At 52.8% G+C, this 57,671-nt stretch carries 48 protein-coding genes, 1 tRNA gene, 1 other RNA gene and 2 pseudogenes (2 of these 52 cut by a window edge); 35 read left to right on the plus strand and 17 right to left on the minus strand.

Features of this window, described 5'->3' with window-relative positions:
* Window positions 1-201, plus strand: partial view of a LysR family transcriptional regulator gene (locus IB214_RS03870; protein ID WP_117342633.1) — the end only. Its footprint begins 696 nt before the window's first position; only the last 201 of its 897 coding nucleotides appear in the window; its start codon lies beyond the left edge, outside the window; its stop codon occupies window positions 199-201.
* On the opposite strand, the gene IB214_RS03875 is transcribed toward IB214_RS03870, so the two are convergent.
* The 5 genes from IB214_RS03875 to argP form a co-directional block, all read right to left on the minus strand.
* A complete protein-coding gene (locus IB214_RS03875; protein WP_117342632.1) occupies window positions 198-1,664 on the minus strand; it encodes an acetyl-CoA hydrolase/transferase family protein in 1,467 nt (488 codons plus the stop codon). The two genes, IB214_RS03870 and IB214_RS03875, sit on opposite strands and share 4 nt — an antisense overlap.
* A 24-nt stretch (window positions 1,665-1,688) precedes the next feature.
* Window positions 1,689-2,474 carry a methylmalonyl-CoA decarboxylase gene (scpB, locus tag IB214_RS03880; protein WP_096755778.1) on the minus strand — a complete coding sequence of 262 codons (786 nt, stop codon included), beginning with the start codon at window positions 2,472-2,474 and terminating at the stop codon, window positions 1,689-1,691.
* Window positions 2,475-2,484: 10 nt separating this feature from the next.
* Window positions 2,485-3,480 carry a methylmalonyl Co-A mutase-associated GTPase MeaB gene (meaB, locus tag IB214_RS03885; protein WP_117342631.1) on the minus strand — a complete coding sequence of 332 codons (996 nt, stop codon included), beginning with the start codon at window positions 3,478-3,480 and terminating at the stop codon, window positions 2,485-2,487.
* Complete coding sequence (gene scpA / locus IB214_RS03890; RefSeq protein ID WP_096755780.1) at window positions 3,473-5,617, minus strand: methylmalonyl-CoA mutase; 2,145 nt, start codon at window positions 5,615-5,617, stop codon at window positions 3,473-3,475. Before scpA ends, meaB begins: the two co-directional genes overlap by 8 nt.
* A 232-nt stretch (window positions 5,618-5,849) precedes the next feature.
* Window positions 5,850-6,743, minus strand: coding sequence for a DNA-binding transcriptional regulator ArgP (argP, locus tag IB214_RS03895; RefSeq protein ID WP_003825477.1), 894 nt, complete (start codon window positions 6,741-6,743; stop codon window positions 5,850-5,852).
* A gap of 170 nt (window positions 6,744-6,913) precedes the next feature.
* Between argP and rpiA the strand changes: the two genes are divergently transcribed.
* Window positions 6,914-7,573 carry a ribose-5-phosphate isomerase RpiA gene (gene rpiA / locus IB214_RS03900; protein WP_168246943.1) on the plus strand — a complete coding sequence of 220 codons (660 nt, stop codon included), beginning with the start codon at window positions 6,914-6,916 and terminating at the stop codon, window positions 7,571-7,573.
* A gap of 273 nt (window positions 7,574-7,846) precedes the next feature.
* Window positions 7,847-9,079 (plus strand): phosphoglycerate dehydrogenase, encoded by a 1,233-nt coding sequence (gene serA / locus IB214_RS03905; protein WP_096755782.1) that lies wholly within the window; start codon window positions 7,847-7,849, stop codon window positions 9,077-9,079.
* A 96-nt stretch (window positions 9,080-9,175) separates the two neighbouring features.
* On the opposite strand, the gene IB214_RS03910 is transcribed toward serA, so the two are convergent.
* The 3 genes from IB214_RS03910 to zapA form a co-directional block, all read right to left on the minus strand.
* Window positions 9,176-9,772: a 5-formyltetrahydrofolate cyclo-ligase gene (locus IB214_RS03910; RefSeq protein WP_117342630.1), complete on the minus strand. Its 597-nt coding sequence runs from the start codon at window positions 9,770-9,772 to the stop codon at window positions 9,176-9,178.
* A 19-nt stretch (window positions 9,773-9,791) separates the two neighbouring features.
* A non-coding RNA gene (ssrS, locus tag IB214_RS03915) (6S RNA) lies at window positions 9,792-9,975 on the minus strand.
* Window positions 9,976-10,016: 41 nt separating this feature from the next.
* The gene (gene zapA, locus IB214_RS03920) at window positions 10,017-10,346 is read right to left on the minus strand and encodes a cell division protein ZapA (protein ID WP_096755784.1); all 330 of its coding nucleotides are present in this window, start codon (window positions 10,344-10,346) and stop codon (window positions 10,017-10,019) included.
* 166 nt (window positions 10,347-10,512) lie between these two features.
* Between zapA and IB214_RS03925 the strand changes: the two genes are divergently transcribed.
* The 8 genes from IB214_RS03925 to IB214_RS03960 all read left to right on the plus strand — a co-directional run bounded on the left by IB214_RS03925 (window position 10,513) and on the right by IB214_RS03960 (window position 20,717).
* Window positions 10,513-11,091, plus strand: coding sequence for a YecA family protein (locus IB214_RS03925; protein ID WP_135911444.1), 579 nt, complete (start codon window positions 10,513-10,515; stop codon window positions 11,089-11,091).
* 26 nt (window positions 11,092-11,117) lie between these two features.
* Entirely contained in the window at window positions 11,118-12,434 is a 1,317-nt protein-coding gene (gene pepP / locus IB214_RS03930) for a Xaa-Pro aminopeptidase (RefSeq protein ID WP_117342629.1), read from the plus strand.
* Complete coding sequence (gene ubiH, locus IB214_RS03935) at window positions 12,431-13,609, plus strand: 2-octaprenyl-6-methoxyphenyl hydroxylase (protein WP_115257535.1); 1,179 nt, start codon at window positions 12,431-12,433, stop codon at window positions 13,607-13,609. Before pepP ends, ubiH begins: the two co-directional genes overlap by 4 nt.
* 122 nt (window positions 13,610-13,731) lie before the next feature.
* Window positions 13,732-14,934: an FAD-dependent 2-octaprenylphenol hydroxylase gene (ubiI, locus tag IB214_RS03940; RefSeq protein ID WP_096755789.1), complete on the plus strand. Its 1,203-nt coding sequence runs from the start codon at window positions 13,732-13,734 to the stop codon at window positions 14,932-14,934.
* A gap of 451 nt (window positions 14,935-15,385) precedes the next feature.
* A complete protein-coding gene (gene gcvT / locus IB214_RS03945) occupies window positions 15,386-16,480 on the plus strand; it encodes a glycine cleavage system aminomethyltransferase GcvT (RefSeq protein WP_115257536.1) in 1,095 nt (364 codons plus the stop codon).
* 24 nt (window positions 16,481-16,504) lie between these two features.
* Window positions 16,505-16,894 (plus strand): glycine cleavage system protein GcvH, encoded by a 390-nt coding sequence (gene gcvH, locus IB214_RS03950; RefSeq protein WP_045447282.1) that lies wholly within the window; start codon window positions 16,505-16,507, stop codon window positions 16,892-16,894.
* Window positions 16,895-17,021: 127 nt separating this feature from the next.
* Entirely contained in the window at window positions 17,022-19,895 is a 2,874-nt protein-coding gene (gene gcvP / locus IB214_RS03955) for an aminomethyl-transferring glycine dehydrogenase (protein ID WP_117342628.1), read from the plus strand.
* Window positions 19,896-19,973: 78 nt separating this feature from the next.
* The gene (locus IB214_RS03960) at window positions 19,974-20,717 is read left to right on the plus strand and encodes an SDR family oxidoreductase (RefSeq protein WP_117342627.1); all 744 of its coding nucleotides are present in this window, start codon (window positions 19,974-19,976) and stop codon (window positions 20,715-20,717) included.
* Window positions 20,718-20,809: 92 nt separating this feature from the next.
* Here the strand turns inward: IB214_RS03960 and bglA are convergent, their stop codons facing one another.
* Together bglA and IB214_RS03970 are read right to left on the minus strand one after the other, a co-directional pair.
* Window positions 20,810-22,243 (minus strand): 6-phospho-beta-glucosidase BglA, encoded by a 1,434-nt coding sequence (gene bglA, locus IB214_RS03965; RefSeq protein WP_117342626.1) that lies wholly within the window; start codon window positions 22,241-22,243, stop codon window positions 20,810-20,812.
* Between the two features lie 120 nt (window positions 22,244-22,363).
* Window positions 22,364-23,092 carry a MurR/RpiR family transcriptional regulator gene (locus IB214_RS03970; protein ID WP_117342762.1) on the minus strand — a complete coding sequence of 243 codons (729 nt, stop codon included), beginning with the start codon at window positions 23,090-23,092 and terminating at the stop codon, window positions 22,364-22,366.
* Window positions 23,093-23,144: 52 nt separating this feature from the next.
* On the opposite strand from IB214_RS03970, the gene yqfB reads away from it, so the two are divergent.
* Window positions 23,145-23,456, plus strand: coding sequence for a N(4)-acetylcytidine aminohydrolase (yqfB, locus tag IB214_RS03975; RefSeq protein WP_096755795.1), 312 nt, complete (start codon window positions 23,145-23,147; stop codon window positions 23,454-23,456).
* Window positions 23,457-23,619: 163 nt separating this feature from the next.
* Entirely contained in the window at window positions 23,620-24,279 is a 660-nt protein-coding gene (locus tag IB214_RS03980; protein WP_117342625.1) for a hemolysin III family protein, read from the plus strand.
* A gap of 79 nt (window positions 24,280-24,358) precedes the next feature.
* Here the strand turns inward: IB214_RS03980 and ygfZ are convergent, their stop codons facing one another.
* Window positions 24,359-25,339 carry a tRNA-modifying protein YgfZ gene (gene ygfZ / locus IB214_RS03985; RefSeq protein ID WP_115257540.1) on the minus strand — a complete coding sequence of 327 codons (981 nt, stop codon included), beginning with the start codon at window positions 25,337-25,339 and terminating at the stop codon, window positions 24,359-24,361.
* A 256-nt stretch (window positions 25,340-25,595) separates the two neighbouring features.
* Between ygfZ and sdhE the strand changes: the two genes are divergently transcribed.
* A complete protein-coding gene (gene sdhE, locus IB214_RS03990; RefSeq protein WP_096755798.1) occupies window positions 25,596-25,862 on the plus strand; it encodes an FAD assembly factor SdhE in 267 nt (88 codons plus the stop codon).
* On the plus strand, window positions 25,843-26,250 hold the full coding sequence (locus tag IB214_RS03995) for a protein YgfX (RefSeq protein WP_117342624.1): 408 nt from the start codon (window positions 25,843-25,845) through the stop codon (window positions 26,248-26,250). Before sdhE ends, IB214_RS03995 begins: the two co-directional genes overlap by 20 nt.
* A 45-nt stretch (window positions 26,251-26,295) precedes the next feature.
* Here the strand turns inward: IB214_RS03995 and fldB are convergent, their stop codons facing one another.
* The gene (gene fldB / locus IB214_RS04000; protein WP_096755800.1) at window positions 26,296-26,817 is read right to left on the minus strand and encodes a flavodoxin FldB; all 522 of its coding nucleotides are present in this window, start codon (window positions 26,815-26,817) and stop codon (window positions 26,296-26,298) included.
* A gap of 112 nt (window positions 26,818-26,929) precedes the next feature.
* On the opposite strand from fldB, the gene xerD reads away from it, so the two are divergent.
* The 5 genes from xerD (at window position 26,930) to lysS (ending at window position 33,018) form a co-directional block, all read left to right on the plus strand.
* Window positions 26,930-27,826 (plus strand): site-specific tyrosine recombinase XerD, encoded by an 897-nt coding sequence (gene xerD, locus IB214_RS04005; protein WP_096755801.1) that lies wholly within the window; start codon window positions 26,930-26,932, stop codon window positions 27,824-27,826.
* 23 nt (window positions 27,827-27,849) lie between these two features.
* A complete protein-coding gene (gene dsbC, locus IB214_RS04010; RefSeq protein ID WP_096755802.1) occupies window positions 27,850-28,563 on the plus strand; it encodes a bifunctional protein-disulfide isomerase/oxidoreductase DsbC in 714 nt (237 codons plus the stop codon).
* A gap of 5 nt (window positions 28,564-28,568) precedes the next feature.
* Window positions 28,569-30,302 carry a single-stranded-DNA-specific exonuclease RecJ gene (recJ, locus tag IB214_RS04015; RefSeq protein ID WP_117342623.1) on the plus strand — a complete coding sequence of 578 codons (1,734 nt, stop codon included), beginning with the start codon at window positions 28,569-28,571 and terminating at the stop codon, window positions 30,300-30,302.
* Between the two features lie 90 nt (window positions 30,303-30,392).
* Window positions 30,393-31,491 (plus strand): peptide chain release factor 2 gene (gene prfB, locus IB214_RS04020; RefSeq protein WP_115257544.1). Its coding sequence is split into 2 segments (ribosomal slippage): window positions 30,393-30,467 and window positions 30,469-31,491, totalling 1,098 coding nucleotides; the frame shifts between segments, so codons are not numbered across the junction.
* Between the two features lie 9 nt (window positions 31,492-31,500).
* On the plus strand, window positions 31,501-33,018 hold the full coding sequence (lysS, locus tag IB214_RS04025; protein ID WP_096755805.1) for a lysine--tRNA ligase: 1,518 nt from the start codon (window positions 31,501-31,503) through the stop codon (window positions 33,016-33,018).
* Between the two features lie 93 nt (window positions 33,019-33,111).
* Here lysS and idi read toward each other — a convergent pair whose 3' ends face one another.
* Window positions 33,112-33,660, minus strand: coding sequence for an isopentenyl-diphosphate Delta-isomerase (gene idi / locus IB214_RS04030; protein ID WP_117342622.1), 549 nt, complete (start codon window positions 33,658-33,660; stop codon window positions 33,112-33,114).
* A gap of 160 nt (window positions 33,661-33,820) precedes the next feature.
* Between idi and actS the strand changes: the two genes are divergently transcribed.
* The 5 genes from actS (at window position 33,821) to IB214_RS04055 (ending at window position 37,456) form a co-directional block, all read left to right on the plus strand.
* Window positions 33,821-34,579 (plus strand): amidase activator ActS, encoded by a 759-nt coding sequence (actS, locus tag IB214_RS04035; protein WP_161959020.1) that lies wholly within the window; start codon window positions 33,821-33,823, stop codon window positions 34,577-34,579.
* Window positions 34,580-34,658: 79 nt separating this feature from the next.
* Window positions 34,659-34,732 (plus strand) — tRNA-Gly (locus tag IB214_RS04040).
* Window positions 34,733-35,262: 530 nt separating this feature from the next.
* Window positions 35,263-35,994, plus strand: a complete 732-nt coding sequence (locus tag IB214_RS04045) for an HNH endonuclease signature motif containing protein (RefSeq protein WP_117342620.1) — start codon at window positions 35,263-35,265, stop codon at window positions 35,992-35,994.
* Window positions 35,995-36,019: 25 nt separating this feature from the next.
* On the plus strand, window positions 36,020-36,229 hold the full coding sequence (locus tag IB214_RS04050; protein WP_223240291.1) for a hypothetical protein: 210 nt from the start codon (window positions 36,020-36,022) through the stop codon (window positions 36,227-36,229).
* Window positions 36,230-36,320: 91 nt separating this feature from the next.
* Window positions 36,321-37,456 (plus strand): IS3 family transposase gene (locus IB214_RS04055; protein WP_208642073.1). Its coding sequence is split into 2 segments (ribosomal slippage): window positions 36,321-36,567 and window positions 36,567-37,456, totalling 1,137 coding nucleotides; the frame shifts between segments, so codons are not numbered across the junction.
* A gap of 39 nt (window positions 37,457-37,495) precedes the next feature.
* On the opposite strand, the pseudogene IB214_RS04060 reads toward IB214_RS04055, so the two are convergent.
* Window positions 37,496-37,672 (minus strand): annotated as a pseudogene (locus IB214_RS04060) (DUF6538 domain-containing protein); the annotation flags it as partial.
* 250 nt (window positions 37,673-37,922) lie between these two features.
* Between IB214_RS04060 and IB214_RS04065 the strand changes: the two are divergent.
* Window positions 37,923-38,441: pseudogene (locus IB214_RS04065) on the plus strand (hypothetical protein); the annotation flags it as partial.
* 205 nt (window positions 38,442-38,646) lie between these two features.
* Here the strand turns inward: IB214_RS04065 and IB214_RS04070 are convergent.
* Together IB214_RS04070 and IB214_RS04075 are read right to left on the minus strand one after the other, a co-directional pair.
* Window positions 38,647-43,002 (minus strand): autotransporter outer membrane beta-barrel domain-containing protein, encoded by a 4,356-nt coding sequence (locus IB214_RS04070; protein WP_117343804.1) that lies wholly within the window; start codon window positions 43,000-43,002, stop codon window positions 38,647-38,649.
* Window positions 43,003-43,424: 422 nt separating this feature from the next.
* Entirely contained in the window at window positions 43,425-46,967 is a 3,543-nt protein-coding gene (locus IB214_RS04075) for an inverse autotransporter beta domain-containing protein (RefSeq protein WP_117343805.1), read from the minus strand.
* A gap of 793 nt (window positions 46,968-47,760) precedes the next feature.
* On the opposite strand from IB214_RS04075, the gene pgaA reads away from it, so the two are divergent.
* The 6 genes from pgaA (at window position 47,761) to IB214_RS04105 (ending at window position 54,702) form a co-directional block, all read left to right on the plus strand.
* Window positions 47,761-50,223, plus strand: a complete 2,463-nt coding sequence (pgaA, locus tag IB214_RS04080) for a poly-beta-1,6 N-acetyl-D-glucosamine export porin PgaA (RefSeq protein ID WP_117343806.1) — start codon at window positions 47,761-47,763, stop codon at window positions 50,221-50,223.
* Window positions 50,224-50,232: 9 nt separating this feature from the next.
* Window positions 50,233-52,254, plus strand: a complete 2,022-nt coding sequence (gene pgaB, locus IB214_RS04085; protein ID WP_117343807.1) for a poly-beta-1,6-N-acetyl-D-glucosamine N-deacetylase PgaB — start codon at window positions 50,233-50,235, stop codon at window positions 52,252-52,254.
* Window positions 52,251-53,585: a poly-beta-1,6-N-acetyl-D-glucosamine synthase gene (pgaC, locus tag IB214_RS04090; RefSeq protein WP_016246533.1), complete on the plus strand. Its 1,335-nt coding sequence runs from the start codon at window positions 52,251-52,253 to the stop codon at window positions 53,583-53,585. The genes pgaB and pgaC overlap by 4 nt, the downstream gene beginning before the upstream one ends.
* Window positions 53,582-54,082, plus strand: coding sequence for a poly-beta-1,6-N-acetyl-D-glucosamine biosynthesis protein PgaD (gene pgaD / locus IB214_RS04095; RefSeq protein WP_115257548.1), 501 nt, complete (start codon window positions 53,582-53,584; stop codon window positions 54,080-54,082). Before pgaC ends, pgaD begins: the two co-directional genes overlap by 4 nt.
* A gap of 105 nt (window positions 54,083-54,187) precedes the next feature.
* Window positions 54,188-54,418, plus strand: a complete 231-nt coding sequence (gene yjdI, locus IB214_RS04100; protein ID WP_115257549.1) for a 4Fe-4S mono-cluster protein YjdI — start codon at window positions 54,188-54,190, stop codon at window positions 54,416-54,418.
* A gap of 11 nt (window positions 54,419-54,429) precedes the next feature.
* On the plus strand, window positions 54,430-54,702 hold the full coding sequence (locus tag IB214_RS04105) for a GNAT family N-acetyltransferase (protein ID WP_096755814.1): 273 nt from the start codon (window positions 54,430-54,432) through the stop codon (window positions 54,700-54,702).
* Between the two features lie 45 nt (window positions 54,703-54,747).
* Here IB214_RS04105 and IB214_RS04110 read toward each other — a convergent pair whose 3' ends face one another.
* Complete coding sequence (locus IB214_RS04110; RefSeq protein ID WP_096755815.1) at window positions 54,748-55,677, minus strand: LysR substrate-binding domain-containing protein; 930 nt, start codon at window positions 55,675-55,677, stop codon at window positions 54,748-54,750.
* A 313-nt stretch (window positions 55,678-55,990) separates the two neighbouring features.
* Here IB214_RS04110 and IB214_RS04115 point away from each other — a divergent pair, with 313 nt between their 5' ends.
* The 3 genes in view from IB214_RS04115 to fdrA are tightly spaced (at most 15 nt apart) and all read left to right on the plus strand, a layout consistent with a single transcriptional unit that may run on beyond the window.
* Window positions 55,991-56,674 (plus strand): ankyrin repeat domain-containing protein, encoded by a 684-nt coding sequence (locus IB214_RS04115; protein ID WP_332068170.1) that lies wholly within the window; start codon window positions 55,991-55,993, stop codon window positions 56,672-56,674.
* Between the two features lie 15 nt (window positions 56,675-56,689).
* The gene (locus IB214_RS04120) at window positions 56,690-57,589 is read left to right on the plus strand and encodes a DUF2877 domain-containing protein (protein ID WP_117343808.1); all 900 of its coding nucleotides are present in this window, start codon (window positions 56,690-56,692) and stop codon (window positions 57,587-57,589) included.
* Window positions 57,567-57,671, plus strand: partial view of an acyl-CoA synthetase FdrA gene (gene fdrA, locus IB214_RS04125; RefSeq protein WP_117343809.1) — the beginning only. Its footprint extends 1,443 nt past the window's final position; the window shows 105 of its 1,548 coding nt (coding positions 1-105); the start codon lies at window positions 57,567-57,569; its stop codon lies off the right edge, out of view. The genes IB214_RS04120 and fdrA overlap by 23 nt, the downstream gene beginning before the upstream one ends.

Genomic DNA, 57,671 nt, shown 5'->3' on the forward strand with positions numbered 1-57,671 from the left:
AGTGCGGTGGAGCGCGGACATTTTCTGACGGTGATCCCCCATTTTGCCTGGCGGCTGGTGAATCCGGCAACGCTGAAATATTTTGATGCGCCCGGCAGCCCGATGTTCATGCAGGAATTTCTCTATTCGCTGAAAAATCATCGTTATACCGCCATGATGCTCCAGCATATTGCTGAAGATCGTGACGGTACGGCAGATTAACCCAGCATTGATCCTGTTTCGAGCAAGTTGCGGTGCAGATCAAATGCGTGGCTGAGATCGTGATGAATATGCCCGCCGGGTGCCTGTTCCAGATAGCGATGCAGGTAGTCGCGGTACAGCGGGTGCGCGCAGTTGTCGATGATGGTGTGCGCTCGTTGCAGCGGCGATAACCCACGCAGATCGGCAATCCCTTGTTCGGTAACGATCACTTTGACGCTGTGTTCGCTGTGATCGACGTGGCTGCACATCGGGACGATCGTCGAGATTTTCCCGTCTTTGGCAATCGACGGGGCCATAAAAATAGACAGATAGGCGTTGCGCTCAAAATCCCCGCTGCCGCCGATGCCGTTCATCAGGTTTACCCCTGCAACATGCGTGGAATTGGCATGGCCATAGATATCAAACTCCAGGCCGACATTCAGCGCAATCACCCCCAGCCGGCGGATGATCTCCGGGTTATTGGAGATCTCCTGCGGGCGCAGCACAATGCGGCTGGCGAAGAAATCCATATTGGCATAAATCTTCTGCAGTGAGGCGGCGGAAATCGTCAGGCTGGAGGCGCTGGCGCCAGTTATCTTGCCCGTTTCCAGCAGATTTACGACCGACTCCTGCAGTACCTCGGAGTACATCATAAAGGGGGGAATTTCCGGATTCTCGCCCAGTCGCGCCATCACCGCGTTATTAATATTGCCGACGCCGCTTTGCAAGGGAAGAAACTCAGGTGGAATACGTTTGTGCGCCATTTCCGCCAGCAGAAAGCTCACCACGTTATCGGCAATTTGCTGGCAGAGCGGATTGGTTTTATCCGACGCACTGCCGGCATCGGGCAGGTTCGTTTCCACCAGAGCGACGATTTTTTTCGGGTCTATCTGGACGCACTGGCTGCCGATGCGATCCATGGTATGAAAAATGGGGACGCTGTTACGACGCGGCGGCGCGCCTGGTATCACAATGTCGGCCAGTTCCGCTACGCGTGGATTGTGATAATGATTCAGCTCAATAATGACTTTTTTCGCCCGTAGCAGCCAGGTTGGCGCATTGCCGATCCCGCTGGTCAGCCAGATCCTGCCGTCCGGCGCAATGGCTGAGGCCTCTATAACAGCAACATCAATCTCGCCAAAGAAGCCGTAATTAACCATCTGTGCGACTTCACTGAGATGGAGATCGACAAACCGCACCTGGCCTTGATTAATTTTCTGACGCAGGCCAGATGAGGTTTGATAAGGCGCGCGCCAGGAAACGGCATCCGCCTCAGAGAGCGCGTCATCTGCGGCCGCGCTAATTGACGCGCCGGTTAGCAGGCGGATCTGAAAAGGCTGCCCTACCTGATGCAGTTCGCTGGCTTGCCGGGCAATCGCTGCGGGCAACGCCTTTGGTGAACCCGCAGGTGTAAAGCCGCTGAACGCCACCATATCATCATGCTGAATAATTTCTGCCGCCTGTTCGGCGCTCATCCGTTTCATGGCTTTTCCTTTAGCTGACCGCGATTAATGGCCGACGAAATTCGGTTTCCGTTTTTCTAAAAACGCATTCATCCCTTCCTGATAGTCATTGCTGTCGTAAACCGCACGGCGCATGCCCTGGATGCGTTCAAATTCATCGGAATTCATGGTGTGCGCTTCGCCCAGCACGCGCAGTTCTTCTTTGATCACGGCAATCGCCAGCGGCGCTTTTTCTGAGATGTGATGCGCCATTTGCAGAGTAAAATCTTCCAGCTCGTCGACGGCGACCACATGGTTGAGAATACCTACCGCCAGCGCGCGCTGGGCGGTAATCGGTAGGGCGGTGAAAATCAGCTCTTTGACGATATGAAAACCCGCATCACGGGTCAGGTTGTGAATACCCACCAGGTTATACGGCACGCCGAGATTGACCGGCGTCATCGAGAACGTCGAGGTCTCGGCAGAGATGATGAGATCGGAACTCATGATCATCTCGAATGCACCGCCCCAGACGCTGCCTTCAACCATCGAGATAATAGGTTTCGGGTACTTTTGGATCATGCGGGTGATCTGGCGCAGCGGATCGTCATAGGACAGCGGATCGCGACGTCCGGTAGGGAGTTCATGAATATCATGTCCAGCAGAGAACACTTTGGCCCCGCTCGGTGCGCGCAGAATAATACAGCGAATTTCTGGACGATTGAGATCGTTCAGCGCCAGCATAAGATCGTCAATAAACACTTTGCTCAGGGCGTTAAGCTTGCGGGCATAGTTGAATTCAATGACCGCGACTTTCTGGATGATGACGACGTTGACGTATTGATAGGACATAATGTTCTCTTTAATCAAAGTAATGATGTTGGATAAATTCGCTGATGTGTCGCAGGCCGGTACGTGGCGAAAGATCATTGTTCCTGACCGAGCGCAGCGTTTGCTGGAAATAGCGATCGAAATCAGTGCAGGAAAATAACAGGTGCAGCGCCTCTTCTTCGGCCTGTTTCTGTAACCAGTCCACCGCCTGCTGCTGGCGGACTTTTTCCAGCCGCCCGCTGGCTATAAGGCATGTTTTAAAATCGATGATGGCCTGCCAGATTTCTTCAATGCCGCGTTTTTCCAGCGCGCTGCAGGCCAGAGCCTGCGGCTGCCACTCGTCATACTTGCGGCGGAGAATGTGCAGGGCGGAATCATACATATGGCGGGTGATGGCTACGTTGGCGCGGTTGTCCCCGTCATCCTTGTTGATGATGACCAGATCAGCCATCTCCATGATGCCTTTTTTGATGCCCTGCAGATCGTCACCACCGCCGGCTATTTGCAGCGAGAGAAAGCAATCAACCATGCTGGCGACTTCTGTTTCGGACTGCCCAACGCCGACGGTTTCGACGATCACTACGTCGAAGCCTGCCGCTTCGCACAGCAGCATTAATTCCCGGGCGCGCTGGCTGGTACCGCCCAAATGCCCGCTGGAAGGAACCGGTCGAATAAACGCGGCATCCGCACGCGCCAGTTCCGTCATACGGGTTTTATCGCCCAGAATGCTACCGCCGCTGACCGGACTGCTGGGATCGACAGCGATCACCGCCACCCGCAATCCCTTACGGATCAGTAGCATGCCAAAGGCTTCCAGAAAGGTGCTTTTCCCCGCGCCCGGCGTACCGGTAATGCCCAGACGCAGGGCGTTACCGGTGAACGGTATAATGGCGTCCAGCAGCTGTGTGCTGAGTAGCTGATGACGCGGATGCTGGCTCTCGACCAGCGTCATGGCCTGGGCGAGCGTGGCGCGCTCCCCCAAACGTAGACGCTGGATGCTATCAGCCAGCGTGGCGCTGCTAATCATGGTGCTGACCAATGCGGGTTAATACATCGCGTACGCTGTCGAGCATCGGCGTACCGGGACCATAAATAGCGGCGACACCGCGCGCTTGCAGGAAGGCGTAATCCTGCGGTGGGATGACGCCGCCGGCTACCACGCAAATGTCCTCGCGCCCCCAGCTTTTGAGCGCCGCCACCAGTTCGGGGATCAACGTTTTATGACCCGCCGCCAGTGAAGAGGCGCCAACCACGTGCACATCGTTTTCTACCGCCAGGCGAGCGATCTCTTCCGGCGTGGAGAACATCGGGCTGAGGTCAACATCGAAACCGAGATCGGAATAGGCGCTGGCGATCACTTTGGCGCCGCGATCGTGACCGTCCTGACCCATCTTAGCGACCAGAATGCGCGGGCGGCGGCCGTTATCGGCGAGAAATTTTTCAGTTTGCGCAACAATGGCGTCAAACTCGTCGGCGGATTTTTCAGACTGGTGGTAGCTTTGCGCAATCACTCCGGTAACACACTGGCTGGGTACCAGGTAACGGTCAAAAGCGGACTCCAGTGCGTCAGAGATTTCACCCAGCGTGGCGCGAACGCGCGCGGCATCTATTGCGGCGGCGAGCAGGTTTTCATTGTGCCGCGCTGCGTGGGTCAAAGCTTTCAGCGTGGCTTTCACCGCAATATCGTCACGGGTCGCGCGGATGTGTTGCAGCGAGGCAATCTGCTCGTTGCGCACCTTGACGTTGTCGATTTCCAATACCGACGTGGCGTCTTCTTTATCCAGCTTGTATTTGTTCACGCCAACGATAACGCGCTGGCCCTGGTCGATGAGTGATTGTTCGCGGGCGGAAGCTTCTTCGATCATCCGTTTTGGTAACCCCGCTTCTATCGCTTTCGCCATTCCACCCGCTTCATCGATCTGTTCGATGATCGCCCGTGCTTGCTTAACGATCTGATCGGTCAGCGACTCCACATAATACGATCCGGCCAGCGGATCGACGGTGCGGCAGATCTCCGACTCCTCCTGAATGATGATCTGCGTATTGCGTGCGATGCGGGCAGAAAAGTCAGTCGGCAGGCCGAGCGCTTCATCAAAGGCGTTGGTGTGCAAAGACTGAGTACCGCCCAGGGTTGCACCCAGCGCCTCGATGGTGGTGCGCACCACGTTGTTGTACGGATCCTGCTCGGTCAGGCTCCAGCCGGAGGTCTGACAGTGGGTACGTAGCGCCAGGGATTTTGGGTTGGTGGCGCCAAAACCGCTGACCGCCTCGCTCCACAGATAACGCGCGGCGCGCAGCATGGCGACATTCATAAACAGATCCATGCCAATGCCGAAGAAGAATGACAGTCGTGGGGCGAAATCATCAATTTTCAGTCCGGCGGACAGCGCGGCCTTGATGTACTCAATCCCGTCGGCCAGGGTAAACGCCACCTGCTGCACGCAGTTGGCACCCGCTTCACCCATGTGATATCCGCTGATGCTGATGGTATTAAAGCGCGGCATATTGTCAGAACACCAGGCGATGATGTCAGCGATAATGCGCATAGAGGGCTTGGGCGGGTAAATATAGGTGTTACGGCACAGGTACTCTTTCAGAATATCGTTTTGTATCGTGCCAGTGAGCAGCTCTGGCGCGACGCCTTGCTCCTGCGCTGCCACGATATAAAACGCCATCACCGGGAGTACCGCGCCGTTCATGGTCATGGATACCGACATTTTATCCAGTGGGATCTGGTCGAACAGTACCTTCATATCTTCGACGGTATCTATAGCCACGCCCGCTTTGCCGACGTCGCCTGCCACGCGCGGGTTATCTGAGTCGTAGCCGCGATGGGTGGCGAGGTCAAAGGCGACGGAAAGCCCTTTTTGTCCGGCGGCGAGATTGCGGCGATAAAACGCGTTAGATTCTTTGGCGGTAGAGAACCCGGCGTACTGGCGAATAGTCCACGGCTGCGCGGTATACATGGTGGCGCGTGGGCCACGAACGTAAGGCGCCAGGCCGGGGAGGGTGCCCGTCACTTCCAGGTTGTCGAGATCAGCCTCGGTGTACAGCGGCTTAATGGCAATCCCTTCTGCCGTCTGTTTTACCAGCGAGTCGACGGTTTTTTCCCGTCGGCTGAGTTCCTTGTTGGCGAGCGTTTGCCACGCCTGCATATTGGCCATTTTTTGCTCCGTATTACGCAATAAGTTGAATCTTTGCGAATACGGTGAGCTTTTTCAGCTGGCTTGTCGCCAGCAAAAAATAGCCAATAAGACGTCGTTTTTTGCCGCGTGGCGTGTTTTATTTTGTGATGGATTTCAAAGACGTGGCGGGAATAGCATGAAAAGAGGGTATAAGGTTGTAGGCCGGATAAGGCGTTACGCCGCCATCCGGCACTCAGGGGCAATAAATGCTTTAATCCTGACGCAGCACATTGTGTCCGTAGGCCAGCAGCGCATCGGTGACGTTGCGCATCATGCGGCTTTCCGGTGCAAAGCGATGCCAATAGAGCATCCGACGCTGGAACAGGCCTGGCGTTAAGTCGATAAGCTCGCCGCTTTCCAGCTCTTTCTCGATCTGCAGGTGTGGGATCATGCAGCAGGTTGTCCCCTGGCGCGCCAGCTGCACAAAGGCTTCCGACGAGTTAACGATGTGGCACGGCACGCTGCCCGGTGGCAGATCGAAGTTTTGTTGCAGAAAAGCCTGATGCATGTCGTCGAGATGGTCAAACGCAACCGCCGGCGCTTTTAGCAGGGCAGAACGGGTGACGCCATTCGGAAAGTAGCGCTCGGCAAAAGGTTTTGAGCCGACAAACAGGTAGTCCAGCGCGCCGAGTTTATCCACCAGACAGCTTGGTAGCGCCTGATGTTGAATACTCACCGCGCCCACCACTTCACCGCGACGCAGGCGTTCCTGAGTGCGTGTTTCATCTTCAACCTGCAGGTTCAGACGAATCGGTGAGTTTGCCAGCACAGGGGCCAGCGCCGGGAGTAGCCAGGTGGCCAGACTGTCGGCGTTGACGGCCAGGGAGAGCAGCAGCGGCGTCGAGCCGGTTTGTTCATCTCCCAGCCACTCGTCTTCCAGCAGTTCAACCTGACGCAACAGTGCCAGCAACTTTTGCCCTTGCTCGGTTGGGCGAGGCGGTACGGTACGCACCAGCAGCGGTTGTCCGAACATATTCTCAAGCTGTTTTATGCGTTGTGAAACCGCGGATTGTGTGATGCATAGCTTTTGCGCAGCGCGCTCAAATCCCCGTTCACGAATAACTGCATCCAGTGCTTGTAGTGTTCTGTAGTCCGGACGTTTCATTGCTCTGACGTACTCCTGATATTTTTGCGTGTTCTGCACTATGACACAATTTTAGGTTGGGTACAGACGAAATCCGCCGTCTGCGAGCGGGTGTGGGGACATTTTTCTACGCAATGTTCTATAATGCGCGTGAATTTCCACACCACATTCACACCACAGGCGAAACGATCATGACGCAGGATGAACTGAAAAAAGCAGTAGGATGGGCGGCACTTCAGTATGTACAGCCCGGCACCATTGTGGGCGTAGGTACCGGTTCAACAGCCGCACACTTTATTGATGCGCTGGGCACCATGAAAGGTCAGATTGAAGGCGCAGTGTCCAGTTCGGACGCTTCCACTGAAAAACTCAAAAGCCTCGGTATCCACGTGTTCGATCTTAACGAAGTGGACAGCCTTGGCGTGTACGTTGATGGCGCGGACGAAATCAACGGTCACATGCAAATGATCAAAGGCGGCGGCGCAGCGCTGACCCGCGAAAAGATCATTGCCTCCGTCGCTAAGAAATTTATCTGCATCGCCGACGCGTCCAAAGAAGTCGATATTCTGGGTAACTTCCCGCTGCCGGTAGAAGTGATCCCGATGGCGCGTAGTGCGGTTGCTCGTCAGTTGGTGAAGCTGGGCGGTCGTCCTGAATACCGTCAGGGTGTGATTACTGATAACGGCAACGTCATCCTTGACGTGCACGGTCTGGAGATCCTTGACGCTGTGGCGATGGAAAACGCCATCAACGCAATCCCGGGCGTTGTGACCGTGGGTCTGTTTGCCAACCGTGGGGCGGACGTTGCGCTGATCGGCACAGCAGATGGCGTGAAAACTATCGTAAAATGATCTGACGACCGGGATCTTCTGTCGTTAAAAAAATTTTGGCAGGGCAAATTTGGTGACTTGTGTCACGTTTACAATATTGTCCTGCCGATCCCTCCAAAGAAAAAGTTATCACCAGAATTTTACTCTGACATTTCCCGCTGAATGACACTTCTTCAGCACGACGACGCAAACGTTCATATTGCCGCAATATTTTTTTTTGATATGTTGAAGAGGCGGATGAAAATCCCACACACAACACATCAGATTGAACTAAAAAAAGACAGGGTCGGGGAAATGGCAAAGGTATCACTGGAGAAAGAAAAGATTAAGTTTCTGCTGGTTGAAGGTGTGCATCAAAAAGCACTGGAAAGCCTTCGTGCGGCAGGTTACACCAACATCGAGTTTCACAAAGGCGCTCTGGACACTGAACAGCTGAAAGAGTCCATCCGTGATGCCCATTTTATTGGCCTGCGATCCCGTACTCATCTGACTGAAGATGTGATTGACGCCGCAGAGAAACTGGTCGCGATAGGCTGCTTCTGTATCGGCACCAATCAGGTTGATCTGGGTGCGGCGGCAAAACGCGGGATCCCCGTGTTTAACGCACCATTCTCTAACACCCGCTCCGTTGCCGAACTGGTAATTGGCGAACTGTTGCTGCTGCTGCGCGGCGTGCCGGAAGCGAACGCTAAGGCGCACCGTGGCGTGTGGAACAAACTGGCTACCGGCTCTTTTGAAGCGCGTGGCAAAAAACTGGGGATTATTGGTTACGGCCACATTGGTACCCAGTTGGGCATTCTGGCGGAATCGCTGGGGATGCACGTCTATTTCTATGATATTGAAAACAAACTTCCGCTGGGTAACGCCACCCAGGTACAGCATCTTTCCGACCTGCTCAATATGAGCGATGTGGTCAGCCTTCACGTGCCGGAAAATGCCTCCACCAAGAATATGATGGGCGCACAAGAGATTGCCCTGATGAAGCCGGGTGCGCTGCTGATCAACGCCGCGCGCGGCACGGTTGTTGATATTCCTGCGCTGTGCGATGCGTTAGCCACTAAGCATCTGGCTGGCGCAGCAATCGACGTCTTCCCGACGGAGCCGGCGAGCAACAGCGATCCGTTTACATCTCCGCTGTGTGATTTTGACAACGTGATCCTGACGCCGCACATCGGCGGTTCAACGCTGGAAGCGCAGGAAAACATTGGTCTGGAAGTGGCAGGTAAGCTGACGAAGTATTCCGATAACGGCTCTACGCTGTCGGCGGTTAACTTCCCGGAAGTGTCGCTGCCGCTGCACGGTGGTCGTCGTCTGATGCACATTCACGAAAACCGACCAGGCGTGCTGACCGCGCTGAACCAAATCTTTGCCGAGCAGGGCGTTAACATTGCCGCGCAGTATCTGCAAACTTCCGCGCAGGTGGGGTATGTGGTTATTGATATCGAGGCAGATGAGGATGTGGCGGAGAAAGCGCTGCTGGCGATGAAAGCCATTCCGGGAACGATTCGCGCGCGTATGCTGTACTAATTATTGGTACATCGTGCCGGGTGGCGACTGCGTCTTAACCGACCTACGAGATGATTCGTAGGTCTGATAAGCGTAGCGCCATCTGGCAATTCAAGGCTACCATTCCCATACTTTTGACGGTGTTACCACCGCGGGCAGCGGAATATCCCACTCTTCGACCGGTAACTTCTCCACTCGCTGGCAATCATGTGCGTAGCCCACCGGCTGGATCTGATGCTGCTGCCAGTTTTGTAACGTGCGATCGTAAAAACCACCGCCCATGCCTAAGCGCTGTCCGTCTTCATCAAACGCCACGAGCGGCGTAATCAATACATCCAGCTTTGATAACGGCAAAACGTCGCGCACATCGAGTCGCGGCTCCTGGATTTTGAGTCGGTTAGTTACCAGATCACTGTGCGGATGATAGTGCAGAAACAGTAAATTACCGCGGCTAAACGGATGTAGAACCGGGAGATAGACACGCTTGCCCGCACGCCACAGTTGTTCGATCAGCGGTTGAGTATCAAGTTCGCCATCAAAAGAGAGAAATACCGCCACGGTGTGGGCGAGTACAACAGGGGGGAAGCTCAGCATTCTGCTCGCGGCCTGCTGACCGAAATGGCGTTGTTGCTCAGGCGTTAGCGCACGGCGACGTTGCCGAATCAGTTGACGAATTTCTTGCCGGGATAAAGGAAGTTCAGAAAGTAGTGTCATGGCTGTTGCCAGGTAGAAGGGAATCTCCGAGATGCCGCCGCAGGCTGTAACCCTTGAACCCTTGGTTCAAGGTGAATGTGTCGTCACAGTTTTAAGGCTTCTCGGACGAACCGAGCATGCTCACCAACCGTGGAGCGCCACATTCTTGTGGTATGAAATATCGGCTCAGGGGACTGGCCCGCTTGCAAACATCTCAGAGAAATTTTGTCTTCACGGTCACTCTACCACAGTAAACCGAAAAGTGTTATTCAAAGTTTTGGCCCGTTTTTTCGGTTATGCGACCCTGATCAAGCAACGCCTGTTCAATGGTTTGTTGTAGCATCCGAATACGTTGTTCCATGCTCGCCGCGTAGTCACGCGTCTTCGCTTTTTCCTGAGTTAATTCATAGCTGATGTTCAACGCGGCGATGAAAACTAGCTGCTCAGTATTTGTGACTCTAGTGCGAACTTTCAGATCTTGCAATCGCTGATTCAGATCGTCCGCAGCCTGATTCAACGCATCTTGTTGTTCAGGCGGGCAATTCACTCGCAGTGAACGGCCAAAAATTTGGATATCGACGGGTTGTGCAGACATGCCACCTTCCTGCTGATTGACTGCGCTGCCTTCGTCTCCAGACCTTGGGTCCGCGAAGGGGCGACACTATAGCTACCCTGGTATGAACATACAAGCCCTTTTCTGGTCCACCAGGGCCCAAAGTGGTAGCATAACATGAATATCCTCCCTTTGATGACGAATGCTTATGTCCATACAGAACGAAATGCCTGGTTACACCGATGTTAGCCAGTTTTTGAACCAACAAGGGGCTGGATTAACCCCGGCCGAAATGCACGGTTTGATCAGCGGGATGATTTGCGGCGGCAACAACGACAGCTCATGGCAGCCGCTGTTGCACGACCTGACCAACGAAGGTTTGGCCTTTGGCCATGAGCTGGCTCAGGCACTGATCAAAATGCACGCGGCGACCAGCGACGCCCTGGAAGACGACGGCTTCCTTTTTCAGCTTTATCTGCCTGAAGGCGACGGCGTTAGCGTGTTCGATCGTGCCGACGCGCTGGCGGGCTGGGTCAATCACTTTTTGCTGGGCCTCGGGGTTACGCAGCCCAAGCTCGACAAAGTGACCGGCGAAACCGGCGAAGCGATTGACGACCTGCGCAATATCGCCCAGTTGGGATATGACGAAGACGAAGATCAGGAAGAGCTGGAAATGTCGCTTGAAGAGATCATCGAGTACGTGCGTGTTGCTGCGCTGTTGTGCCATGACACGTTTACGCGTCAGCAACCGACCGCGCCGGAAGTACGTAAACCGACACTGCACTAAGTAACGAGAACGCCAGGGAGAGTGTTATGACTCAGCAAGAATACTTACGCCGTCGCCAGGCATTACTGGCGCACATGCAGCCAGGCAGCGCTGCGCTGATTTTCGCGGCCCCAGAAGCGACGCGCAGTGCGGACAGTGAATATCCGTACCGCCAGAGCAGCGACTTTTGGTACTTCACCGGTTTTAACGAACCTGAAGCCGTGCTGGTGCTGATTAAAAGTAATGACACTCATAACCATAGCGTTTTGTTCAACCGGGTACGTGACCTGACGGCGGAGATCTGGTTTGGTCGCCGTCTGGGACAAGATGCTGCCCCCGAGAAACTGGGTGTTGATCGGGCGTTAGCGTTCAGCGAAATCAACCAACAACTGCATCAGTTGCTTAACGGTCTGGACACGGTGTACCACGCCCAGGGCGAATATGCCTGGGCGGATGAGATTGTGTTTACGGCGATGGATAAGCTGCGCAAAGGCGCCAGACAAAATATGAAAGCCCCTGCGGCGATTATCGACTGGCGTCCGATGGTGCACGAGATGCGCCTGTTCAAATCGCCGGAAGAAATAGCAATCATGCGTCGTGCCGGTGAAATCAGCGCGCTGGCGCATACCCGCGCGATGGAAAAATGTCGTCCGGGAATGTTCGAGTATCAGCTGGAAGGGGAGATCCATCATGAGTTTACCCGTCATGGTGCGCGTTATCCTTCCTATAACACCATTGTCGGCAGCGGTGTAAACGGCTGCATCCTGCATTACACCGAAAACGAAAGTGAAATGCGCGATGGCGATTTGGTGCTGATTGACGCCGGATGCGAATACAAAGGTTACGCTGGCGACATTACCCGCACCTTCCCGGTCAACGGGAAGTTCACTCCCGCCCAGCGCGAGATCTATGACATCGTGCTGGAGTCACTGGAAACCAGCCTGCGTTTGTATCGTCCGGGGACGTCCATCCAGGAGGTGACGGGAGAGGTGGTGCGCATCATGATTACCGGTCTGGTAAAACTGGGTATTCTGCACGGCGATGTCGATCAACTGATTGCCGACAACGCGCAGCGTCCTTTCTTTATGCATGGCCTGAGCCATTGGCTGGGGCTGGATGTCCACGACGTTGGCGTTTATGGCCAGGATCGCTCGCGTATCCTCGAACCGGGGATGGTGCTTACCGTCGAGCCAGGACTGTATATCGCGCCGGACGCCGACGTACCACCGGCTTATCGCGGAATTGGCATTCGTATTGAAGATGACATCCTGATTACCGAAGACGGTAATGAAAACCTCACCGCCAGCGTAGTGAAAAAGGCGGATGATATTGAAGCACTGATGGCTGCGGCGCGACTGAAATGAGCGTGATTATTGTCGGTGGTGGTATGGTTGGAGCGACTCTGGCGCTGGCTATTTCAGAGCTGAGTCATGGGACGCTGCCGGTCCATCTTATTGAAGCGAGCGAGCCGGATACTGACCGCCATCCGGGATTTGACGCTCGGGCGATTGCGTTGGCCGCAGGCACCTGCCAGCAGTTGGCGCGAATTGGCGTCTGGCAGGCCATTGCCGATTGCGCAACCCCGATCAAAACGGTGCACGTCAGCGACCGTGGACATGCCGGGTGTGTGACGCTTGATGCACAGGAATACCGTATTCCTGCGCTGGGTCAGGTGGTGGAACTGCATGACGTCGGGCTGCGTCTGTTTGCGCTGTTGCGCAAAGCGCGCGGCGTCACGCTACATTGCCCTGACCGGGTGGCCAGCGTGTCGCGCACCCAGCAGCACGTTGAGGTCACGCTGGAGAATAGCGAGGTGATTACCGGTCGTGTACTGGTAGCCGCTGACGGCACACGCTCTGCGCTGGCGACCGCCTGCGGCGTTGACTGGCAGCAGCAGCCTTACGAACAACTGGCGGTGATTGCCAACGTTACCACCTCCGTCCCGCATAACGGACGAGCGTTTGAACGTTTCACGCAGCATGGCCCGCTGGCCATGTTACCGATGTCAGAAGGGCGCTGCTCGCTGGTGTGGTGTCATCCGCTGGAAAAGCGAGATGAGATCATGGCCTGGTCTGACGAACAGTTTTGTCGCGAACTGCAAACGACGTTTGGCTGGCGGCTTGGGCGCATTACGCAAGCCGGTCAACGTAGCGCCTATCCGCTGTCTTTAACCACCGCGGTGAAGGCGATTAGCCATCGCACCGTGCTGGTGGGCAATGCGGCGCAGACCCTGCATCCTATTGCCGGCCAAGGTTTTAATCTCGGCCTGCGCGATGTCATGAGCCTTGCCGAAACGTTGACGCAGGCACAGTTTGCAGCCGAAGACGTGGGTGATTATGCGGTGCTGTCGCGCTATCAGCAGCGTCGTGAGACCGATCGCGAAACAACGATTGGCGTGACCAACAGCCTGGTGTATCTGTTTGCCAATCGCTGGGCACCGCTGGTTGTTGGACGTAACGTGGGTCTTATGGCGATGGAATTATTGACGCCAGCCCGCGATGCGTTGGCGGAGCGGACCCTGGGCTGGGTCGCGCGATAAATATAGCCAGTAGGCCTGATAAGCGTAGCGCCATCAGGAAAATGCAATGGCAATCATGCCGGATGGCGGCTTCGCCTGATCCGGCCTACGGTATTTGATAGTCCCGTTTTCAGGAGCAAACAGTGCAAAGTGTTGATGTAGCAATTGTTGGTGGCGGCATGGTGGGACTGGCGGTTGCCTGCGGCTTGCAGGGCAGCGGGTTACGCGTTGCCGTATTAGAACAACATGTTCCGCAGCCTCTGGCGGCGGATGCACCTCCTCAGCTTCGCGTGTCGGCCATTAACGCCGCCAGCGAAAAACTACTGACCCGTCTTGGCGTATGGTCAGACATTGTCGCCCGTCGGGCTTGCTGTTACCACGGGATGGAAGTTTGGGACAAAGACAGCTTTGGGCGCATCGAATTTGATGACCAAAGCATGGGCTATAGCCATTTAGGACATATCGTTGAAAATTCGGTGGTCCACTACGCGCTGTGGCAAAAGGCGCAGCAGTCGGCGGATATTACGCTAATGGCTCCGGCAGAACTTCAGCAAGTGGCCTGGGGGGAGAACGAAGCTTTTCTGACCCTGAAGGATGGTTCGATGCTGACTGCGCGCCTGGTCATTGGCGCGGACGGCGCAAACTCCTGGTTGCGTAACAAAGCGGATATCCCGCTGACCTTCTGGGATTATCGCCATCATGCGCTGGTGGCAACCATTCGTACCGAGGACGCGCACGGTGCAGTTGCCCGCCAGGCGTTCCATGGCGAAGGCATTCTGGCGTTCTTACCGCTCAGCGATCCGCATTTGTGCTCTATCGTCTGGTCACTCTCGCCGCAGGAAGCAGAGCGCATGCAACTGGCAAGTGTTGACGCGTTTAATCAGGCGCTGAATATCGCCTTTGATAATCGGCTGGGACTATGTCGCGTTGAGAGTGAACGTCAGGTGTTTCCGCTAACGGGGCGCTATGCCCGCCAGTTTGCCGCGCACCGCCTGGCGCTGGTCGGTGATGCGGCACATACCATCCATCCGCTGGCAGGACAGGGGGTTAACCTCGGTTTTATGGATGCTGCGGAGCTGATTGATGAGCTAAAACGTCTGCAACGCCAGGGGAAAGACATCGGTCAGTACCTCTATCTGCGTCGCTACGAGCGTAGCCGTAAGCACAGTGCAGCGGTGATGCTGGCCGGTATGCAGGGGTTCCGTGAACTGTTTGCTGGCGCGAACCCAGCGAAGAAACTGCTGCGTGATATTGGTCTGAAACTGGCCGATACCCTGCCAGGCGTAAAACCACAACTCATCCGTCAGGCGATGGGATTAAACGATCTTCCTGAGTGGTTGCGCTAACGTCCGTCAGGACAATTTTAAGAGTTTGAGACCCGTCACACTTTCCTCTCCCGGCCTGCGCGCCGGGATGCTTCTCTCATTTGAAATAATCTAATTTCACGCTTCTTTTCGCATTAGTTTTTTTAATATTACTATTTTCTCATAACGCCATTTTTGACATTTTTTCCACATTTAATATGGATTGATGACGATTTGTTTCGTTTTATCTATCTGTTGTTCTGATTTTATGGCGGTTAATTGGTTTTTTATTCTGTCGTTGATCTGGGCATTTTTAGCCATAAGCTAATGTGATGGTTAATTTTGCCTTATGGTTTAGCGTCTGTTTCAGTGGTAAGTTCAAGACAAAGAGAACGTTTGCGTCGCAGCCCCCGGAGCGGCTGCGGTGCTGGGTTTCGTGGTGAACATTTCACCGCGAAAGAGTTGATAGCCCCGCTTATTCAACGAGGAAAAGATGGCTCAACAGACTCCTTTGTACGAACAACACACGCTATGCGGCGCGCGCATGGTTGATTTCCATGGCTGGATGATGCCTCTGCATTACGGTTCTCAGCTCGACGAGCACCACGCTGTTCGCACCGATGCCGGTATGTTTGATGTGTCGCACATGACCATCGTCGACCTGCGCGGCAGTCGCACCCGGGAGTTCTTGCGTTATCTGCTGGCAAACGACGTCGCGAAGCTAACGAAAACCGGTAAAGCCCTTTACTCCGGTATGCTCAATGCGTCGGGCGGTGTGATTGATGACCTGATCGTCTACTACTTCACTGAAGATTTCTTCCGCCTCGTTGTTAACTCCGCCACCCGCGAAAAAGACCTCTCCTGGATAACCCAACACGCTGAACCTTACGCTATCGACATCACCGTTCGTGATGACTTGTCGATGATTGCGGTGCAGGGACCGAATGCTCAGGCTAAAGCCGCCACGCTGTTTACTGAAGAACAGCGCCATGCGGTAGAAGGCATGAAGCCGTTCTTTGGCGTGCAGGCGGGTGATTTGTTTATCGCCACCACTGGCTATACCGGCGAAGCAGGCTATGAAATTGCCCTGCCGAATGAAAAAGCCGCGGATTTCTGGCGTGCGCTGGTCGACGCAGGCGTACAGCCATGTGGTCTGGGCGCGCGCGATACGCTGCGTCTGGAAGCCGGTATGAACCTGTACAGCCAGGAAATGGACGAGGGTATTTCTCCGTTGGCCGCCAACATGGGCTGGACCATCGCGTGGGAACCGGCTGACCGCGACTTCATTGGTCGCGAAGCACTGGAAATGCAGCGTGAAAAAGGTCACCAGCAGCTGGTTGGCCTGGTAATGACCGAGAAAGGCGTACTGCGTAATGAACTGCCGGTGCGTTTCACCGATGCGGCGGGCAATGCGCATGAAGGCATTATCACCAGTGGTACGTTCTCTCCGACGCTGGGCTACAGCATTGCACTGGCGCGCGTACCTGCGGGTATAGGCGAGACGGCAATCGTGCAGATCCGTAACCGTGAAATGCCGGTAAAAGTGACTAAACCTGTTTTTGTGCGTAACGGCAAAGCCGTCGCGTGATTCATCCTTTTTGGAGATTGATTGATGAGCAACGTACCAGCAGAACTGAAATACAGTAAAGAACACGAATGGCTGCGCAAAGAAGCAGACGGCTCTTACACCGTAGGGATCACCGAACATGCTCAGGAACTGCTGGGTGACATGGTGTTCGTTGACCTGCCAGAAGTGGGTGCCACTGTTAGCGCGGGCGACGACTGCGCGGTTGCGGAATCCGTAAAAGCGGCTTCCGATATCTATGCGCCAGTGGGCGGTGAGATTGTGGCGGTGAATGACGCGCTCAGCGACTCCCCGGAACTGGTGAACAGCGAGCCGTATACCGGCGGCTGGATCTTCAAGATCAAAGCCAGCGACGAAAGCGAAATCGAATCACTGCTGGATGCCACTGCGTACGAGGCATTACTGGAAGACGAATAAGATTGTGCCGGATGGCACTGCGTTTATCCGGCCTACGGTTTTATGTAGGCCAGGTAAGCGTCAGCGCCACCGGGCAATTGAGTTAGAGACAATCACGATTCACTGCACGTTTCAGGAACCATCGCCCATGACACAGACGTTAAGCCAGCTTGAAAACAGCGGCGCTTTCATTGAACGCCATATCGGACCGGACGCCGCGCAGCAGCAAGAAATGCTGAATGCGGTTGGCGCCGAGTCGTTAAACGCGCTGATCGGCCAGATTGTGCCGAAAGACATTCAGCTCGCAACCCCGCCACAGGTGGGCGAGGCGGCGACCGAATACGCTGCGCTGGCAGAGTTAAAAGCCATCGCCGGGCGTAACAAGCGCTTCACGTCCTACATTGGCATGGGTTATACCGCCGTGCAGTTACCGCCGGTTATCCTGCGTAATATGCTGGAAAACCCGGGTTGGTACACCGCATATACGCCGTATCAACCAGAAGTCTCCCAGGGCCGTCTGGAAGCACTGCTTAACTTCCAGCAGGTGACGTTGGATCTGACCGGTCTGGATATGGCTTCCGCTTCTCTGCTGGATGAAGCCACCGCGGCTGCCGAAGCCATGGCGATGGCAAAACGCGTCAGTAAACTGAAAAACGCCAACCGCTTCTTTGTGGCGTCTGATGTTCATCCGCAAACGCTGGATGTTGTCCGTACCCGTGCGGAAACCTTCGGCTTTGATGTCATCGTTGACGACGCAGCAAAAGCGCTGGATCACCAGGATGTCTTCGGGGTGCTGCTGCAACAAGTGGGCACTACCGGTGAAGTTCACGACTACAGCGCGCTGATTGCTGAACTGAAAGCGCGTAAAGTGGTGGTCAGCGTAGCGGCCGATTTTATGGCGCTGGTTCTGCTGACTGCGCCGGGCAAACAGGGCGCGGACATTGTTTTCGGCTCCGCTCAGCGCTTTGGCGTACCGATGGGTTACGGCGGCCCGCACGCGGCATTCTTTGCTGCCAAAGACGAATTCAAACGTTCCATGCCAGGCCGTATTATCGGCGTCTCCAAAGATGCCGCAGGTAATACCGCTCTGCGCATGGCGATGCAGACTCGCGAGCAGCATATCCGCCGTGAGAAAGCGAACTCCAATATTTGTACCTCGCAGGTACTGCTGGCAAACATCGCCAGCCTGTATGCCGTTTACCACGGTCCAGTCGGACTGAAGCGCATTGCGAACCGCATCCACCGCCTGACCGATATTCTGGCCGCGGGTCTGCAACAGAAAGGGTTGAAGCTGCGTCATGCGCACTACTTTGACACCCTGTGTGTCGAAGTCGCTGATAAAGCGGCCGTGCTGGCGCGTGCCGAAGCGGCAGAAATCAACCTGCGCAGCGATATTCATAACGCCGTAGGCATTACGCTCGACGAAACCACCACCCGTGAAAATGTGGTGCAGTTGTTTAATGTTCTGCTGGGCGACAGCCACGGCCTGAACATCGATACGCTGGATAAAGACGTGGCGCTCGACAGCCGTTCTATTCAGGACAACATGCTGCGTGATGATGCGATCCTGAGTCATCCGGTGTTCAATCGCTACCACAGCGAAACCGAGATGATGCGCTACATGCACTCGCTGGAACGTAAAGATCTGGCGCTGAATCAGGCAATGATCCCACTGGGTTCCTGCACCATGAAGCTGAACGCGGCCGCCGAGATGATCCCTATCACCTGGCCTGAATTTGCTGAACTGCACCCGTTCTGCCCACCTGAGCAGGCGGAAGGGTATCAGCAGATGATTGGTCAGCTTTCTGAGTGGCTGGTAAAACTGACCGGTTATGACGCCGTCTGCATGCAGCCGAACTCCGGCGCACAGGGTGAATATGCGGGCCTGCTGGCGATTCGTCACTATCACGAAAGCCGTAACGAAGGTCATCGCGATATCTGCCTGATCCCGGCCTCTGCTCACGGTACTAACCCAGCTTCCGCCCAGATGGCGGGAATGCAGGTGGTAGTGGTGGCCTGTGATAAAAACGGCAACATCGATCTTGGCGATCTGCGCGAAAAAGCGGCGCAGGCGGGTGAAAACCTGTCCTGCATTATGGTGACCTATCCATCCACCCACGGCGTGTACGAAGAAACGATCCGTGAAGTATGCGAAGTCGTGCATCAGTTCGGCGGCCAGGTTTACCTCGATGGCGCGAACATGAACGCTCAGGTCGGTATCACCACGCCAGGCTTTATCGGCGCGGATGTTTCACACCTCAACCTGCATAAAACCTTCTGCATTCCGCACGGCGGCGGCGGCCCGGGTATGGGGCCGATCGGCGTTAAATCGCATCTCGCACCGTTTGTGCCGGGTCACAGTGTGGTACAGATTGAAGGCATGCTCACCCGTCAGGGCGCGGTATCTGCCGCACCGTTCGGTAGCGCCTCCATTCTGCCAATCAGCTGGATGTACATCCGCATGATGGGCGCAGAAGGTCTGAAGCAGGCAAGCCAGGTGGCAATTCTGAATGCCAACTACATTGCCAGCCGTCTGAAAGATGCCTACCCGGTGCTGTATACTGGTCGCGATGGCCGTGTGGCGCACGAGTGTATTCTCGACATTCGTCCACTGAAAGAAGAGACCGGCATCAGCGAGCTGGATATTGCCAAGCGCCTGATCGACTACGGTTTCCATGCGCCAACCATGTCGTTCCCGGTAGCGGGTACGCTGATGGTGGAGCCGACGGAATCTGAAGGTAAAGTGGAATTAGATCGCTTTATTGATGCGATGCTGGCAATCCGCACAGAGATCGATCGTGTGAAAGCAGGCGAGTGGCCACTGGAAGATAACCCGCTGGTTAACGCGCCGCACACCCAGAACGAGCTGGTGGCGGAGTGGAATCACGGTTACAGCCGTGAAATTGCGGTGTTCCCGGCTGGCGTGGCAAATAAATACTGGCCAACGGTGAAACGTCTTGATGACGTTTACGGTGACCGTAATCTGTTCTGCTCCTGCGTGCCGATGAGCGAATATCAGTAACTTTTCCGCGTAGTAAAGCAGTGTATAGGCCGGGTAAGGCGAAGCCGCCTCCCGGCTTTTTCATATCTGGAGGTATCCATGGGAATCGCACTTGTTACTGGCGGAAGTCGCGGTATTGGGCGCGCAACTGCGCTACAGCTGGCAGAAGAGGGTTACACCGTTGCGGTTAACTTCCATCACAATATTCGTGCGGCAACCGAGGTGGTGAATCACATTGCGTCAGCAGGCGGCAAAGCATTTGCCCTGCGGGCGGATATCAGCGATGAAAGCCAGGTTGTGGCAATGTTTGAGGCGATCGACCGAGAAGGTGAACCACTGGCTGCGCTGGTGAACAATGCCGGGATTTTGTTCGAGCAGAGCACGGTAGAAAACTTTACTGCCGAACGCATCAACCGCGTAATGGCAACCAACGTTACCGGCTATTTCCTGTGTTGTCGGGAAGCGGTTAAGCGGATGTCGTTGAAGCATGGCGGTAAGGGCGGGGCGATTGTTAACGTCTCGTCAGCAGCATCAAGGCTGGGCGCTCCATTCGAATATATCGACTATGCAGCGTCGAAAGGGGCGGTAGATACGTTGACGACGGGGTTAGCGCTGGAGGTGGCGGCGCAGGGTATCCGTGTGAACGGCGTGCGTCCTGGCCTAATCTACACCGATATGCATGCGTCTGGTGGGGAGCCCGGACGGGTTGATCGCGTAAAGTCGATGTTACCGATGCAGCGTGGCGGACAACCGGAAGAAGTGGCGCAGGCTATCACCTGGCTGCTGAGTGAGAAGGCGTCTTACGTAACGGGCAGTTTTCTGGAGCTGGCGGGTGGGAAGTAGCGCGTTGATTGCCGGATGGCGCATCGCTTATCGGCCTACGGGAAATTAATGTGTAGGCCGGATAAGGCGTTTACGCCGCCATCCGGCAAAAATCACAGATTTTCGCCGTTGCTGGCGATCACCTCTTTGTACCAGTTGAAGCTTTTCTTGCGTGAACGCGACATATCTCCGGTGCCATCGTCGTGCTTGTTCACGTAAATAAAGCCGTAGCGTTTACTGTACTGACCGGTTGTGAACGACACGCAGTCAATGCAGCCCCACGGTGTGTAGCCCATCAAATCTACGCCATCGTACGTTACTGCTTTCATCATCTCTTCAACGTGGGCGCGTAGATAGTCGATGCGATAGTCATCGTTGATGCTGCCATCTTCTTCTACTTTGTCGTACGCACCAAAGCCGTTTTCAACGATAAACAGCGGCTTCTGATAGCGTTCGTACAGCTCACATAAGGCATAGCGCAGGCCGACGGGATCTATCTGCCAGCCCCAGTCGGAGGCTTTAACGTGTGGGTTGGGGACGCTGCCTTCGAAGCCGGAAATCGCGTCACCGCTGCCACCTTCCGCTTTTACGGCGTTGGTCATGTAGTAGCTGAATCCGAGATAGTCGCAGGTGCCTTCACGCAGGATCTGTTTGTCGCCTGCTTCCATTTTGATATTGAATTCACGACGCTCCCATTCGTTCAGCACATAAGAGGGGTAATAACCGCGTAGCTGGACGTCGGTGAAGACGTAGCGTTCACGCATCGATTCCTGCGCAAACATCATATCCTCGGGTTTACAGGAGAAGGGGTACAGCGGCACCATCGCCAGCATGCAGCCGACTTTTATTTCAGGATTAATGCGCCGTGCCGCCTTCACCGCCAGCGCGCTGGCAACAAACTGGTGATGCAGCACCTGATACAGCGTTTCTTCCGGATTCTCATGCTCGGTGTACACCACGCCGGAACAGCAATAGCCAAACAGCGGCGCGCGCCAGTTACGCTGGTTGTTGATCTCATTAAAGGTCATCCAATATTTGACCTTGTGCTTGTAGCGCTCAAAGACCACTTCGGCAAAACGAACGAAAAAATCGACCACTTTGCGGTTGGTCCAACTACCGTACTGCTGTACCAGATGTAGCGGCATTTCGAAGTGGGAGAGGGTAATAACCGGCTCAATGTTGTACTTGAGCAGCTCGTCGAACATGTCGTCGTAAAACTTCAGCCCTTCTTCATTTGGCTGAGTTTCGTCACCTCGCGGGAAGATTCGGGTCCAGGCAATAGACGTACGGAAGCATTTGAAGCCCATTTCAGCAAACAGCTTTATGTCTTCTTTGTAATGACTGTAAAAATCGACGGCTTCGTGGTTTGGATAGTACTTGCCTGGAATGACGCTCTGGGTGATTTCGCGTGGAACACCGTGCGCGCCGCCGGTCAGCACGTCACAAATGCTTGGCCCTTTGCCGCCTTTGTTCCAGCCGCCTTCAACCTGATGCGCCGCAACCGCGCCACCCCATAAAAAATCTTTCGGTAAAGTCAGTTTTTTCATTTGCGCTCAGTCTCAAATTAATACCATTTGATTTTGAGTCTAACAAAGGAAAGTTAAATGTCACGATATAACAAAATAGGCTTAATGTGATTTGTTACATCAAAAAAACAGTTTGTTTTTTTATGCCAATTTTTTCGCCAGTTTGCGACCCAGTGACTCCAGAATATAAATTACGGGGATTTGTGTGGTTATATCATAGACCCCCGCAATGCGGGTTTGCGGCACATGCCAGGAGAGGTTAAAGTCGGCCAGTTTCGCCAGGCGTGAGTGCTCGTGGCTGGTAACCGACAACACTTTGCAGTTGTGGAGGCTAAACTGGCTGGCGAAACGCAGGATCTCCTCGGTTTCGCCGGAGACGGATAGGACAATTGCCAACGCGTTTCGGGCCATATCATTGGTCACCGGGAAATAGGGATCGTCAATATGGTTGCTGAATTTCCCGACGTTTGAGAAAAATCTCGCACCATATTTAGCTAAGGCGCCGGATGTTCCCGCGCCAACGAATATAATACGCTCGGAGGACAATATAATATCAACAGCCTGATCGAGTAATGTGTCGAATTCGTCGTTATTCACGCCCTTAAAGAAGCTGATTATTTCGCTGGCACCGAAATTAGCCTGTTGCGGTTCATTCTGCTCTAAATATAATTTAAAGCGTACGCGAAACTCAGAGTAGCCCTCACAGTTAAGTTTGCGGCAAAAGCGCAGTACGGTGGTGGTTGAAACCCCTACGGCATCAGCCAGTTCGCGAATGGTCATGTACATGACTTTGTCACGGTTCTTGATGGCATAGTTGTAGACCAACATCTCAAGATTGTTGAGACTGGCGATGGCGGCGTGGGAGAACATACTCACAATGGCAATACTCACTCATCAGACTTCATCTACAGGGAATAATAACATGCAGCCAAATGACATCACTTTTTTTCAGCGTTTCCAGGATGACATTCTGGCCGGACGCAAGACTATCACTATTCGCGATGAGTCTGAGTCCCACTTCAAAACCGGAGACATTCTGCGGGTTGGACGCTTCGAAGATGACGGTTACTTCTGCACTATAGAAGTGGTAGGCACCTCGACCGTGACGTTGGATACGCTGAGTGAAAAACATGCTCAGCAGGAAAATATGACCCTTGATGAGCTTAAACGCGTGATTACAGAGATCTATCCAAATCAGACGCAGTTTTATGTGATTGATTTTAAATGCGTTTAATTTAAAGAATACACTTGTTAGCTGAAAAATAAAATGTAAATAATTGATTTTTATATGTTATTTATTGGTTGATATTTATTTTAGCTAACATGTGTTCACTGGAACCATTCTCAGTTACGCTAGAAGCGCAATCACGAAAGTGTTCGTTTTTTGGGAGTAAGCTATGGTTCAGAAGCCATTAATTGCACAGGGGTATTCTCTGGCAGAGGAAATCGCCAATAGCATCAGCCACGGTATTGGGCTGGTGTTTGGGATTATCGGACTGGTGCTGTTGCTGGTTCAGGCAGTAGATACCAATGCCAGTGCTATGGCCATTACCAGCTATAGCCTGTACGGCGGCAGCATGATTTTGCTGTTCCTGGCTTCAACCCTGTATCACGCGATACCCCATCAGCGAGCGAAACTCTGGCTGAAGAAATTTGACCATTGCGCTATTTATCTGCTGATTGCCGGAACCTATACGCCATTTCTGCTGGTGGGGCTGGACTCACCGTTGGCGCGTGGCCTGATGGTGGTGATCTGGAGCCTGGCGCTGCTCGGTATTCTGTTCAAATTGACCATTGCTCACCGCTTTAAAATTTTGTCGCTGGTGACCTATCTGACCATGGGCTGGCTGTCATTGATTGTGGTGTATCAACTGGCGGCTAAACTGGCTGCTGGGGGCGTAACGCTGCTGGCGGTAGGTGGCGTGGTCTATTCACTGGGCGTCATTTTCTACGTCTGCAAACGTATCCCTTACAACCATGCAATCTGGCATGGATTCGTGCTGGGTGGCAGCGTGTGCCATTTCCTGGCCATCTATCTGTACGTGGGGCAGGCGTAATCATCATTGCCCGGTGGCGCTGCGCTTACCGGGCCTACAAAACCCTCGACCCGGTAAGGTGAAGTCGCTACCTGGCGATTTACTCTTCCAGCGAATACGGCAGCGGTACTATATGCAGCGTTTTCGCGTCGTCGCGCACGCGGAATACGCTGTCGGCTTCCATGTCGTTATTCATCACCACCTGCACCAGTACCTGACCGTCCGCCAGTTGTACTGCCGCAAGTACGGTGCCGGTTCGGCGCCAGTTCTCTCCCATTTTCAGTTCCAGGTCTTCACCCGCTTCCGGCACCCGGCTGGCTGAACCTGCCAGTGTCCACAGCGCTCGTTTGTTAGCGCCGCGGAATTTCGCCCGTGCGACCATTTCCTGACCGGTATAGCAGCCTTTTTTGAAGCTGATCCCACCCAAGGCCTGCAGGTTGGTAGCCTGTGGAATGAACTGCCCGCTGTTGGCGGTATCAATTACTGCGATACCGGCTTCGATATCCAGCGCCAGCCACTGTTGGCTGTTGTTCAACTCCGCTTCACCACGCAGTTTTTCTACCAGCGTTTCCGCCGTGGCTGCATCGGTAATCAGCAGGAAGCGTTCGGCCGGGTGTTCAAACCACAATATCGTGGAAGAGCCTTCGGTAATCACCTGCTTATCGCGGGTTGGCAGTTCGCTAAAGAGATTGTCCAGCGCGGCACGCGCCTGGAATCCTGCAACGCCCAGCAGCACGCGTTCGTCGTCCGGCGCAATCACCACTTTTGAGAAGACGGCATATTTTTTCAGTTCGGTAAGCTGGGCATCGCGCAGGCTACGGCGCTCAAGCCACGCGAAGCCTTCACCCAGGCGGAAGAGGCGCAGGTTGCTCCACATTTTGCCTTTGGCATCACAGTGGGCAGCCAGCACATGCTGATGTTCGGTCAGCTGACTGACATCAGCAGTAACCTGGCCCTGAATATACTTCTCACTGTCGGTGCCGGTAATGGTCGCGAGTGCCCAGTCATCAAGCGTCATCAGCGTCAGAGGCAAACGTGTTGACGCACAAGGCTGACGAGGAGGAAAAGATGTAAAAGCCATAATAATGTCCTGATTTGCTTAACGCAGTAATAATGACTAATGGTAAAAGAGCTATGGCCCATTGCAAGCGGTTTAAACATCCTATTTGTGCCATATTTTAAGCTTTGCGAGGAGACATCCATAATTGATGAACCCTTTGACTTAATGTGGTTTTATTTAGCGATCGTGCTTCCGTTTACTGATATTCCCGTAAAAGAGCGTGAAAAACACGTTACAATAGCCGGGTACTTCGTTTTCGCGAGACAGGAAGAAGAACATGGATATTAACAACAAAGCACGTATTCATTGGGCATGCCGTCGCGGTATGCGTGAGCTGGACATTTCGATCATGCCGTTTTTCGAACATGAGTATGACAACTTAAGTGATGACGAAAAGCGCATTTTTATCCGTTTGCTGGAATGTGATGACCCCGATTTATTTAACTGGTTGATGAATCACGGGAAGCCGGCTGATGCACAGCTGGAGCAAATGGTACGGCTTATCCAGACACGGAATCGGGAACGTGGTCCAGTGGCAATCTGATTTACGCGTCTCCTGGCGCGCACAGTGGATTTCGTTGCTCATTCATGGGCTAGTGGCGGTGCTTATTTTATTGATGCCATGGCCACTGAGTTACACCCCTTTATGGTTGATTTTGCTCTCTCTGGTGGTGTTCGATTGCGTGCGCAGTCAGCGCCGTATCAACGCTTGTCAGGGAGAGATTAGACTATTGATGGATGGCCGCCTGCGTTGGCAAGGGCAAGAGTGGACGATTGTTAGCGCACCCTGGATGATAAAAACGGGCATGATGTTGCGTTTGCGGTCAAGTACAGGAAAGCGTCAGCATCTGTGGCTGGCGGCGGACAGCATGGATGATGCCGAATGGCGGGATTTGCGTCGGTTGATATTACAACCGTCAATGCAGAAATAGCGCTGACGGTAAGGTTACAGACCTTCACCGTCAGTCAGCAGATGCTCAGGACCAGTGTTCGGCCATTTCGCCAAGAATTTGCTCACACCATGCCTGGATGCGTTCATCGCTAAGATCGTACTGGTTGGTTTCATCCAGGGCAAGGCCGACAAACAGTTGCCCATCGGCAATAACAGGTTTATCGCTGGTAAATTCGTAGCCTTCTGTTGGCCAGTAACCGACAAACTTCACCCCTTTCGTGACTAGCTTGTCGTGCAGCATTCCCAGCGCATCCAGGAACCATTCACCGTAACCCAACTGATCGCCCATGCCGTAGAGAGCAACAATTTTGCCTTCCAGGTTGAGGTCATCCAACTGATCCCAGACGGCTTCCCAGTCCTCCTGGATTTCGCCGAAATCCCAGGTTGGGATACCTAAAATGAGCACGTCGTACTGCTCCATTAAGGTCGGAGAATCATCCTTGAGGTTGTGTAATGTCACCAGCTCGGGACCAAGAATATCGCGGATTTTCTCTGCTGCCATCTCGGTGTAGCACGTGCTGGAACCGTAAAAAAGACCCATGTTCATTACTAAACGTCTCAATTCTGCTGTAGCGTTGCGCGTAGTGTATCAGAATCGCCGCAATCACGGCACAATGAGGCATAATGCATCAAAAATGAGAATGAAATAAGGGGCGCGAGTGGAACAAGATCTGGCGCGCATCGAGCAATTTCTTGATGCCCTGTGGCTGGAACGCAATCTGGCGGAAAACACATTAAGTGCGTATCGTCGCGATCTAACCATGCTTGTTGAATGGCTACACCATCGCGGTGTTTCTCTGACGACGGTACAGAGCGATGACCTGCAAGCACTGCTGGCCGAGCGAATGGAGGGGGGGTATAAAGCCACCAGTTCCGCGCGTTTGTTAAGTGCAATGCGGCGTTTTTTTCAACATCTCTATCGCGAGAAATTCCGCGATGATGATCCCAGCGCTTCGCTGGCTTCACCTAAGCTACCACAGCGTTTGCCAAAAGATCTCAGTGAGGCGCAGGTCGAGCGACTGCTGCAGACCCCGCTGATTGACCAGCCGCTGGAACTCCGAGACAAAGCCATGCTCGAAGTCTTATATGCCACCGGTTTGCGCGTTTCTGAGCTGGTGGGGCTGACGATGAGTGATGTCAGCCTGCGTCAGGGCGTTGTGCGGGTCATTGGTAAAGGTAATAAAGAGCGGCTGGTACCGTTGGGTGAAGAGGCTGTGTATTGGCTGGAAACCTATCTGGAGCACGGACGACCATGGTTGCTCAATGGCGTCTCCATTGATGTGCTGTTTCCCAGCCAGCGTGCGCAGCAGATGACACGCCAGACCTTCTGGCATCGAATTAAACACTATGCTGTGTTAGCGGGAATAGACAGCGAGAAGCTGTCGCCGCACGTACTGCGGCATGCTTTTGCCACGCATTTGCTTAACCATGGCGCTGATTTGCGCGTGGTGCAGATGCTGCTTGGTCATAGCGATCTCTCTACCACACAAATTTATACCCATGTCGCAACGGAGCGCTTGCGTCAATTACATCAACAGCATCACCCGCGTGCGTGAGTGCTGACAGGAAAGGATAGGTTATGAAAAAAAGTTTTATGATGCTCACCCTGCTGGCGACGGCGTTTTCAGGCATGGTGCAGGCAGACGACGCGGCGATTCGTCAGTCATTAACGAAGCTGGGTGTACAAAGCACTGAAATTCAACCTGCTCCGATTGCGGGAATGAAAACTGTACTGACCAACAGCGGCGTGCTGTACGTCACCGAAGACGGCAAGCATATTATTCAGGGACCGATGTATGACGTGAGCGGTGCAAGTCCGGTTAACGTCACCAATCAACTGCTGATGAAGCAGCTGAACGCGCTGGAAAAAGAGATGATCATCTATAAAGCGCCGCAGGAAAAACACGTTATTACCATTTTCACCGACATCACCTGCGGCTATTGCCACAAGCTGCATGAAGAGATGAAAGACTACAACGCACTGGGAATTACCGTGCGTTATCTGGCCTTCCCTCGCCAGGGACTGGAAAGCCAGGCCGAGCAGGACATGAAATCCATCTGGTGTGCGTCAGACAAAAACAAAGCGTTTGATGATGCCATGGCGGGTAAAAGCGTGAAGCCAGCAACTTGTAATGTGGATATTGCTGACCATTACGCGCTGGGTGTGCAGTTTGGTGTAAGCGGCACGCCGGCGATCGTTCTGAGCAATGGCTATGTTGTTCCTGGCTATCAGGGACCGAAAGAGATGAAAGCGTTCCTCGACGCGCACCAAAAACAGACCAGCGGTAAATAATTCGCGTGAAACAACAGATACAACTTCGTCGTCGTGAAGCCGACGAGACTAGCGACCTGCCTGCCGATCTGCCGCCGCTGTTGCGTCGTTTGTACGCCAGCCGCGGTGTGCGTAGCGCGCAGGAGCTTGAGCGTAGCGTCAAAGGCATGTTGCCGTGGCAGCAATTGAGCGGTGTCGAAAAGGCGGTGGAGATCCTCTATAACGCTTTTCGTGAAGGCACCCGCATTATCGTGGTGGGGGATTTTGACGCCGATGGCGCAACCAGCACGGCGCTGAGCATTCTGGCGATGCGAGCATTGGGATGTAGCAACATTGACTACCTGGTGCCCAACCGTTTTGAAGACGGTTATGGTTTGAGCCCGGAGGTGGTGGATCAGGCACATGCCCGCGGCGCTCAGCTGATCGTCACCGTCGACAACGGCATCTCTTCCCATGCCGGCGTTGAACATGCCAGAACGCTGGGGATCCCGGTAGTGGTTACCGATCACCACCTGCCCGGCGATACCCTGCCGGGTGCAGTGGCGATTATTAATCCTAACCTGCACGACTGTACGTTCCCGTCGAAATCACTGGCGGGCGTCGGCGTGGCTTTTTATCTGATGCTGGCACTGCGTACTTTTCTTCGTGATAAGGGCTGGTTTGATGAGCGAGCTATCACCCCGCCAAACCTCGCAGATCTGCTTGATCTGGTTGCGCTAGGTACGGTGGCCGATGTTGTCCCGCTGGACGCTAATAACCGCATCCTGACGTGGCAAGGCTTGAGCCGTATTCGCGCAGGGAAATGTCGTCCTGGCATTAAAGCGCTGCTTGAGATTTCAAATCGCGACCCGCAGAAATTGGCCGCCAGCGATTTAGGCTTTGCGCTGGGGCCACGCCTGAATGCGGCAGGCCGCCTGGATGATATGTCTGTTGGCGTGGCGCTGTTGCTGTGCGACAACATTGGCGACGCGCGGGTGCTTGCCAGTGAACTGGACGCGCTCAACCAGACGCGGAAAGAGATAGAGCAGGGCATGCAGACGGAAGCGCTGACCCTGTGCGAGAAGCTTGAGCGCAGCAGCGAGACGCTGCCTGGCGGGCTGGCGATGTATCACCCCGAGTGGCATCAGGGCGTAGTAGGGATCCTGGCGTCACGCATTAAAGAGCGTTTTCACCGTCCGGTGATCGCCTTTGCACCGGCTGGAGACGGCACCCTTAAAGGGTCAGGGCGCTCGATTCAGGGCCTGCACATGCGAGATGCACTGGAGCGACTGGATACCCTTTACCCGGGCATGATCCTTAAGTTCGGCGGCCACGCCATGGCGGCAGGATTATCGCTGGAAGAAGCACAGTTTGAGTGCTTCCAGCAGCGTTTTGGTGAGCTGGTTACCGAGTGGCTCGATCCTGCCTTACTGCAGGGCGAAGTGGTCTCCGATGGCCCGCTAAGTGCGGCGGAGTTGACCATGGAAGTCGCACAAATGCTGCGTGATGCAGGACCTTGGGGGCAAATGTTCCCGGAGCCGCTGTTTGACGGGCGCTTTCGCCTGCTTCAGCAGCGTCTGGTTGGCGAGCGTCATCTGAAGGTGATGGTTGAGCCCGTCGACGGCGGACCGCTGCTGGACGGTATTGCGTTTAATGTTGATACCGCTATCTGGCCGGATAACGGCGTTCGTGAAGTCACGCTGGCCTATAAGCTGGATATTAACGAGTTTCGCGGCAACCGCTCATTGCAAATTATTATCGATAATATCTGGCCACTTTAGCGTCACTATATCTATAAAAAAGAGCGTGGATTGGTTACAATCCCGCTCTTATAACCGCATTTTGACTCGTCCAATAAAAGAAAACAGACCATGTTTGAAATTAATCCGGTAAATAACCGCATTCAGGACCTCACGGAACGCTCTGACGTTCTTAGGGGGTATCTTTGACTATGATGCCAAGAAAGAGCGTCTGGAAGAAGTAAACGCCGAGCTGGAACAGCCGGATGTCTGGAACGAACCCGAACGCGCGCAGGCGCTGGGCAAAGAGCGTTCTTCCCTTGAGGCCATTGTCGACACGCTCGACCAAATGAGCCAGGGCCTGGAAGATGTCTCCGGCCTGTTAGAACTGGCTATAGAAGCCGACGACGAAGAAACCTTTAACGAAGCCGTTGCCGAACTCGATACGCTGGAAGAAAAGCTGGCGCAGCTGGAGTTCCGTCGTATGTTCTCCGGTGAATATGACAGCGCAGATTGCTATCTCGATATTCAGGCCGGTTCTGGCGGCACCGAAGCGCAGGACTGGGCCAGCATGCTGATGCGCATGTATCTGCGTTGGGCTGAAGCACGCGGCTTTAAGACTGAAATTATTGAAGAATCTGAAGGTGAAGTGGCGGGTATTAAATCCGTGACCATCAGAATCGCTGGCGAATATGCTTACGGCTGGCTGCGTACTGAAACCGGCGTACACCGCCTGGTACGTAAGAGTCCGTTTGACTCCGGCGGTCGCCGCCATACGTCGTTCAGCTCTGCGTTTGTCTACCCGGAAGTTGACGATGACATTGATATCGAAATCAACCCGGCAGACCTGCGCATCGATGTTTACCGCGCTTCAGGTGCGGGTGGTCAGCACGTTAACCGTACAGAATCTGCGGTGCGTATTACCCACATCCCGACCGGGATTGTGACACAGTGCCAGAACGACCGTTCCCAGCACAAGAACAAAGACCAGGCCATGAAGCAGATGAAAGCGAAGCTTTATGAACTGGAAATGCAGAAGAAGAATGCCGAGAAGCAGGCGATGGAAGACACCAAGTCCGACATCGGCTGGGGTAGCCAGATTCGTTCTTATGTCCTGGATGACTCCCGCATCAAAGATCTGCGTACCGGGGTTGAAACCCGTAACACGCAGGCGGTGCTGGATGGCAGCCTGGATCAATTTATCGAAGCAAGTTTGAAAGCAGGGTTATGAGGAACCAACATGTCTGAACAACACGCACAGGGCGCTGACGCGGTAGCCGACCTTAACAATGAACTGAAAACGCGCCGTGAGAAGCTGGCTAACCTGCGTGAGCAGGGGATCCCGTTTCCGAACGATTTCCGTCGCGATCACACCTCAGACCAACTGCACGCTGACTTCGACGCGAAAGAAAACGAAGAGCTGGAAGCGCTGAACATTGAGGTATCCGTTGCCGGTCGTATGATGACCCGCCGCATTATGGGGAAAGCCTCATTCGTTACGCTGCAGGACGTTGGTGGCCGCATTCAGCTGTACGTTGCGCGTGACGATCTGCCGGAAGGCATTTACAACGAGCAGTTCAAAAAATGGGATCTGGGCGATATCCTCGGCGCGAAAGGTAAGTTGTTTAAGACTAAAACCGGCGAGCTGTCCATCCATTGCACCGAGCTGCGTCTGCTGACTAAAGCGCTGCGTCCGCTGCCGGACAAATTCCACGGCCTGCAGGATCAGGAAGCGCGTTACCGTCAGCGCTACCTGGATCTCATCTCTAACGATGAATCTCGCAACACCTTTAAAGTGCGCTCACAGATCATGGCGGGTATTCGTCAGTTCATGGTTGGCCGCGGCTTTATGGAAGTGGAAACCCCGATGATGCAGGTGATCCCTGGCGGTGCTGCTGCACGCCCGTTCATCACCCATCATAACGCGCTGGATCTGGACATGTACCTGCGTATTGCGCCGGAACTGTACCTCAAGCGTCTGGTGGTTGGCGGCTTCGAACGTGTGTTCGAAATTAACCGTAACTTCCGTAACGAAGGCATCTCCGTTCGTCATAACCCAGAGTTCACCATGATGGAACTCTATATGGCTTATGCGGACTACAAAGACCTGATCGAACTGACCGAATCGCTGTTCCGCACGCTGGCGCAGGACGTTCTGGGAACCACCGAAGTGCCTTACGGCGAAGAAGTCTTCGACTTTGGTAAACCGTTCGAAAAACTGACCATGCGTGAAGCCATTCAGAAATACCGTCCGGAAACCAACATGGCGGATCTGGACAACTTCGACTCTGCTAAAGCGATTGCTGAATCTATCGGCATCAAGGTTGAGAAGAGCTGGGGTCTGGGTCGTATCGTGACGGAGATCTTTGAAGAAGTGGCGGAAGCGCACCTGATTCAGCCGACCTTCATTACCGAGTACCCGGCAGAGGTTTCTCCGTTGGCTCGTCGTAACGATGACAACCCGGAAATTACTGACCGCTTCGAATTCTTCATTGGTGGACGCGAAATCGGTAACGGTTTCAGCGAGCTGAACGATGCAGAAGATCAGGCGCAGCGTTTCCAGGATCAGGTTAACGCCAAAGATGCGGGCGATGACGAAGCGATGTTCTACGACGAAGACTACGTTACCGCTCTGGAACACGGTCTGCCGCCGACAGCCGGTCTGGGGATTGGTATCGACCGTATGGTTATGCTGTTCACCAACAGCCATACCATCCGTGACGTGATCCTGTTCCCGGCGATGCGTCCGGTTAAATAAGATGTGAAATGCCGGATCGCGCCACGCTTTTCCGGCCTACGATAAGCATGATTTGTAGGCCGGATAAAACGCTTTCGCGTTGCCATCCGGCAATCAATTACGGTTAGCAAACTCGCGTAATAATTCGCGCGCTTTATCGTTAGATGCCTGCATTACCATCCACGGGCTGAAGGCCCACGGTGTGGCATCCAGCGCACGTAAGACATCCTCAAGTTCACTCCACTGCTCATCCATTACTTCATCCGTGTTTGGCCGTCGCGCACTGATAACTCGTGCGGCATAGACCGGGCAAACTTCGTTTTCCACAATCCCACTGGGGTCTGCAGCGCGGTAACGAAAATCAGGATACACGGGCGTGAGTTCGGCTACCTCCACACCCAGTTCGAAACGAGCGCGACGGATGATGGCGTCTGCAGTAGTTTCACCGGACTGCGGATGGCCGCAGACCGAGTTAGTCCAGACGCCTGGCCAGGCTTTTTTGTGTAGCGAACGCCGAGTCACCAACAGTTGGCCCTGGTCGTTAAAGAGCCAGCAGGAGAAGGCAGAGTGTAGGGGCGTTGTAGCGGTATGCGCCGCATACTTTTCCAGTGTTCCGCAGGGCTGGTCCTGCTCATTCAACAAAATGACATGTTCCTGTCGCATCGCATCCACCATTAATCTTGAGCATCACTATTATATGCCTAATTGTGGCCGATTGATTATCCGTCGGTGTGAAATGCCTGAACGGACGATTCGTGCCGCGATATGATTTGGCATCCGGCATCGGACTGCTATGATAAAGCGTCTTAAAATGTTGCGAGGAATTGTTTTGAGTGCGGGACGCCTGATGAGAAAACGCTTTGTTATCACAATAATGTTGCTGAGCAGCCTGCTCGTCGCGGGATGTTCAAGCTCATCTGATTCCGGTTCTGGTTCTACCTATACCGTTAAGCGGGGAGACACGCTGTATGGTATTTCACGTGCGACAGGGACCAGCGTCAAAGAGATCGCGCGCCTGAACAACATTTCTCCCCCCTATACCATAGAAGTTGGGCAAAAGCTTAAGGTCAGCGGTGGCGCGAAAACCAGCACGGCATCGGCGAAAACAAAATCTAAATCGAAATCCTCCACCAAAACGGCAGCAGTCAGACCGTCTTCTTCTGTGCCACAGTCATCCTGGCCACCGGTAGGGCAACGCTGTTGGCAGTGGCCAGCGAGTGGGAAGGTGATACTGCCATACTCCACGGCCGAAGGTGGCAACAAGGGGATTGATATCTCTGCCGCGCGCGGCACGCCTGTTTATGCGGCTGGAGCCGGGAAGGTGGTCTATGTCGGCAATCAGCTGCGCGGCTACGGCAACCTCGTGATGATAAAACATGGCGAAGATTACATTACCGCCTACGCCCATAACGATACGCTGTTGGTTAACAACGGGCAAACAGTGAAAGCCGGGCAGAAAATTGCCACCATGGGCAGCTCTGATGCGGCTTCGGTGCGCCTGCATTTCCAGATCCGTTATCGCGCTACGGCTATCGATCCGCAGCGCTATTTGCCGCCGCAGGGCAGCAAACCAAAATGCTGACGGTGAATTAATCGCCAGTCAGTCGATCAGCCCCTTGCCAGGAAGTGTGTAAGGTTTATAATCCCTTACGCACTTCAATGCGGGCGTAGTTCAATGGTAGAACGAGAGCTTCCCAAGCTCTATACGAGGGTTCGATTCCCTTCGCCCGCTCCAGATCTCTCCCCTTGTGGAGAAGCCTTAAAAGCCTTCTCTATCAGCAACTTAAATAGTTACCTATTTTAGTCGCCTATGGGTTCTACCATTGTGATCCGCCTTTGGTAACTGTCACGCTAAGTTACATGGTGAGATGACAGTATAACTCAGCGTTGGCGGCAGTTGCATCCTCACACCGCGATAGCAAAACGTGAAGAAAAAGCCCATCTAGGCATTGTTATGTCATCGACAGACTAATCATACGCATTTAAGCCCGATGTGCGGCCTTATGGCTGCGTAAACAGGTGAATAGTGGTAATGCCCCGGTAGCTAGAGACCCGGCTCTGCCAGCGCTTCGCTCACGCTCCTAACGGTACACGAGCACCCTGATAAAGTGTGATTCCTCTGACAATCTGATGAAGTCGCTACGCTCCGCTTGTCTCCTTACCACTAACGGGGCTTTATGGCTCTATTGTCTGAAATCAGAGAGTTGCATGAACAATACTTGATAGATAATCTAAGATAAATCTTAAGTTGCAAGAGGTCTTATGATGTCTGCAAAATCAAATCGAACATACAAGTACGGCGACCAACCGATAAGAATCACTACTGTGCAAGTGGTTGAGCAACAGTTCGGAGGGGCGGCAACGGCGAAGCAAGTAGATGATTACCTCAGAAAGTTATTTCCACATTATAAAGACGATACGTGGCTTAATCTTGTGGTTAACACAGTCAACTTTAACCGCAGTTACTGGAGTTTCAACAAAACAGCCAGACGAACTGATGATGTAACCCATCGCCATCATGAGTATGACCGCTTATTCAAGCGAGGGAACATTTTTGAAATCTATCAACCCTCTTTGCATGGCATTTGGGAATTGTACCAGGATCAACAGGCTAAATGGTGTTACCGTCAAGTGAAGTCGGAGTTTGAAGAAGCAGTAGAGGCTGCTGCTAAATTACCCTCATCTACACGGGAGCAGATTTTAGCAACGGAAAGTAAAACTCCAGTGATAACCGAAGTAACAACACGAGTTTATAAGCGAAGCCCGTATGTGGTTGCAGAAGCTCTTTTAAGAGCTAATGGTAAGTGCCAAAGCTGTAAGCGTGATGCACCTTTCCTGAAAGAAGATGGTACCCCATTTCTTGAAGTTCACCACATTGAGTGGCTTTCTAAAGGCGGGGAGGACTCCGTGAAAAATGCTATAGCATTGTGTCCAAATTGCCATAGGCAAGCTCATTACGGTGCTTTGGAATTAGTGGCGGTTAACAAGCAAGGTTGAACACTACTTTTCATACAGGATGTCCATGAAAAAGCTCGAATGGGGTAAATACGCGCTGATCTATCTTGCAGGATTTCTGACCAGTTTCAGTGGTGCTCTGGATAGTTTAGTGAAAATTCCTTCGTCGTATAAAGAATTAAAGAAGACATACATCTACGATAGCGAGTTTTTAACAGGCCAATGGTCAACAAATGCTGAATACTTAGCTGACAGTGGTGAACTGGGATTGGACTGACCCCACCCCGGTAGACGATCCTGCCCTATAGTTGGACTGACCCCACCCCGGTAGACGATCCTGCCCTATAGTTTGAGCATAGGGGGAGCATATGGGCACACCACGATTTACACCTGAATTTAAGGAAGAAGCCGTCCGACAGATAACGGAACGCGGTTATTCCGTTGCCGAAGTATCTGACCGTCTGGGCGTTTCTGCCCACAGCCTCTACAAGTGGCTACGGGCTATCAAACCGGATAACAGCGAGCAGCATGCCCGGGATTTACTGGAAGCCAAAAGCGAGATCCTGAAACTACGGGCGCAGCTAAAACGTACCGAAGAAGAACGGGATATCCTGAAAAAGGCCGCGCGGTACTTTGCAAGGGAGCCCGACTGAAGTACCGCTTTATCAATGAGCACCGCACTGTATGGGGTGTGATGACAATGTGTCGGGTACTGGATGTCGCCCGGGCCGGGTTCTACGCGTGGCTGCATAACCCGGTCTCGGCACGTGATAAAGATAATCAGCGTCTGCTGACGCTTATCCGTGACTCCTATTCACTGAGCGGAGGCGTATACGGTTACCGGCGGGTTCATAGCGACCTGAACGAAATCGGGGAAACCTGCGGTAAAAACCGGGTGGGCCGTATTATGCAACTGAACCGGATTAAAGCCGTGCGCGGCTATAAAGCGCCGCGTCGTATCGCTGGCAGACCTTCAGTGGTTGCCCCTAATCGCGTGCAGCGGCAGTTTACTGTTGTCCGGGCCAATCAGGTCTGGGTCACCGACATTACTTATATCCGTACCTGGCAGGGCTGGCTGTATCTGGCGGTGGTTATCGATCTCTTCGCCCGTAACGTGGTGGGCTGGTCGATGAAGCCCACTCTCTCACGCGAACTGGCGCTGGATGCACTGATGATGGCGGTCTGGCGACGTAAACCCGACGGTGAGGTCATTGTGCACTCAGACCAGGGAAGCCAGTACGGCAGTGACGACTGGCAGCGCTTCTGCCGGGCTAATAACCTGGTCCCGAGCATGAGCCGGCGTGGCAACTGCTGGGATAATGCGGTGGCCGAATCGTTCTTCAGTTCACTGAAAAAAGAGCGCATCAGGAAGAGAATATACAAAACCCGGGATCTAGCCCGGGCGGATATCTTCGATTACATTGAAGTGTTCTACAACCGGGCCCGGCGCCACAGTCACCTCGGCGGCGTCAGTCCGGAGGCCTTCGAACAGGCCTCGTCGTGAGGACAGAATTTGTCTACGGTCGTGGGGGCAGTCCACTTCCCATTCTAACAACAGGTGGTTTCTGAACCGTCGAGCCTCATTAAGATCGCGGGTTGAGGTGGTTTTACGCCACATCCGGCACGGATATAAAAATCTGAGGTACTTCGGTACGAAGATCTGAAACATCCAGATCCCGTCTTTCCGCTTATATAAGTACGCCTGGCCCTTGATTGACACGATAATGATCCTTTATTATCACGTAATCAGTTACCTATGCTGATCGCAATGTCGTTATCTGTCAGTAGGTTACAGAAGTGGAATGGATTTTTGTTCGATTCCCTTCGCCCGCTCCATGACCTTTCTTAAAGTACTCCAACTTACTGAATCCTAAGGGATACAGCTTTAAGCCTTCCGCTAGTTTTACTCACTGTAACCAACACTGTAACTAAATCTGTTGAAATAGTGAGCAGATTTAAGAACTCAGCACATGCTCAACTCAAAAACCTATCTTTATCAGCGCAATGGCGTCTTTTATATCCGCCTCAGGATGAAGACTACTGGTCACCTGACTGCTTCGCTTCCTTCCCACAACCGTTATAAACTAGCGTCAGTATCACTACGAATCAAGGACAGAGGCACTGCTACTGTATTGGCTGAACCTGAAGTCCCTGAACATAAGGCTCTGACCTGGCGTCTCTCATTGAGCAGTATGAGCAGGAGAACGCCCAGAACTGGAAGCCAGCGACCCCAAGCGAGAACCGAGCGTCACACTCTACGTTAATCGAGACATTCGACTATCTGACAATTCAGGATGTGGGTAAGGCGACCCGTTCACATATGCTCAGGGTCCGAGACGTCCTCCAACAGTCAGTTGCCTAAGAACCGCAAGCAACGCTTTAAGGATATGCCGCTGTCTGACCTGCTGGACCGAGAGTCTAAGACTGCTACTGATTGTCTGGATGTCGTAACCATCAACAATAAATATCTTATCAATATGGCTGCTGTCATTAATTGGATTAGATATGTTAACGAGTTTAGGCTTGCTGATAATCACCAGCAGGGGGATAGAGACTATGAGTGATATTCATCAATCCTTTGCATGGTATTGGCTAACGTAGAAATGATTATGAATGAATCAGATAATAGGCTTGCAAGCAGCAGTAGCCAGGGTGCTTGCAAAAACACCCCGGCTATCTCTTGTTGCGGGCCGATTAGAAATGATATTTCAGCCCTAACGTTGCCGCGCTGTTGTTGTAACCGTTGTCTCCCATCTGGACGCCCACATTACCCCACAGATTTAAATCTGGTGTAATCTGGCCTTCAACACCCAGTTTAATTTCTCCCAGATTACGCGCACCTTCCTGGCTGACGCTAACGTCATCCATTTTCGTGCTAAAACTGCGCGTATTATGAATCCAGTTAGCCTCAATAAATGGCTGGAATTCACGGCCTTTGCCCTCATCCATTTTATTAACGCTTTTCAGGTAGGCTCTGGCTCCAAGACGGGTTTGAACATTACCGTTGCCGTTCATCTCGATACGCGTTCTGTTAGCCTCTCGATGGTCATCAGATTTGACCCCCATCCAGGTAACCTGCGCCTGCGGCTGAATATACCACTCATTAACGGTTCCCTGGCTACCGGAGAATTCGCCAACGTTAAAGGTATACCCCGTTTCAACAGATGCCGTCAGACCTTTGGATTTATAGGCTTCAGAAGCCAGTCCTTCACCTTTTACATAGTTATCAAACCATCCATATTGCGCCCAGCCGTCGAGGTACAGACCGTTATGATCGACGTTATCGGCATACCATGTGGCGTAAAGACCCGTGCTATAGCCATTGACGCTACCTCGCGAGGTATAACCCGTGGCCGATGAGCGGGTCTGATTATTATCATGGCCATACCCGGCCATGATCCCGAGACGCCAGCTATCACGCCCGTTAGTTGAGCCCTGCACGATATCGCTGCCGAGCTGCATCACATAGCGATTGCTTTGAGTACGCAGCTGGCTGCTACCGTCATACCAACTATGATGGCCCCCTGTCTGACGCATCCACATAGCGGTGTTTTTTGTCTCTCCGGTTAACATGTCTGTGTACTGCGTTTCTCCCGCGCGATCGTGTAGCCTCATGTTGAACAGGGTATTTACTGCCGCATGGTTCGCGGTATAGGTTCCCCCTTCCGGGCGAAGCGTATGCTCTGTGGGCGAAACCGGTTGTTCGGGATTTTCAGGTTTAATCAACTGGCTGGTCAGAAACCAGTGGCTATTGTTAGCCCCCTGGCCCCGAACCAATGAATAATCATAAGCGCCCGCAGTGATACGCCCGCTCTGAGAAAAATCACCTTCAGAACGGCCATCTACATGAATAAGCTCAATCCCCTCCAGAGTTTGTGAACCTTGGCCCCCTGCATTGGTGATACTTACTTGAGTACTGCCAGTGGTGTCACCTTTTACAATAAGCTTATCGGTGGCCGAACGGTCGTCCCCCAGAACAGTATCAAAATTAATCAGGCCATTATTGCCGTGGTAATTCCCCTCAACAATCAGCTGGTTGCCGGCGGACTGCCCACTATTCCCCAAAGATATCGCACCCTGGTTAGAGAGATTCCCGCCAACAGTAAAGCGACCTGATGCGCCATTTCCGGCAACGAACAATCCGGCATTATGGATACTGCCTGACACTGTTCCCGCGCCTGAGAGCATACCGGCAGAAGAAATATTGACCTGCTGGCTCGCCAGCGTAACCGGCGCATCCTCCTGACCCAGTATCAGCCCCCCTTGTTGAATATCCGTAGTGCCGGTATAGGCGGAATTCGCGGTCAGCGTGATAGTACCCTGGCCCTGCTTGATGACATTACCGCTGCCATCGACTTGGTTTTGCAGGGTCCAGTCATCCATGCTGTTAAGGATCAAGTCACCCTGATTGTGAATGGTTGCTCCCCCGAGATGGCCGGCGGCTGACGCAACTAATTGTGTGTTTTTATCCAGTTTAACGTGACCGCTAAACCCGCGGTTATCCCCCTCGAGAGCGACGTTAGATTCGCTGAATGAAACTTCACCCTTGCCGCTCAGGTTGTTGGACAATTTCCCCTCAACGGTATTCAGGTTGAGATGACCATCGGCAATAATATTCCCGGCCCCCAATCCCTGAACGTTATCTAGTTTGACCTCTGCGCCGGACGCGATGGTCGTTGTTGCGCTTAAGGACGCATTACTGCCATTCACATTAAAGACGCCGTTATCTATGTTGAGATTACCGCTGCCGGCCAATGTCCCTGATGACGTTCCGCCGTTAGAAATCGTCAGGCTACCGCCATTAATATTCAGAACCGATCCTACGGCGCCGGTTAGCTGCCCAATCGTCTGGCTATGCCCATTCATATCCAGAACGGTCTCTTCTGCCATCTGAAGACCTGACGTATGACCCAGTACATTATCATTGAGCATCAGCAGATTACCGCTGCGCAAATCGGTTAGGCCGGTGTAATCATTATTCAGACCAGAAAGTGAAACTGTCTGGCCTTTCTGGCTGTCAAGCGCCAGATCCCCGGAGCCGCTCAGGCGAGAGCTTAATTCCGCAGCCGCCCCGGTTTTTCCGTTGGCGTCCAGCAGTAGTGCATTCTGCCCCTGTCCTTGTAGTTCAATCTGCGTCAGACCGTAGCCTACATAAAGACCATCATGGTTTTTCCCGCTGGTCAGGCGATAGTCGTAAGTTCCTTTGGCTACCACCTGTCCGTTCTGGCTAATGTCATGCTGAACAGCATCTGTTATCGCGTTACCGTTTAGATCCTGCAGTTGCAGGTTTCCGGCGTCACCTGTTACACCGGTTCCTGACTGGGTGGACACCAGTTTAATTTCTGCATTGGCGTCTTCCTGCTCCATTAAAGAGAGACCGGTATCAATATCTTGCGCTATAGCGTCCACTACGCCCACAGGATTCACCTGCACAGCACCAGACCCCGTCAGGTCTAACTCCTCTTTGACATTCACCATTTTATCGGTGTGGTGTATGCCGGGGGTAATGTTACCAAACGCAATGGTTCCGCCAGAAAAGGCCAGGCTTCCAATGGACTGTGTGCCCGTTCCCAGTGAAATTTCACTCCCTTTTCCTGCAATTAGCCCTGCTTTTGCAAGAGCATCGGCGTTGGTTCCCTGCAGGTTGAATGTCGTATTCTGTAACGCCAGAGCACCCGTAAATCCGGATGTCACCGCGCTGTTTTTAAAAGAGAAAGCGTGGTTTCCCGTATCGACCTCCAGGATGCCAGAGCCAGCAATCTGGTGGTTAAACAACCAGTCGCTTGTACTATTGAGCTGCAGCGTCCCGGCAACGGATAACCCGGCAGAACCGAGATTTTTCTGATCAGAAACGCTCGCAACGGCGCCCGATTCAACATTGATCTTTCCTTTAAAGGCGGTGTTATCACCCAATAGCGCCACATTTCCGGTGCCGACGGAGATAATGCCATTCCCCGAAACCTTATTGGTAAACGCCATGTTGTCCTGGGCATTCAGCAAGAGTTTACCGCTATTGCTGATATCCGCGGTTCCCAGGTTCTGCGTAACCCCAAGTGTGGCATTCTTGGCAATTTTTACTTTACCGCTAAATTTTGAGTTATCCCCAGACAGAAACGTTGTGCCGTTAAGTGCATTAATATAACCCAGCCCCTCGCTGCCACTTGATATATCCGCTGATATATTGGCGTTATCGCTGGTGTGGTTCAGGGTGATTTTTTTATTGTCCGTACCCGCCCAAACAAACTCTATTTTCTTGGCGTCAATAATCCCGGCAGCTTTCGCTTTCTCACCTTCCTGAGCGCCTAATGCTAATTCTGAGTTTGTACTTAGGCTAACTTCAGGGGCAGAGATCTTCCCCATGTCGGATACGACCAATGTGGTATTGGAATCTTGATTGTAATACCCGAGACTTAATTTATCACTGGCGTTAACTTCCCCCTTATTATTAACTGACAGGAATTGATCGCCACCGTAGCTTTTGAATACACCCATAAAGAATGTTTGTGTATTGACCTGGCTACCCTCACCGCTAACGTTTCCCCTTTCATAGGTCAGGCGGGTGGTCCCTTTAACATGAATCTTACCGCCATCAGACACGTTAAAATAACCGCCCGTTCGCCAGTTATCTGACGCGCTGTCATATAAGTCGTCAGCGTAGAGTTCACTGCCTGCATTAGAGACGTTAAGGTAACCGGTGCCTTTCAGCAGAATGTTCAGTTCGCCGTTGATACGCACTGTTCCCTGGGTAATATCCAGCCCGCCTCCTGATGTGAAGGTCAGGCGGGGACGCGAGTCCGGTGCATTGATCACCAGGTTGGCATTGTCTTTTACATTGATATGGTAATTAATGGACTGGTTGCCTGTGCCAAAATCAACGGTGTTATCTGTGCTTACATCAATATCATTAGCCAGGGCCATCGATGAGCATAACGCTACGGCACCAGCTAATAACGCCCTGGACTTTTTTTTCGTATTCTTCCTTCCAAGCTCTGAGCACACACACCAGCAATTACGGACTTTACTCCATTTTATCTGATATATTTTGTTCATAAGCTCTCCGCAAAATAATCATAATAAAAATTGAACATTTTTGGGGTAAAATATTTATCGGGTTACATTTTTGAGAGTGAAAATGTAAGACTCCGAATTGATGATATATGCTATGTGTTATTCATGTTATGCAAACGGCCGTGCCGGATAGTAGATTTAAGTCTCCCTGCATAGTTTGTTACGTGATAAATTAATTATGACAGCGTGGTCTTCAGTCTGTAAATATATTACCTGAGGGTTTGTCGCTATTTCCAGCCCCACTTATTATATTGATGGGCGTTTTCAGATCAACAGGGGAAGGGGGGCGTCGAGGAGGGATTTGAGCGTGTTAAACCTATTACAGTCCAGAGCCTGAGAGGGCTCAATAAATAGATAAGGGAGATAGCCGCTGAGCCGCGGCTATCTCCGGCGTATATCCCGAATCAGGAATTCGGTTTATGGTTTTCAACTACCCAGACGGTGAGTTCTTTTTCCAGCGTTTTATCTCCCGTCATTGCCTTCACCCTCACCCAACTTTCACCAGCGGTATCCGTTCTCAGCTGTGAGTAGGCATTTCCTAACGTAAAGTTGGTTTTATCCGGCGTCATCGTAAAGGTTCCGCTGCTGGGTTGGGCTTTGCTGCCCGCGCTAAATTCGACACTGCCGTTTAACGGGTTACCGAACTTATCCTGCAATCGGGCCATAAAGCCTACCGGTTCAAGGTTGGCAACGGCATAGCCAGGATCCTGCTCCAGAGTGAGTACCGGATTCTGGGCATCAGCATTCAGCGTCAGCGAAGCATTCGCCGAGACGTTGCTACCGTGTTCAGCCAATGTGGCGGTCAGCGTGTAACGACCCGCCTTATGGCCGTGGACATTCACGGTCGCAGTACCGGAGTTATTGGTGGTGACAAGCGTATTATCAATCTGCAGAGGATCGCGTGACGATGGGCCTGTGGCCGTAATTTTCAGCTTACGGTTGCTGACGTTGTTACCCGATGTATCGCTCAGATGCAGGGTAAACACCACGTTATCCACATCACTCACTATGGCTGAGGTGGTTGACGGTTCGATCGTCAAGACTGCATTTTGCAGATCCGATACCACCTCCACTGCCTTACTCGCCGTAACGCGTTTACCCTCTTTGATGAAGGTTGCCTGCAATTGATAGCGCCCGGCCTCTGCGGCAACAAAGGTTGTTGATGCCATTCCTTTCTCATCCAATGTCAGTTCGGACTGGTCCAGTTTTAATCCACTGGCGGGTTCGCTGGTCAGGCGCACGTCACCGCTAAATGGGTTGTTTTCACCGTCGACAACCTGTACCTGAATTTCGTGCTTAGCTGATGCGTTCGCCGCGATGCTCTCTGCTGGTGCGGTCAAATTCAGCACCGCGCTGTTAATATCAGGTACAAAGCCCAGTTCAACGCTCGAGGACTCAATACTCTGTTGCCCGTCTGTAGCCATGGCTTTCACGGTGTAATTACCCGCCTTAACCGTGGTTAACGTCACCGTTGCGTAACCGTCTTTATTGGTGGTGATTTTGTCCGGGTATACGAGCCCTTGCGGCGTTACGATAAGCTCCACTTTCTGTCCTTCAACCGACGCGGCGGTATTGTTGAGCCTGATTTCAAGCGTGGCGCCATCGCGACCGTTTGCAGCAATATTGGTGATTGCGGCATTGTCTTTGGCTGCCAGAGACAATGTTGCGCCCGTCATTGAAGAGGCAAATGTTACGCGCAGTGATGAGCTGATGTTCCCCGCGCTTAGCGTAATCTCATATGTTCCCGGCGTTGAACTGATCAGTGAGAATGTTGCTTCACCTTTGGCATCGGTCTTCACAACGTTCTCCCCATTCGCGATCTTGACCTGTGGCGGTAACGCCAGGGTAACCGTGTATCCGGACAGCGCGTTGCCATAACGGTCGGTCAGGGTAACGACTGCGACATTACTCTGTTTGCCATCCGCCAGCGCATTGTCCCTGGTCAGGTTAAAAGCCTGAACCACCGGCTGCGTTTTGTCGGCAATCCAGGTGGCTTGTTTTTCCAGCCCGGAGAAATCATGTTTTTGTGATGCCACACCAATGCGTGTCGCCTGAGCCAGTTCAGACGTTGCCTTAGCGCGGTACACGCCGTCTTTCTCTTCTACGGCAGTAAAACGAACCTCGCCGCTGGCTGAAACAGCATAAAAACGTAAGCTGTCGTCGCCGGTAATGGCATTCCCGTCTTTATCTTTTGCCTCTAACGTCAGGCTAATCGGGTGCCCAACGATCTGTTCCATGGGCATTACCGTCAACGTCGATTTTGCCGCCTCGGCGGAAACCGCTTTTAGTTTTACCGTCAGAGTTTCTGTTTTACCCTGGACTTTAGCGGTGATGCGTGCCGTACCCGCCGTTAAACCCGGCGTCAGCGTCGCGGTATACACCCCGGAACGGGTTTCCTGTACTTCACCGAGCTTGGGGGCCTGTGCCGAACGCTCACGGTTTTGCTGTGCGTCAGGCGTAAATGCCAGTGACAACTCAATATCATGGGCAAGCCCTGTTAACGGTTTACCATTGGCATCTTTTAACACCAACGTAACCGGATGCTGCGACTGCCCATCAGCCGCGATGATCGGTTGATGCTCGCCGTTTAATGTAAAATCCATTGTGCCGATTGAGGCTGAACTCCCCGTCACTGTCACGTTCATCACCGCATAGTTAGAGACGTTTCCTTTAACATCTCGCGCCGTTGCGCCGATCTGCCAGTGATTGGTACCGCCTGGCGTATACGCTGGCAACGTCAGTTGCCATGACGTGCCGCTACCGGAAATACGCCCGCCAGCGGCGGTAAATGCGCTATCGTTCCACTCTACCGACTGAATGCCCCATTGGGATTTATCCAGCGAAATAGTCACCGGAATAACGGCGCCACCTTCCCCCTGCACGCTTTCAGGCAGGCGGATCTTCAGAACCGATTTTTTGCGGTATTCCAGAACAATGTTGTTATTACGTTCGACAAAATCGTAGCGCCCGTGCTGAACTTCGCGCATCACCGCAACGTTATCGCCGTCCAGTTGCTTCGCCAGCGGGATGCCGGGGCGATAGTTAATTTCAATGCCGAAGCGTGAATCATGAGTATTACTCTGCCCCTGCTTGTGTTCAGCAGAAAGCGTAACCAGCGGAACCGGCGTGTAGCTGATCCCGCCCGTAAAGGCGTATGGATTTTCCTGCAGATGATCGCTGCCAAAGAGGCCGACATTCTTGCCGTAATACTTTTCATATTTAAGCGATGCACCTAGTTGCGGATATGACGGCAACCAACCTTTGGTATAGATATCCCAGCCATCAGCCGGACGTTCCTGATAATCGCCCAGATCGTGGGAATCCTTCCATTTTGACAATCTTAAATAAGCATTCGCGCCTGCATGTAAATAATCTCGCCAGTACTCAACGCCTGCACCCATACGTGCGTGATGCCGACTTAAATCGTAGTCATAAAATAAGTTCGCGCCCAGCATTGAATTATCCGGCGTGAAGTAGCGATAACCCATGCCGATATTGGTTTGGGTTCTGTCATCGGTACGGTGAAGCGATGTCTGGCTAAATAAAACATGCTGCTTTGTATCAACCCACGGATAAAGGAAATCGAACGCAGAATCTTTCAACGAGAATGCGTCATCGACGTTGAGTTGAATACGCGCATTACCGTATTGCTGCAGCCATTCTACCACCTCCTTCGTTGCCTGTGCCGAGACGGTATTGGCAGCAAAACTGCCCGCATGGCCGTTTTCAATGCTTCTGCCAGCCTGTGCGGCGAGGGAAGACAGGCCGCGCAGTTCTTGCTGCTCAGCTGCGGCCTGCGATGCCTTAACGGCTGAAGCATGGCTGATGGTCGGCGTGAAGCTGAGAAGGGCTGGATACAGAGCCTGTAAAGCGATTGTTGACCATGCGACAACCTTATTAACGGAGCCTGTTGCCCCATTGTTCCGCGAAATTTTCTTATTTGACATTCGTAACTCCAATATCAATTAAAAAAATTAAAGGTTATTCCATGTACTGAACGGGATGCGTAATATATGTCTTTAGTGGGAAAATTCAAGAGCTGTTCATCGCGCAGTTAACTGGATATTTTTACATTATGCGGAGCCTGAGTGGCTATGATGTAGAACGTTTAAATAACGGGTGCTGTAAAAATACTTTTCTTTTTATAGTGGTGAGTTTAATATTGGTGTCTGTATTTTAACCATGAGCGTATACTGCAAATAAAAATTATCAGGAAATTAATCTGCCTGTTCGTATTCTACCGTCATTCATAATACGCCACGTTGACCTGACCGACGTCGGCGCATTCGTAGGATGTGCATGCTGACCGGTAGAGACATCTCAGAGATCTCTCTGTCTACCGCCCAAGTTAGTTAACAGGCAAACAGTTACGTAACGTTCTTATATTTTTTTGAAATATTATCCGCAATGGCATGGTTTTGCCGCCAAAATTAACCGAAACGCAGTGTTCAATCCCAGGAGTATTAGGAGAACATGGTCTAAAATACTTTTTTTGCTTAAGAGTTTTCCTATCGCGTAGCAACCGTGTTCGCGTAGTGTTAAAATTCATGAGTTTTTGATCTCCTCCTTGTACTAGTGGATGAGGTGCTGGTCGTCAATAAGACGAAAGAATTAAATGGGTTACAACCACATTGCTAAATAAGCGGCACTGTTTCTTTACATGGTCGGCAACCGTCAGGGAGTGACGATAACCTATTGATAACGCTTATTTTTACTCTGGTGTAAGATATAAGGGAAGATATGTTCAGTATGCGTCGACATGCCAAATTCATTACACGCTTTAAGTCTGTAAGCTGTTTATTTACGGCCAGCGTTCTTTTCCCCCTACAAATCTCTGCGGCAGTATCAGATTATGATGCGTTGATTATTGAAGCGCGAGGGGGTAATAGCGCGCCACTATTGCGCTACCTTGAAGATCAGGGAAAGAAAAGCGCGCTCACGCCCAATCAGGTTGCCGACTGGCTGCAAGTCTCCAGTTGGGTTGATAACAACGACAAAACAACAATTGCTATCTGGCAGCAGTATCGCGGGAAGATGGATGTGCCTGCGCGCGGTAAAGTTGCCGCTGCGCGTGCGTATCGCAATCAGAAAAGCTGGAATGATTCCTTAGCTATCTGGGAAAGCGTGTTGCAGGAAGAGCCTGATAACGCGGATGTTCGTACCGGCTGGATAATGACGCTGGCCGATGCCCGTTACAATCAACAAGCCCTGACCGAGGCGAATAAATGGGCGCGAGCGCATCCGGGAGCTGATTCCGATGCCCTGCTTGCCTACGTGTACCATTCGCAGAATAAAAACTGGGATGCATTGCTTGTCGCCAGTCAGGCGGTTGACGTTGATCCGGGCAACAAAAATGCAAAATCAACGCTGTTGTCCGCGCTGGCAGCCAACCGCATAGCCGAACCTGCGTTGGGACTGGCGGAAGAGGTTCCCACATCCGATCCCGTGAAGCGTCGCCTTGCGCTTGATGCCGCGGCCGAAAAGGTGCGCTCTTCGTATACGACCGCGCGCAATGAAGAAGAACGTTTTATCGTGGCGGACAAAGCCCTTGCCCGCTATGACCAACTGCTTGCTGCCTGGAAAGATGATCCCGCAGCCCAGGGCGATGTGCGTCGGGCGAGAATAGACCGTATGGGGGCCTTGCTGGTCCGCAAGCGTACCGCTGACGTTATTACCGAATACGAATCACTGTCAGCCGAAGGCGAAGTCCCCAACTATGCAAAACGTTGGGTGGCTTCCGCGTGGTTAAGTGAACGTCAGCCGGAAAAAACCGAAGCGATGCTGATGAGCATCTACTATCCGAACGGGCCGATACCCGTTACGCCGCTTAGCCCTGAAGATCAACAGGATCTGTTCTACGCGCATATCGATAATGAAAACTTTGTTGATGCCAAAAAACAGGTCGATGCGTTAATCAAAGACAGCCCGTACCTGCGACGGATCTATGGTTCGCCTACGCCGCAGCCTAACGATAACTGGCTGCTTGGTCAGACGCTACTCGCGCAATATCACATTGCCGCTAATGAGCTGCCCGAAGCCGAAAAGCTGACGGAACATCTGGCGCGTACTGGCTCGGGTAACCAGGGGCTACGTATCCTCTATTCTTCCGTACTCGAAGCCCGCGGTTTGCCGCATGCCGCCGAAAAAGAACTGAAGCTTGCGGAAGTGATCGAGCCAAGCAACCTGGAACTGGAGCGTCAGCAGGCTTATGTGGCGCTGGATCTCCAGGAATGGAAGCAGGCCGATGAACTGACTGATGATGTCATCGCTCGTAGCCCGGATGATGAGGCAACGCTGCGTCTCGCGCGCATTCGCGATGTGCATAAAATGTCTGAACTGCGGATCAGCGGCACGCAGGGGATCTCCTCTGATAGCCCGGTCAGCGGTAAGAATGACTTCAATATCAATACCGCCATTTACAGCCCACCGATCAATGATAACTGGCGACTGTTTACTGGATTCAACTTCGCTACTGGTGAATTTGAAGAAGGTAAGGGCATTAGCCGCGATCTGGCGGCCGGTGCGGAATGGACCTCCCGTGACTACTGGGCTGAAATGGAAGTTTCAGGTCGTAATTATGGCGATGGTCAGAAAATAGGTGGCCGTCTTTCTGGCTGGCATGATTTCAACGATAACTGGCGCGTCGGCGGTTCGGCGGAGCGTCTTTCGCGTAATACGCCCCTACGCGCATTGCGTAGCGGCGTGTACGCCAACGGTGGAGATATGTTTGTCCGCTGGTATCAAAACGAAAGACGAGAATATCAGTTGTCGTTTGCCGCATCACATTTCTCGGATGGTAACGATCGCATTGAGTACGGGCTGAGTGGAAAAGAGCGCCTGTGGACGACGCCGCGCTTTACGCTGGACTTCACGCCGGGCATCGGCGGCAGTACCAACACCAAAGAAAATGTGCCGTATTACAACCCCAAAAGCGATTTCTCTGTGGTACCCGGCTTGAGCGCGGAGCAGGTCCTTTACCGACACTATGACACGGTCTGGACCCAGCAAGGCGTGGGCGGTGTGGGTAACTACTGGCAGCAAGGCGAAGATGGCGGTGCGATAGTTCAGTTAGGTTACGGACAGCGGCTTAAATGGAATAACGTCGTGGATGGCGGGGTGATGCTGATGTGGGATAAACGCCCCTACGACGGTAAACGTGAGCGGAATATCTCCCTCGCTTTCGATTTGAATGTTAGGTTTTAAGGATAGAACATGCTGAAAAGATGCCTGTGGCTTGGCGCACTCATCGCTGGCTGGTTGATGATCACCGCGTGTAGTAGCGCGCACAATACGACGCCTCGCTATGTTCCTCCAGGAGAGAGAACCGAGCTGACGGCGGACCATCCGTGGCCAAAAAATAGTTTCCTGGTGTTGGGTTATCACGATGTTGAGGATGGCGCAGCGGATCAACGCTATCTTTCTGTACGTACCAGTGCGCTGAGCGATCAGATCGGCTGGCTGCGTGACAACGGCTATAACCCGATCAGCGTGCAGCAAATTCTCGATGCCCATGACGGAAAAATAGTGCTGCCTGAAAAAGCCGTCTTACTTACCTTTGATGACGGCTATAGCAGCTTTTATACCCGCGTCTGGCCGCTGCTAAAAGCCTACAACTGGCCTGCGCTATGGGCGCCGGTGGGAAGCTGGGTGGATGCCCCTGCCAACAAAAAAGTGGATTTTGGTGGCCTGATGACGGCCCGAGACAAGTTCGCTACCTGGAAAATGGTTGAGGAAATGGGCAAATCGCCGCTGGTGGAAGTCGGGGCGCATACCTGGAACTCACATTTCGGCGCAGAGGCGAACCCGCAGGGCAGTAAAGAACCGGCGGTGGCGAACCGTCTGTATGACAAGAAAACCGGTACGTATGAAACGGATGAGCAGTACACTCGCCGCATTAATACCGATATCTCGTTGATCACCAACAAAATTAAGTCTGTAACCGGGAAATCGCCACGTGCGTGGGTGTGGCCGTACGGTGCTGCTAACGGTACGACGTTGAATTTGGCCAAAGAGCACGGCTATAAAATGGCGTTTACGCTCAACGAAGGGTTGGCGAATGCGGCGTTCCTTGATGATATTCCGCGTGTTCTTATCTCAGATAACCCTTCTCTTAAGCGTTTTGCCAGTCAGGTCGCTCAGGTACGTGAACCGCAGACCATGCGCGTGATGCATGTCGATCTGGATTACGTGTATGACAAAGATCCTGCCCAGCAGAAGAGAAACATCGATAAGCTGATCCAGCGTGTTTACGACATGCGCATTTCACATGTCTTCCTGCAGGCGTATGCCGACCCCAAAGGCGACGGGAATATTCGCGAACTCTATTTCCCTAACCGTTGGCTGCCGATGCGTGCCGATCTCTTTAACTACATCTCCTGGCAATTACAAACGCGTGCTGGTGTGACGGTTTATGCCTGGATGCCGGTGCTGGCGTTCGATCTCGATGCGTCTATTCCGCGTGTCACCGCATGGGATCCGAAAACCGGACGCAGTGCGATTAACCACGAACAGTATGTGCGTCTGTCTCCCTGGAGTAGCGAAGCGCGTCAGCGCATTACCGAGATCTATGAAGACCTGGCGAAGCACGCCAGCTTCAAAGGCATATTGTTCCATGATGATGCATTCCTGACGGACTTCGAAGATGCCTCGCCGGATGCGTTAGCCGCCTACCGCGCTGCGGGCCTTCCGGACAGCATTGAGAAAATCCGTAACGATCCGCAGGCGTTTGAGCGCTGGACTCGCCTGAAAAGTAAGATGCTGATCGACTTTACCCAGCAACTGACACGTTCGGTGCGTAATATTCGCGGCCCGCAGGTACAAACGGCGCGCAATATTTACGCCATGCCGGTACTGGAGCCAGAAAGTGAAGCCTGGTTTGCACAAAACCTGAATGACTTCCTCAATACCTATGACTGGACTGCACCGATGGCGATGCCATTGATGGAGAATATTCCAGCCAATGATGCCAATGCCTGGCTCGACAGATTGGTGAATGCCGTTGCGCAGACCCCAGGCGCGCTGGATAAGACCGTGTTTGAGCTGCAGGCACGCGACTGGCGTAAATCCGGCGAACAGGCCGAAATCAGTGGTAAACAGATAGCCGAATGGATGCGCCAGCTTAAATTAAGCGGTGCAGGTAACTACGGTTATTATCCGGATGATTTCATCAGCGACAAACCCGAGATGTCAGAGATTCGCTCGACGTTCTCATCATATTGGTACCCGCAAAAATGACCGATCGCATTATTGCTTTCCTGATACTTTGCCTGATGTTCAGCCTGCCGTTTGGCGTGGCTGTCATCTTTACGGGTGAAGTGATGCTGAACTTTGTCTTCTTCTGGCCCTTGTTCATGTCTGCTTTGTGGATAAGCGGTGGGGTGTACTTCTGGTTTTACCGTGAGCGCCACTGGAAATGGGGAGACGATACACCGCCACCGACGCTGGAAGGAAATCCGCTGGTTTCGATTTTGATCCCCTGCTTTAACGAAGGGATCAACGCCCGCGAAACCATCAGTGCCGCGATGGCTCAGCGCTATAAGAACATTGAAGTTATTGCCATTAACGACGGTTCAACGGACGACACGCACGACGTGCTGGAACAGTTGGCAATTGAGTACCCGAGCCTGCGGGTGATTCATTTAGCCGAAAACCAGGGTAAAGCGCTGGCGCTCAAGACCGGTGCAGCCGCTGCGCGTAGCGATTATCTGGTGTGCATCGACGGTGATGCGCTACTGGATCGCGATGCGGTGGCCTATATTGTGGCCCCGCTGATCCAGTTCCCGCGTGTGGGGGCGGTAACCGGGAACCCGCGTATCCGTACCCGTTCCACGTTGATCGGCCGCGTGCAGGTCGGCGAGTTTTCGTCAATCATTGGTCTTATCAAGCGTACCCAGCGAGTCTATGGGCAGATCTTTACCGTCTCCGGCGTAATTGCGGCGTTTCGCCGTCGTGCGCTGGCTGAGGTGGGATACTGGAGCCCCGACATGATCACCGAAGATATCGACATCAGTTGGAAGCTGCAGTTGCGCCACTGGTCGGTATTCTTTGAACCGCGGGCGCTGTGCTGGATCCTGATGCCTGAAACCTTAAAAGGGTTGTGGAAACAGCGTCTGCGCTGGGCGCAGGGTGGGGCTGAGGTGTTTATTGTTAACATGCGCCGCCTGTGGTCGTGGGAATTCCGCCGCATGTGGCCGCTGTTCCTCGAGTTCTGTTTTTCGACCGCCTGGTCGTTTGCCTATGCGGTCAGCATCCTGTTGTTCGTGTTAGGGCTGATCATGCCGATGCCTGACTCGTTATATGTGCAGCATCTGTTCCCGCCAGCCTTTACCGGACTCATCCTCGGCGTGGTCTGTTTACTGCAGTTTGCCGTGAGCCTGATGATCGAACGACGCTATGAAAAAGGCATTGGCGCCTCGTTGTTCTGGATTATCTGGTTCCCGGTGGTGTACTGGATGCTGAGCCTGTTTACCACGCTGGTGGCGTTCCCCAAAGTGATGCTCAAACGCAAACGCGGGCGCGCGCGCTGGGTGAGCCCTGACCGTGGAATAGGGAGGATCGAACCATGAACCAGCCACTGATCTTTACCGAGCGGCGTCTCCTGCCACGCATAATTGACGTGCTGTTGACGCTGATTGCCTGGGTTGGGTTTCTGTACCTGATTTATAAAGGGCTGATTACCGCGCTGGCGCACTCACCGTATATGGGCGTGCGGCCGTTTTTCACCACCCTGGATACGGTGACTTTTTACATGCTGGTCGCCTTAATCAACGGACTGGTGCTGATTGGCTGGGCGAAGTACAACCAGTACCGTTTTCGGGTGGAACGACGCAACCGCAGACCTGGGCTTGAACATCATGAGCTGGCAGAAAGCATGCGTATTACCCCGGAACTGGTAACAGAGCTCAACAAAGCCAGGGTGTTGACGGTGCATCACCATGAGAATGGTGAAATCAGTCACGTCGATGTGGACAAGCACATTGCCGATAACCGGTTGCCACCGCCCACGCCGGCCATGCTGACGATGCTGCCGGAAAGAACGCTCGAGTCTGAAGACGCAAAATAATGACCCTCAGGCGGCATGAGACAATTTGTGCCGCCTGTTACATCCTTCAACCCTGCATCGGACTATGATTAGACTCGGTACAATAAAAATAACTGAGGCAATGTCATGGATAAGGAACTACTGGATGCAGGCTACCGGGCCTATACCGGTGAGAAGATCGACGTCTATTTCAATACGACAATGTGCCAGCACTCGGGGAACTGTGTGCGCGGCAGCGCGAAGTTGTTCAACCTCAAGCGTAAACCGTGGATTATTCCTGATGAAGTTGATGTTGCCACGGTTATCAGGGTTATCGATACCTGCCCAAGCGGTGCGCTGAAATACCGTCAGAAATAAGTGAGGGAACCATGGAAATTCTTGCAGGCCATAACAAATTTTATGTGAATGATGCGCAGGGCAACCAGGTCGCTGAAATCGTCTTTGTGCCGACTGGCGAGCATCTGAGCATTATTGAACATACTGATGTCGACCCGAGTCTGAAAGGTCAGGGCGTGGGTAAACTGCTGGTGGCAAAGGTGGTGGAGAAAATGCGCGCCGAAAACCGCAAGGTTATTCCACTGTGTCCATTTGCCAAACATGAGTTTGATAAAACCCGCGAGTATGACGATATCCGCGCCTGATATGCGCAGTTGTAGGCCGGATCGGCGTCGCCGTCATCCGGCATCTCATTCCCGATGCAGCAGATCCTGATAAATCCCCGTCAGAACCCCGTGTGGGCCAAACTCCTTTTTAATCCACTGAGTGACCCGGCCGGTTGCCGAGTGCTGGGTTGCCAGCAGCATGCGTGAATCCTGACGTGGATTATGGATCTGACGCGTCACCAGCAGCGACTTCTCCATTGCCTCACGCACCATGTAGTCCGGCAAAAAGCCAATACCTTCGCCGAGGATCTGGCACTGACATTTAGTATTAAAATCGGGGACCAGAATGGACTCCTGCCCGTGCAGCAGCCAGCCGACCTTCTTGTTAATGGTATGCGCGGTGTCTTCGACCATGATGTTTGGGTACAACCGTAGCTGACTTTCTGAAATAGGTTCAGGCATAAACGCCAGCGGGTGATCCGGGGCAATGGCAAACGACCAACGGATCGCCCCTATCTCGGTGTAATCAATTCCGCCGCCGTCCAGTAATGTGTCCGGCGCGCCAATGGCGATGTTGGCCTGGTTATTAATAATGGAATCCCAGACGCCGTTATACACTTCGGTGGTCACGGTTATCTGGCAGGTTGGAAACTGCTTTTTGAGGGCCTGCAACAGCCGCGCGGTATGCTGCGGGGTGTAGAGCAACTGGTTAATGCAGATGCGCACCCGCGCCTCAATACCCTGAGCGATGGTATCAATACTGCGCTTGATGGCGTGGAAGTCGTTTAGCAGGTCGGTCGCCTTACGGAAGAAATAACGCCCGGACTCGGTTAGCTCAATGCTGCGGGTATTGCGGGTAAACAGCACCACGTCGAGCCCCGTTTCCATTCGCTTGATGGTGTAGCTGATGGCGGAGGTGGTTAAACCCAGCTCTTCGGCGGCCTTGCTAAAACTGCTGTAGCGCGCAGCCATGGTGAACGCCAGCAGGTTCTCCTCGGTAAAAATTGAATTCATCCTCTCTCCCCTCGGGCTCGTCTACCCCCTGCCATACGATGATTGTTGAATGTATTTGTAATCCTTATGCAGAGCAACCAGTTTTGAACAGAATTTAACACTAGGTTCACATTTGATTTGAAGGCAATCACACTTCTGTCTTTTAGTTGCAGGCCGCTATCCGTGCAGCATCCCGCTTTATTTCCCGGATGACTGAATAATGTCTAAAAGAGCAGCGGTCATAAGAGAAAGATTGCACTACAGCACGTTTTTGCTCTCATTATTAAATACTATTCAATAATCGACTCGCTAACGATGAATGAAATTTAAGCGGATGTTATTCCCATCTCTCTGTTGCTATTCTCAGGTTATCGGAATTTTAAAAAGCCTTAAAAACTGCAGGAGAAGGATTATGTCAGAGAAAGAACTTATTACTGAATTTCTGCTGGCGGCAGAGCAGGGCAATGCGCAGGGATTAACATCCTGTCTGGCAAAAAATGTGGATATTAATGCGACCAATCGCCAGGGGCGTACCGCCATCATTATTGCCAGCCTGAATAAACATTATGACTGCGTGTCTTTATTGATTGAGGCCGGCGCCGATATTAATAAACAAGATCAAACCTGTTTTAATCCATTCCTGATTAGCTGCCTGACCAATGATTTAACGCTGCTGCGTTTGGTGTTACCGGCTAACCCTGATCTCAATGTTCTCAGCCGTTTTGGCGGCGTTGGCATTACGCCTGCCAGCGAAAAAGGCCACGTGGAGATCGTGCGTGAACTGCTGCTGCGTACCGACATCAACGTTAACCACACCAACTTTGTCGGCTGGACGCCGCTGCTGGAAGCCATCGTACTCAACGACGGCGGCGCAAAGCAGCAGGAAATCGTCAAGCTGCTGCTCGACAATGGTGCGAATCCGCACATGACGGACAAGTACGGTAAAACCCCGCTGGAACTGGCGCGGGAGAAAGGGTATCACCAAATTGCCGAGCTGCTGATTGCCGCCGGAGCTTGACCGAGGAGCGCCACTATCGCCACGCCATCACGGCGATGCGTAACGGCGCTAACCGCCGACGGCGCGTTTCTTGAATTTCGGGGAACGGGGCGTGTAGAACAGGTTTTTTCCCGCGCGGTAAACCTGTTCATACCCGAGCTGCAGCGATTGTTCACCTTACTGAGCGAGAGCGGCGATAACGCGCCTAACAGCTGTCGGCTGGCGCTGACGCATTGTGAAGATCTGTTTCATCCCGGCGAGCCGGTGAGTTTTACCGAGACGGGGATAGCCGTTGGCACGGATAAATGGATAGCAACCTCCGGGTGCCAGACCTGGCAAATGCCGCGCTGGTCGCCAGATGCAGACCGCTTCGCAGCAATTTCCTGGCGTTGCTGGGCAGAGGTTATCCGCCAACAGCTGAATCACCGCGACACATTATTTTTGTACCAGGGCGATAACCCGTTTTATCAGGAAATCGCCCGTGAATTACAGAACCGCCGCCGGGCATTAATCGCCGCCCTGAATAATGGCGAAAATATTTCTTTCGCAGTTGGCCAGTTAATCGGTCTGGGAATTGGCTTAACGCCATCATCCGATGATTATTTAGTTGGTCTGAGTACGGTTTTATTTATTAACGGTCACCCGTTAAAAAAACATCAGCACGATTTTTTAGCAGCATTACGGATTGCCGGAAATAACACGACGCTGCTCAGTAAAATAACGCTGGAAGAGGCTTTTCATCAGCGTTATCGGGAAAGCGTTGCACGACTGGTAACCCATATTATTACGCGGCAACACCACGTTGCTACGCCATTTATTACTGACATTAAAAATATCGGCTCAAGCTCTGGCTGCGACATGCTGTATGGCATGGCGGACGCCTTCACCCTGAGCCATCGGTCCGGAGGGAATTATGTCGATCAGGATAGTTGTTAAAAAGAACACGTATTTTGATTCTGTGTCACTGATGTCTATCTCAACGCGCGCTAACAAGCTCGATGGCGTGGAGCAGGCGTTC

Origin of the sequence: Citrobacter sp. C1, assembly GCF_014596895.2 — a bacterium.
GTDB classification, from domain to species: Bacteria; Pseudomonadota; Gammaproteobacteria; order Enterobacterales; family Enterobacteriaceae; genus Citrobacter; species Citrobacter gillenii.

What these genes read in the sequence shown, in the direction of transcription:
- IB214_RS03875 (WP_117342632.1), bottom strand. Translation starts at nt 1,664, where the DNA reads ATGAAACGGATGAGCGCCGAACAGGCGGCAGAAATTATTCAGCATGAT.
- scpB (WP_096755778.1), bottom strand. Translation starts at nt 2,474, where the DNA reads ATGTCCTATCAATACGTCAACGTCGTCATCATCCAGAAAGTCGCGGTC.
- meaB (WP_117342631.1), bottom strand. Translation starts at nt 3,480, where the DNA reads ATGATTAGCAGCGCCACGCTGGCTGATAGCATCCAGCGTCTACGTTTG.
- scpA (WP_096755780.1), bottom strand. Translation starts at nt 5,617, where the DNA reads ATGGCCAATATGCAGGCGTGGCAAACGCTCGCCAACAAGGAACTCAGC.
- argP (WP_003825477.1), bottom strand. Translation starts at nt 6,743, where the DNA reads ATGAAACGTCCGGACTACAGAACACTACAAGCACTGGATGCAGTTATT.
- rpiA (WP_168246943.1), top strand. Translation starts at nt 6,914, where the DNA reads ATGACGCAGGATGAACTGAAAAAAGCAGTAGGATGGGCGGCACTTCAG.
- serA (WP_096755782.1), top strand. Translation starts at nt 7,847, where the DNA reads ATGGCAAAGGTATCACTGGAGAAAGAAAAGATTAAGTTTCTGCTGGTT.
- IB214_RS03910 (WP_117342630.1), bottom strand. Translation starts at nt 9,772, where the DNA reads ATGACACTACTTTCTGAACTTCCTTTATCCCGGCAAGAAATTCGTCAA.
- zapA (WP_096755784.1), bottom strand. Translation starts at nt 10,346, where the DNA reads ATGTCTGCACAACCCGTCGATATCCAAATTTTTGGCCGTTCACTGCGA.
- IB214_RS03925 (WP_135911444.1), top strand. Translation starts at nt 10,513, where the DNA reads ATGTCCATACAGAACGAAATGCCTGGTTACACCGATGTTAGCCAGTTT.
- pepP (WP_117342629.1), top strand. Translation starts at nt 11,118, where the DNA reads ATGACTCAGCAAGAATACTTACGCCGTCGCCAGGCATTACTGGCGCAC.
- ubiH (WP_115257535.1), top strand. Translation starts at nt 12,431, where the DNA reads ATGAGCGTGATTATTGTCGGTGGTGGTATGGTTGGAGCGACTCTGGCG.
- gcvT (WP_115257536.1), top strand. Translation starts at nt 15,386, where the DNA reads ATGGCTCAACAGACTCCTTTGTACGAACAACACACGCTATGCGGCGCG.
- gcvH (WP_045447282.1), top strand. Translation starts at nt 16,505, where the DNA reads ATGAGCAACGTACCAGCAGAACTGAAATACAGTAAAGAACACGAATGG.
- gcvP (WP_117342628.1), top strand. Translation starts at nt 17,022, where the DNA reads ATGACACAGACGTTAAGCCAGCTTGAAAACAGCGGCGCTTTCATTGAA.
- IB214_RS03960 (WP_117342627.1), top strand. Translation starts at nt 19,974, where the DNA reads ATGGGAATCGCACTTGTTACTGGCGGAAGTCGCGGTATTGGGCGCGCA.
- bglA (WP_117342626.1), bottom strand. Translation starts at nt 22,243, where the DNA reads ATGAAAAAACTGACTTTACCGAAAGATTTTTTATGGGGTGGCGCGGTT.
- IB214_RS03970 (WP_117342762.1), bottom strand. Translation starts at nt 23,092, where the DNA reads ATGTTCTCCCACGCCGCCATCGCCAGTCTCAACAATCTTGAGATGTTG.
- yqfB (WP_096755795.1), top strand. Translation starts at nt 23,145, where the DNA reads ATGCAGCCAAATGACATCACTTTTTTTCAGCGTTTCCAGGATGACATT.
- IB214_RS03980 (WP_117342625.1), top strand. Translation starts at nt 23,620, where the DNA reads ATGGTTCAGAAGCCATTAATTGCACAGGGGTATTCTCTGGCAGAGGAA.
- ygfZ (WP_115257540.1), bottom strand. Translation starts at nt 25,339, where the DNA reads ATGGCTTTTACATCTTTTCCTCCTCGTCAGCCTTGTGCGTCAACACGT.
- sdhE (WP_096755798.1), top strand. Translation starts at nt 25,596, where the DNA reads ATGGATATTAACAACAAAGCACGTATTCATTGGGCATGCCGTCGCGGT.
- fldB (WP_096755800.1), bottom strand. Translation starts at nt 26,817, where the DNA reads ATGAACATGGGTCTTTTTTACGGTTCCAGCACGTGCTACACCGAGATG.
- dsbC (WP_096755802.1), top strand. Translation starts at nt 27,850, where the DNA reads ATGAAAAAAAGTTTTATGATGCTCACCCTGCTGGCGACGGCGTTTTCA.
- lysS (WP_096755805.1), top strand. Translation starts at nt 31,501, where the DNA reads ATGTCTGAACAACACGCACAGGGCGCTGACGCGGTAGCCGACCTTAAC.
- idi (WP_117342622.1), bottom strand. Translation starts at nt 33,660, where the DNA reads ATGCGACAGGAACATGTCATTTTGTTGAATGAGCAGGACCAGCCCTGC.
- IB214_RS04045 (WP_117342620.1), top strand. Translation starts at nt 35,263, where the DNA reads ATGTCTGCAAAATCAAATCGAACATACAAGTACGGCGACCAACCGATA.
- IB214_RS04050 (WP_223240291.1), top strand. Translation starts at nt 36,020, where the DNA reads ATGAAAAAGCTCGAATGGGGTAAATACGCGCTGATCTATCTTGCAGGA.
- IB214_RS04070 (WP_117343804.1), bottom strand. Translation starts at nt 43,002, where the DNA reads ATGAACAAAATATATCAGATAAAATGGAGTAAAGTCCGTAATTGCTGG.
- IB214_RS04075 (WP_117343805.1), bottom strand. Translation starts at nt 46,967, where the DNA reads ATGTCAAATAAGAAAATTTCGCGGAACAATGGGGCAACAGGCTCCGTT.
- pgaA (WP_117343806.1), top strand. Translation starts at nt 47,761, where the DNA reads ATGTTCAGTATGCGTCGACATGCCAAATTCATTACACGCTTTAAGTCT.
- pgaB (WP_117343807.1), top strand. Translation starts at nt 50,233, where the DNA reads ATGCTGAAAAGATGCCTGTGGCTTGGCGCACTCATCGCTGGCTGGTTG.
- pgaC (WP_016246533.1), top strand. Translation starts at nt 52,251, where the DNA reads ATGACCGATCGCATTATTGCTTTCCTGATACTTTGCCTGATGTTCAGC.
- pgaD (WP_115257548.1), top strand. Translation starts at nt 53,582, where the DNA reads ATGAACCAGCCACTGATCTTTACCGAGCGGCGTCTCCTGCCACGCATA.
- yjdI (WP_115257549.1), top strand. Translation starts at nt 54,188, where the DNA reads ATGGATAAGGAACTACTGGATGCAGGCTACCGGGCCTATACCGGTGAG.
- IB214_RS04105 (WP_096755814.1), top strand. Translation starts at nt 54,430, where the DNA reads ATGGAAATTCTTGCAGGCCATAACAAATTTTATGTGAATGATGCGCAG.
- IB214_RS04110 (WP_096755815.1), bottom strand. Translation starts at nt 55,677, where the DNA reads ATGAATTCAATTTTTACCGAGGAGAACCTGCTGGCGTTCACCATGGCT.
- IB214_RS04115 (WP_332068170.1), top strand. Translation starts at nt 55,991, where the DNA reads ATGTTATTCCCATCTCTCTGTTGCTATTCTCAGGTTATCGGAATTTTA.